Genomic DNA, 53,570 nt, shown 5'->3' with positions numbered 1-53,570 from the left:
TCCCGATCTTACAGGCAGGTTGCCCACGTGTTACTCACCCGTCCGCCGCTCGTTCCACTAACGTCACTCCGGAGAGGTCAGTTAGCTTCCCGCGCTCGACTTGCATGTATTAGGCACGCCGCCAGCGTTCGTCCTGAGCCAAGATCAAACTCTCCAAAAAAGTTTGTTTCTTAACTGTTCTTTAACGTTTGCTCGCTTTTGTAAGCTAGCATGTACTTAACATACTGGTTGTTTTGTTCAGTTTTCAAAGATCAATGTCAAGGTTTGTCGTTTTTTGCGACAGGAATGCTATCTTACCATTTCATTTAGAGGATGTCAACATCCTTTTTCGTTTAGATGTTTTATCGATCTATATGATGATGTTGCTTTTTTCTTGTCGCTTTTTTTGGCGACAGGTTCTATATCTTAGCACCTCATCCTGGCGATGTCAACACCCTTTTTCGTTTAGATGTTTTATCGATCTATATGATGATGTTGCTTTTTTCTTGTCGCTTTTTTGGCGACAGGTTCTATATCTTAGCACCTCATCCTGGCGATGTCAACACCTTTTTTGTTTAGATGTTTTATCGATCTATATGATGATGTTGCTTTTTTCTTGTCGCTTTTTTTGGCGACAGGTTCTATATCTTAGCACCTCATTTTGGCGATGTCAAACATCCTTTTTAAATAGATAATCACAATTGATGTGTAATCTGAAATCATTTGGTTATTCCTTTTTCCTCCCTAATCCTAAAAGGATATTATATCAGTAAATATAGCAATAAATAAAAGCCCATAACCAAGATTAGATGGCTATAGGCTTTAAATTTAATTTGCTACTATATTGACTAACTTACCAGGCACCACTATTACTTTTCTAATTGTTTTTCCTTCTATGCGTTCTTTAATGGATTCTTGTTCCAATGCTTTTTCTTCTATTTCTTCTTTAGAAGCATTTTTATCAATCAGCATTTTGGCACGTACCTTGCCCATAATTTGGATAACAATTTCCACTTCATTTTGAACGAGCTTTTCTTCATCAAATTGAGGCCATGGTTCATAAGCAAGTGTCTTGTTATAACCAAGAAGTTGCCAGATTTCTTCTGATAGATGTGGTGCTACAGGTGATAACAGTTTAATTAGTCCTTCTGCATAAGGCTTCGGAAGTTCTTTTGCCTTATAAGCTTCATTCACAAATACCATCATTTGTGAAATCCCTGTATTAAACCGAAGATCTTCAAAGTTCTGTGTCACAATTTTGACTGTCTCATGATAAATTTTCTCTAATTCATCAGAACGATCATTTACAGATATTTTCTCTGATAAGGATCCCTCGTCTGTTACAAATAAACGCCACACTCTATCTAAGAATCTTCTTGCACCATCAAGTCCATTTGTTGACCATGCTACCGAAGCGTCTAACGGTCCCATGAACATCTCATAAAGTCGCAGCGTATCTGCGCCGTGGCTTTTTACAATTTCATCAGGGTTGACAACATTTCCTTTTGATTTACTCATCTTTTCATTGTTTTCCCCAAGGATCATTCCTTGATTAAATAATTTCTGGAACGGTTCTTTTGTTGGTACGACTCCTATATCATATAAGAACTTATGCCAAAAACGTGCATACAACAGGTGTAATACAGCATGCTCGGCTCCGCCAATATACACATCAATCGGGAGCCATTCTTTAAGGTCATCAAATTCTGCCAGCTTCTCACTATTATCTGGGTCCACATAACGCAAGAAGTACCAACAGCTTCCAGCCCATTGCGGCATAGTGTTTGTTTCACGACGCCCTTTCATGCCTGTTTCTGAATCTGTAACATTTACCCACTCATCCATATTTGCTAATGGAGATTCCCCGGTTCCAGATGTTTTAATTTCTGATGTTTTCGGCAACTCTAATGGCAACTCGCTTTCATCCACTGCTGACATAGATCCATCTTCCCAATGAATAATCGGAATTGGCTCTCCCCAGTAACGCTGTCTGCTAAATAACCAATCTCTTAAACGATATGTAACTTTACGCTCACCTTTGCCATTATCCTCTAACCATTGAATGGCCTTATCAATCGCTTCCTCCTTGTTTAATCCATTTAAGAAATCTGAATTAATATGCGGGCCATCTCCGGTAAATGCTTCTTTCTCTACGTTTCCACCTTCCAAAACAGGGATTATTTCTAAGTCAAACTTTTCAGCAAATTCATAATCACGCTCGTCATGTGCCGGAACAGCCATAATAGCCCCAGATCCATATGTCATTAATACATAATCCGCCACCCATATCGGTAACTTTTTCCCATTAATAGGGTTGATAGCGTATGCTCCAGTAAAAACGCCTGATTTACCTTTGGCTAAATCCGTTCGTTCTAAGTCACTTTTGGTTTTTACTTCATCTAAATATTTTTGGACACTATTCTGTTGTTCTGCACTGATGACCTTCTCCACTAATGGATGTTCAGGTGCTAAGACTGCATAAGTAGCTCCAAATAAAGTGTCTGGTCTCGTTGTGAAAACATCAAATGTATCATCAAATCCATCAATACTAAAAGTAACTTCAGCACCTTCCGAACGGCCAATCCAGTTTCTTTGCATATCTTTAATACTTTCAGGCCAATCTAGTTCTTCTAAATCATCTAAAAGTCTATCTGCATAAGCTGTAATCTTAAGCATCCATTGCTTCATAGGTTTTCGTTCTACAGGATGTCCACCGCGTTCACTTTTTCCGTCAATAACTTCTTCATTTGCTAACACTGTACCTAAAGCTGGACACCAGTTTACAGGTACTTCATCTATATAAGCCAGACCTTTTTCGTACAACTTTACAAATATCCATTGTGTCCATTTGTAATAATTCGGATCGGTTGTATTCACCTCTCGATCCCAGTCATAAGAAAAACCAAGCTCTTGAATTTGTCTGCGAAATGTATCGATATTTTGAGATGTAAAGTCTGCAGGGTCATTTCCTGTATCCAGTGCATACTGCTCTGCAGGCAAACCAAACGCATCCCACCCAATTGGATGCAATACTTCATATCCTTGCATACGTTTCATTCGAGATAAAATATCGGTTGCCGTATAACCTTCTGGATGCCCTACATGTAAACCAGAGCCTGAAGGATATGGAAACATATCTAACGCATAAAATTTTTCTTTATCTGATTTCACATCTGTCTTAAAGACTTTATTTTGAATCCAATAATCTCGCCATTTCTTTTCAATTTGATTATGATCAAATGACATTCGTCAATATCCTCCTTATATTCATATATTTTCCCCATTATATTATGTAAAACGCATTAACAAACATATGTTCTAAAATATAAAAAATCTCTCCTGTCCCATAAAATGGGACGAGAGAGATTTCCCGCGGTACCACCCAAAATTAGTGCTTATCCAAACACTCACTTCTATCCTTAACGCGGATCACGTCAAAAGCTAATCTCATTCACTCTTGCAACATCTGAGGTGAGTTCATAAAGTTCAGGGATGACTCACACCAACCGTCACCTCTCTTTACCTGATGGCTTTACTACTGTTCCTCTTCATCGTCTTTTCATATTGTAATCGTATTTTAAAGAAATGTCTGATTTTTGTCAAGAAAAACTAAGGCCCAACTTTTACTGATAAAACCTAAGCTTTTTGTTTATCCTTTTTAATTTGCTTACTTCTCAACTGGCCACATGCAGCATCGATATCTGTACCATGCTCTACTCGAACTCCGCAATTAATGCCATTTTCTAACAGCACTTGATAGAAATCAAGAATAGCTTGTTTTTCACTTCGATCATACTGATTGTGCTCATCAACTGGGTTATAAGGGATTAAGTTGACATAAGATAAATGTTTTTTATCCTTCAATAACTCAACCAATTGAATAGCTTCTTCTTTATGATCATTCACATCTTTCAATAAAATATATTCAAAAGTAATTCGTCTATTAGTTTTTTCTAAATAATAATCAACTGCTGGCATTAATTTTTCTAATGGAAAAGCCTTGTTGATCTTCATAATCTTTGTTCTTAGTTCATTATTCGGCGCGTGTAAAGATAAAGCAAGGTTAACTTGCATATTTTCATCCGCAAAATCATACATGCGGTGTGCTAATCCACTAGTGGAAACAGTGATATGTCGAGCACCTATAGATAGACCTTGTTGATCATTAACAACTTTAAGGAAGTCCATTGTATTATCATAATTATCAAATGGTTCCCCGATACCCATCACTACGATATGGCTGACACGCTCATCATTTCCTCGTTTATCTAAATGCTTTTGTACATTCATGATTTGTTCAACAATTTCACCTGTCGCTAAATCACGATTTTTTGTCAGCAATCCACTTGCACAGAATGAACAACCAATATTACACCCTACTTGAGTGGTAACACAAACAGAAAATCCATAGCTGAATTTCATCAAAACTGTCTCAATTAAGTTACCGTCTTCTAATTTAAATAAAAATTTTATCGTCCCATCCTGTGATTCTTGTTTAATTTCATGCTGAAGTGAATGCATCACGAAGTTTTCCTTCAATACTAATATACAGTCTTTATTTAAATTATACATTTCATCAAAAGAATTTACTCTTTTTTTATATAACCAATTCCACACTTGTTTAGCTCGAAACTTTTTCTGACCATGCTCTACTAACCATTCTTTTAACTGATCGAATGTTAATGAGTAGATCGAACGTTTTTTCACAAAACATACCTCATTTCTTTCAAATAGGTAATATCCCATCATTATATACTAAACCGTTCAGAACATGAATGCAAATACAACTATTTCCTCCTAAGTAAATCTTTATAAAGATGACCAATCAATAGGATAATACCGAAAAACCATGATATAAACGCAGGCACTAAAGATACATTGGATATTATAGATAAAAATTCTAACTCCAAGGCAACAGACAGTTGATACGTAGCAGTTGTATACATTGCGATAGGGAATACCATCCCCCACATTTGTTGGTCGTAATTAATCGGATATCGATGTATGATATAACGCCATATCATTAAAATAGCAAGTAATGGAATCCACCATGTTCCTGTTACCCAGTAAAATAAAGTAAAGCCTTTTATAAAAGAAATAAACTGTGAAAAAGGCTGCCAATATTCTGCATTAATAATCATGGCTGAACCTGCTAATGTCGCAATGGCAACAGCACCCATGTTGACCCAATAGGGTGGAGTTATAGCATCATGCTTTAATCCTAAAAAAGTAAAACGATAAAAGATAAGTGTAATAATACTTAAATAAAGCATGCACCCCAGCAAGTACATGGACAGGTTAAAGAAAAAAATCACTTCTAGCAGATACCGGCTTTCTATAGAAGGTACTAATAGCGTTCCCAATACCGATACAGATTGTGTTGCAACCGCTGCTATTAGCCAAGCACCATTGATCCCCTCTGCTAATGTCGGCTTTTCTTTTTGAATGGTGACAGCAGTAAAAAAAGTATACATAATCATACCCCAAAGAAAGATGGAAACAAACCATAAGATAATAGCAATGGAATATAATTGCTTAATGATAATTAATTGGCTTCCATATACATTCAGCCCTGCAACTAACGTAAAAAAACCTGCTCCTCTCAGATGACTTGTAATATCTTTTATAATCATATCGAAATACTTTATTACCCTGATTAATACCATTGATGATAAGCAAACGATAAAAACAGTGTTAATACCTAGAAGGAGATTCGAAACAGCGGTTAATTGGTGCAAATTTGAAGCAATGGATAAGGCACCTGTAGCCATAATTAAAGCAAAGTAACCAGGAAATAAATTTTTTATTTTACTCATTACAACCGAAAACATAGAACATCACCACACCACTCATAATAAATAACAATCTAATTATAATATTTTCAAATGCATAAATCGAACATCTACTTCAAAATATAAAAAAGAAAATAATTATTAAAACACTTGCAATTCGATCATACAGTTGCTATAATAAATTTAGCTATTTTGTTCGATGACACCTTCAAGTATCGTAACGTAAAGTTTTCGTTTTGAGGCAAGAGCAAGAATAGTAATACAATTGTGTGATCGGATCACACTAGGAGGAAAAGAAATATGGTACAAGGTACAGTAAAATGGTTTAACGCAGACAAAGGTTTTGGATTTATCGAAGTAGAAGGACAAGACGATGTATTCGTTCACTTCTCTGCTATCCAAGGCGAAGGCTTTAAAACACTTGAAGAAGGTCAAAACGTTTCTTTCGATATCGAAGAAGGTAACCGTGGACCGCAAGCTGCTAACGTAGTAAAAGGCTAAGTTAGTAACTTTCTTAAAAAAGAGCGCATTTAGCGCTCTTTTTTTATTTTTAATCTCACATGATTATTTATTGAACTTCTTTTAATAATTTCTCTTTTAATATAACTACATGATTATACGTTAACTCTTTCGTTGCAAAAATAAGTGTAACTTTTCCATTATATTGCTTATAACAATCAAGCAATTCCTCGTAAGCAGCCGCTTTTTCTGGATCATTTTCCAGCTCTTCTAAATATTTTTCTTTAAATGTAGAAAACTTTCGCGGGTCATGATCAAACCATTTTCTTAACGCTGGAGATGGACCTACTTCTTTCAACCAAAGATCCAGATTCGCTTTATCCTTTGGCACTCCTCTTGGCCATACTCTATCCACTAAAATTCTAAAACCATCAGTTGGTTCCGCCTTATTATAAATTCGTTTTAATTGCAATAGCATCACTCCCAGCATTAAAGCATATTATTAGACGTTTATCTTCTATTTAGCGTATCATTTCTTATGCTGTTAGAAAATAATAGCAACAAGACTCGTTTTGAGTCACAGGGAGTGAGTAAAGGTGGAGAACATTTTTCAAAATACTACATTTTCTATATTAGATTTAGCACCGATTTTACATGGACATAACACGTCTACTTCTTTTCAAAATAGTGCTGACTTAGCTCAACATGCTGAAAAGTGGGGTTATCATAGATACTGGCTTGCTGAACACCATAATATGCCTGGTATTGGGAGCTCTGCTACTTCTCTTGTGATTAGTCACATAGCTAGCCAAACAGAACAGATTCGGGTTGGATCTGGAGGTATTATGCTCCCCAACCATGCCCCTATTGTAATTGCAGAACAATTCGGTACACTGGATGCATTATATCCAGGGAGAATTGATTTAGGATTAGGCCGTGCACCAGGAAGCGATCAAGCGACTGCAAGAGCGTTAAGAAGAACTTTAAACAACAGTCCCGATGATTTTCCAGAACAATTAGAAGAGCTGCAATCTTATTTTGCAGGAACAGCTCATGTAAAAGCAATTCCCGGAAAAGGAGCTGATGTTCCAATCTGGTTGTTAGGTTCTAGTGGATTTAGTGCAAGGTTAGCTGCAGAAAAAGGATTACCTTTTGCTTTTGCTAGCCATTTTTCTCCAGACTACACAATACCAGCTTTAAATATGTATCGAGAGAATTTTCAACCATCCGATGTATTAAGCAAACCATATGCCATGGTTGGAGTGAATGTGATTGCGGCTGAAACGAATGAAAAAGCTAAATGGTTAGCAACTTCTCAACAACAACAATTTTTAAGTTTAGTACGTGGTGCCCCATCGGAATTAATGCCTCCGATCGATGACATTGAAAATCAATGGACTTTCTATGAAAAAGCATCTGTTGAAAAATCTGTTAACAGCAAATCGACTATTGTTGGAGATCCCAAAACAGTCCAAGAAAAATTACAGGAATTTATTGAGGAAACAGAAGCAGATGAAGTAATTATCAATAGTCAAATATATGACCATAAAGAAAGATTAAATTCTTATCGGATTGTCTCAACTATTATAACTGGAAAAATGGGCTAACTAGGCCCATTTTTCATTTCAAAGGCAGCCATCCTAATACTTCTTGGATCTTTTTATCCCAATAACCCCATTCATGGTCTCCTGTAGAAAAAGTAGCATGAATCGGAATATCTTGTTCTTTACAGTAGCGATAAAACGTTTGATTTTCTGTCCATAAAAAGTCCTCCGTTCCACAAGCTTGAAATAGACCAGGCAATTTGTTTTCTCTCTGTTGCAATTGCTCTAACAAGTAGAAAAGATCATCTTCTGTTCCCCCTACCCTTTTCTTGCTAAATACATGAAACAAAGCTTCTCCTATTGGATCATTTTTTTCAGCAGCTTTTTCCACATGTGTCACCATGTCTAGGACGCCAGAAAGACTAGCAGCCGCCGCAAACATTTCAGGCTTTCTGAGAGCCCATTTAAACGCACCATAACCACCCATGGATAGCCCTGCTACAAAATTATCTTCTCTTTGGTCAGATAATGGGAAAAATGACCTCGCTACCTTAGGGAGCTCTTCTGAAACAAATGTCCAAAACTTTTTGCCATATTCCATATCTGTGTAAAAACTGTGATCTACTTGTGGCATCACAACCGCAATGCCATATTTTGCAGCGTATCGTTCAATCGATGTCCTTCTTGTCCAAATCGTATGATCATCACTAAAGCCATGCAACAAATACAATGTTGGGACTTTGCCATCATTTCGGTTATTTTTCATTCCAATTTGTCTACTTGTCTCTTCAGGTAAAATAACCGTCATAGAGGTGCTTACTGTTAATACTTCTGAGAAAAAATCACAACGAATGAACGCCAAATCAAACACTCCTTTTATGTAATCGTTTTCTAATCTTACCATATTTCTCTTATTTAAATAAAGTTTTATTTATTCACTCCACCCCTTCATTATTTTTTTGTTACAATAGAATACATAGTTTGCAAAAGGGCGGATAATATGACGGCAAAACACACAAATAGACCACTAGTACTGATTGCACTAGTTATTTCTATGTTTATGGCGGCTATTGAAGGGACGATCGTTGCAACAGCAATGCCTAATATTGTTGCAGATTTAGGTGGCTTTGCATTATATAGTTGGGTTTTTTCTGGCTTTTTATTAATGCAAGCAGTAACAACGATGATTTATGGGAAGTTAGCAGACTTGTTTGGTCGTAAACCGATTTTTTTAATTGGCGTCATTATCTTTTTAATCGGTTCTATATTGTGCGGCCTCGCCCCCACGATGACATTACTTGTTCTATTTCGGTTAATTCAAGGGGTTGGAGCTGGAGCCATTCACCCAATCGTTACAACTATCGTTGGTGATATGTATACGGTCAAAGAAAGGGCTAAAGTTCAAGGGTATCTTGCTAGTGTATGGGGAATTTCTTCTGTTATCGGTCCTTTACTCGGTGGTGTCATTGTACAATTTATTGATTGGGCATGGATCTTTTGGATGAACATTCCACTAGGTATTATAGGGTTAATTGGTGTATATCGCTATTTTCATGAACATATAGACAAAGAAAAAAAATCCATAGATTATCTTGGATCCAGCCTTTTCTTTATTGCTATTTCTGCCTTGGTTATTGTTTTTGTACAAGCAGGAACCAATTGGGCTTGGACATCTACTGAAACCATATCCTTCCTTGTTCTATTTGTTTTTAGCATGATAGGCTTTCTTGTTCAACAGAAAAGAACAAAATCACCAATGATGCCATTATACCTATGGAGAAATAAATTAATCGTCATCGCAAACATAGCTACACTACTTTCAGGTATGATTCTTTTAGGACTATCTAGTTTTTTACCAACTTATGTACAAGGGGTTATGGAACAGCCTGCTATCGTGGCCGGATTCACATTAAGTACTATATCAATTGGATGGCCAATAGCAGCAACTTTAGCAGGGCATCTTGTACTAAAAATTGGTTTTCGTGTTACCGCATTGATCGGGGGGGGCGCCCTATTAGTTGGAACATTCTTATTTTTCTTACTAGATGCTCAAAATGGGCCAGTATATGCTGGTATTAGCTCCTTTATTGTTGGTATTGGGATGGGATTAACAAGCACTACATTTATCGTATCGATTCAAAGTAGTGTAAACTGGAATATGAGGGGAATCGCCACTTCTTTAAATATGTTTATGCGTATTATTGGGAGTGCAGTTGGTGCTTCTCTTTTAGGTGGTATCTTAAATGCTCAAATGAAACAATTCTTCCGAGGGAATGGGGAAGATTTAGAAGTTGCCAATACAGATATGTTACTCAATGAAGGATTGAGACAGCAAATCCCAACAGAAACATTACACATTATACAAGAGGGATTAAACTATGCTTTACATCATGTTTATACAGGGCTTTTCATCATTGGAGTCCTTACATTTGCAATCTTGCTGTTATTCCCTAAAATGGACTAACTTGTCTAACTCAGCATCATAATCCAAAATCCATCTCACAAATCCACTATTAAGAAAGCAGAGGGAAATATTACCTCTACTTTCTTAATAGGTACCATATACATTCGGACACTCTGATTCATCCGGTGCGAAGAAACAATGGCTTTTATAACGTCCGGTGTTCCATTGTCCAAACCACTGTTCCGGACATTCTCCTTGGGGCATAAAAAAGTATAAGGAATAACTTGCTGGATGATATCTGTTACCTTTAATCGTTTTTCTTGCCAAATTAATGTCTTTTTGCCTTGCTCTTTGGTAAAAATAGCCCTTTTGTGTTGCCTCAAAACCTCCTGGACTTTGAAAAACCATTCTTCTAAGCGAATTAATATCTTCAAAATCTAAGCACCTTGCTCTTGTACGGTTTACCCCTACATTGCCTACCATTAACATGCCTAATTGTCCATCTCCTTCAGCCTCCGCACGCATGAGGCGAGCAAGCAGACGGACATCTTCTTCCGTTGCTTTTACTACCGCCATATTTTTCCCTCCTTGCCTACTTCCTTTATATTCATCTACACCAAAATGATGAGTTGTCCTATGAAATCAACTGAACCAATGCATTCCTCAATACAAAACCTTATGTAATCCCTTTCATTTATGTTATAATGCAAGTGTAACCTTTCCTATTGGAGGTATTGCCATGCAATTAAGTAATTTCATTTTGCATAATGACATTTTGCTCATCCATGCAGATATTAAAGGGTTTGATTATATTTTCACCGTGAAATGGGCGACATTTGAAAATAAAAAAGGTGGAGAATGGGAGCTTAAATCATATATCAACAACTCAAATGGTCAAAAAGATTTATCAGAAGAACAAATTCAAGAATTTATCGACTTGATAAATCCAAATTGGGATTTTGAGGCAGATCAGGCCCAAATAAAAAAAGTAATCAGAGACTAGCTAACAGTTAAATGTTGCTAGTCTCTTCAGCCCCTTTGTTAAGAGTTTCTTTTACACGACTTACAAACGCCTCTAATAAGACAGGATGATCATACAGCGGTTCTGTTAAATGCATAGGCTTGCCACTATCCTGTAAGCGAGTAATTTCCTCCCTAATCGACTGCCATAACAATCCATCGAACCATAAATAGGGGATAACAATGGTTGATTTTATTTGTTGCTGTTCATACTTTTGCAACACATCTTCAAAACGCGGTACACATGCAGCCAGATAAGCGATTTCCACATCTACATTTAGTCGATTTTTCAGATGATAAGCAACGGTATATAAATCTTGCTTTTTTCGCTCCACTTTACTTCCTCTTCCTACTAATAAAATTCTCTCAGCATTTACATTTTGTTCGTGTATTCGATCCACAAGCGTTTCGGTTAGGCGCTCTTGTACACCTACAGGTTCACCATATTCTACATCTAGAAATGGATATTCTTTTTGACATTGTTCGATAAGTGAAGGAATGTCTCGAAGAGCATGTCCTGCTTTTAATAATAGTACTGGAATAACCACTATTTTCGTTACACCATTCTCTACTAACTTTTGAACTGCCTCAGGAACGGTTGGTTGACATAATTCCAAAAAGCAAACTTCCTGTTGCTGAACGGAGATCCGTTTTTTTGCTTTTTCCACAAAACGAATCGACTGTTCTTGTCCGTTCTGCCACCTTGTTCCATGACAAATATACAGTACACCTATCATTGGATACTCTCCTTTTTCTCATGAGGTAAGTTAAAATCCTCTGAGTTTACGATTTCTTCAAACCATTTTAATTCTTCTCTGAGACGAACCACTTCTCCAATCACGACCATAGAAGGATTACTAAATTCATTTCTTCGATCTACTATGTGTTGCAATTGATCTACTGTCGTATGTTGGTTAGTATGTGTCCCCCAATGAATCACCGCAACAGGTGTCGTAGGCGATAGACCTGCTTGCTGTAACTGTTCACAAATAATAGGAAACTGTTTTACACCCATATAGAAACATAACGTATCAATGCCATATACGAGATGCTGCCATTCTTCTATTGACTTATCTTTAGAACTAGCCCCATTAATAAAGGCAACCGATCCGCTTATATATCGATGCGTCAAAGGAATACCTGCATATGCTGCAGCACTAATACTGGATGTAATACCAGGGACCACTTCATATGGAATATTTTCTTTTTTTAGTAGCAGAGCTTCTTCTCCACCACGTCCGAAAATAAAAGGATCTCCACCTTTTAGTCTAGTCACAACTTTCCCTTGCTTGGCATATTCGACAAGTTGACGGTTAATATCGTCTTGAATCGTTCCATGTTGATTCGGTTTTTTACCGCAAAAAATTAACAAGGCATCCTGCTTTGCTTCCTCTAACAAGTCGATGTTTATTAGGCGATCATATAGAATAACATCTGCTTCTTGAATAGCACGAAAACCTTTCATCGTAATTAATTCTTTATCTCCTGGTCCTGCCCCTACTAAATAGACCTTCCCCATTATTTACCATTCCTTTCTCTATGGATCCATTATGTTCTTTTTCACTTGTTATCCGTCTGTACTGTACCTCACTTGTAAATAAAAGAGGACCAGTATAAACATTGCTGCCAATAGTATACCAACAATAATGGTAATGTAACATACATGATCTGCTCAGGATATTGCTTTTTCGAGCGTTGACGCGACATGGTTCCGCCCAATAAAAAACTTCTACTTGACCAAGTAGAAGTTCGATACTTCTCTTATCTGTCAAGATTTCACTTGCTGGAATTAGCACAGTGCCATTGCCTGTTGCTGAGATTTCTACGGGCCAGTCCCTCCATCTCTCGTGATAAGAATCTATTTATCAAATTTTAACCACTTCTTTGCGAATATTTTCTTTGACTATACTGAATGAATGAACTGTTGTCAACACCATCAAATATAAGCTTTATGCGTAAAAACTTATAACCCCTTAATTCAAACAAGTTTACTAGGTTTTAAAAATTTTTTAAAAATAACACTTGAAATGTTTTACACATGCGTGTATGCTTGATGTATAGTATTTCCAATTCCATAAAATGTAATCTTTATCCAGAGAGGTGGAGGGACTGGCCCTATGATGCCTCAGCAACCAGCTTATGCATGGTGCTAATTCCAGTAGGTGGCTATACGCCTAAAAGATAAGGAGAAGCTATGTAAATGAGAAACCAGCAGAGCCTTCTACTTATCTTTAAGTGGAAGGTTCTTTTTTTAATTTTTTAAAGGAGAGTGAAGAAAATGAGGTTCATAGAATCGAAATTGGCTCAGATTGGGAATAGATCAGACAAGAAAACCGGAGCAGTAGCACCCCCATTGCACTTATCAACTGCTTATCAACATGAACAATTAGGGAAGTCTACCGGTTATGATTATACACGAACTGCCAATCCTACTCGAGATATTGTAGAAAACGCAATTAAGGATCTAGAAGAAGGTGCTAAAGGGCTCGCTTGTACATCTGGAATGGCTGCGATTCAATTAATTCTAGCTCTTTTTAAGCAAGGAGATGAAATAGTCATAACAGAAGATATATATGGCGGTAGCTACCGATTATTTGATCATTATAAAGAAATGTATCATATAAACCCTATTTATACAGAGCCAGATAAGATTAAAGAAACCATCTCGAATCAGACGAAAGCCATCTTTATCGAAACACCAACTAATCCTTTACTACAGGAGATAAATATTCAAGAAGTTTCCAAATTTGCTAAAGAAGCGGGGATTTTATTAATTGTCGATAACACCTTTTACACGCCTTACTTACAAAAACCTTTATTAGAAGGTGCTGATATTGTCATACACTCTGCGACAAAATATTTAGGAGGACATAATGATGTGTTAGCTGGTCTTGTTGTAGTCAAAGATGAGGAGTTAGGCGAAAAACTAACTTATCTCCATAATGCTATTGGAGCCGTTCTCTCCCCTTTTGATTGTCTGTTGCTAATTCGAGGAATGAAGACATTGAGCCTGCGTATGGATAAACAACAAGAAAATACAAAAGAACTTGCAGACTATTTGAGACAACACCCGCTTGTATCAGATGTTCTTTATCCTAATAGAGGAGCAATGATTAGCTTTCGCATTAAAGATAAGCATATGGTGTCCTCCTTTTTAAAACATTTAAAAATGATATCTTTTGCGGAAAGCTTAGGCGGTGTGGAAAGCTTTATCACATACCCGACCACGCAAACACATGCAGACATCCCAAAAGAAGAAAGAGAAAGAAGAGGAGTTTGTGAACGATTGCTGCGTTTTTCCGTTGGAATTGAACACATTAATGATTTAAAACAGGATATTAATCAAGCTTTATATGCTAGCGAGGAGGAAATCACACATGTCTAAACATTTTGCAACTAATTTAATTCATGGTGGTATAGAGCAAGGATATCGCGAAGAGTATACGGGTGCTGTTAATCCACCTATTTATCTATCATCTACTTATCACCAAAAACAAATCAACCAATTCGGCCCATATGACTATACGAGAAGCGGAAATCCTACTAGGGCAGTACTTGAAAAAACAATCGCAAAGCTGGAAAACGGAACAGATGGTTTTGCATTTGCTTCAGGCATGGCTGCGATTTCTTCTGCTTTTATGATTTTAGAAGCTGGTGATCATGTGGTCATTTCAAAAGACGTATATGGCGGCACCTTCCGCTTTATTCAACAACTAATCAGTCAATTTTCTGTTTCTCATACATTTGTTGATATGACAAATGTTAAAGAAGTAGAAGAAGCGATTCAAGAGAACACAAAAATTGTTTATATAGAAACACCTGCAAATCCATTATTACAAATAACAGATATCAAAAAAATTGTTACAGTAGCAAAACAATATAACTGTTGCACCTTTTTAGACAACACTTTTATGACGCCACTTTATCAAAAGCCCTTAGATCTTGGGGTAGATGTTGTCCTGCACAGTGCAACGAAATTTTTATCTGGGCATAGCGATGTCGTAGCAGGACTTGCGGTAACAAAAGATGAGCAATTAGCTCAAAAATTAGGTTTTATCCAGAACACTTTAGGTTCTATATTAAGTGCTCAAGATTCTTACACATTAATCCAAGGAATGAAAACATTAGAGACACGTCTTGAAAAATCTAGTAAATCCGCCTTGAAAATTGCGAATTTTCTAAATAATCATGCATCGATTGAGCAAGTATATTACCCTGGATTAGAAAATCATCCAGGATATCATATTCATCATAATCAAGCCTCGAATGCAGGAGCTGTTTTATCTTTTGAACTACACCCTTCAGTTTCTATCGATGCCTTTGTTCAAAATATGCAAGTACCTGTTTTTGCCGTTAGTTTGGGTGCCGTAGAATCGATTCTTTCCCATCCTGCAACTATGTCACACGCCGCAATGCCTGCAGATGAAAGAAAGGTTAGAGGAATAAGTGACCGTTTATTCCGCTTATCTGTTGGCATTGAGGATGCGGATGATTTGATAGAAGACCTGCAACAAGCACTGCAACAGAAAACGGGAGTTACTCTTTAACTCCCGTTACCTTACGGTTCATCCCTTCTATCCAATAATTAATCGAAGAGCTCCTAATGCAGCAAATACAAGCACTAATATTTGAAATAAACGTTGCGGCATCATTTTTAACACTTTCACCCCGACTAAAGCTCCGATTAAGATAGTAGGAATCAACCACAAATTGAACGTGATAGACTCTATGTTTATGATACCTAAAACGATATAGAACGGAATCTTAACGAGATTGACAATTAAAAAGAACCAAGCACCTGTTCCAACAAATTCTTTCTTAGGCAATCCTTTTACTAATAAATAAATAGCCATTACACCACCAGCAGCATTGCCAATCATAGTTGTAAAACCGGCTAGGATCCCCATCACAGAAGTGAAAATTTTTGAATTTGGCAACATTTCATTAAAGCGTTCGCCGAGTTTTTCTCTACTAATATGTAATACAATTAATGCTAGCACTAAGATCCCAATCATCGGTTTTAATTGTTCACTAGTTACATAGTTTAATACAAAATAACCTGCAATAATTCCAGCAAAAACCCAAGGCAATAAAGAAAATAAATATTTCCATACGACATTTTTACGATAATAGGTAACAGCAAATAAGTCCCCTACAATTAAAAGCGGTAACAAAATACCTACAGAGTCTCTTGCAGGAAATATAATCATAAAAATGGTCACAACCAAAATCCCCATACTGGCAACACCAGCTTTTGCAAAACCAATGAGCATAGATGAAAAGACAATAATAATCCACTCTAAGACCGATAATTCAAACAACTTTATTCCTCCTCTATTTAATGAACAAACAGATTTACCAACAACCATATAAAGATAAAACTTATCATAATAGTTAAATTCGATGCTGTTCCAACAAGACGCTGGTTATAGCCAAACATGATAGAGTAAGGCAATACAGAAACTGATGTTGGAAGAAGAAACCCTATTAATAACGTGTATTTAAACATGTCACTTACTGGTAATAAATAAAAGCAAGCAAATCCAGCAATTAGTGCGATACTGTATTTTGTTACTAAATATTTGGTCAGCAGCTTTCCATATCCTTTGGCAAAAGTGAAATTTAAATATAACCCTAATAATAATAACGATAACGGCATATTAGCCCCTGCTATAACACTCGATATGTCTACTACTATTGTCGGTAACGACCAATTTATAAGATTCAATATACTCATAATGATATAGGTTTGTAACGGGATAGATTTGGCTAACTTATAAATAATCGTACGTGTTTCTACCATACTACTTTTTTCAGCAAACATACCTGCAATAATATAGCTTAAGCCAAAGACGATAAATGAGTTACCAACATCAAACATTCCAAAGTATTTCAGTCCTTCCACTCCCCAAATACCTTCTACAAGTGGATAAGCAAATAACCCAATGTTTAGACCTGGAACCATCATACTGAACATTCCTTTTACATTTCGGGGATGATGACGGAATATCCACAATGCTGCTACCCCGTTCACAAAGCCAAAGAGAATCGCAATGATCACCAAGTAGAATAGAGATGGAACAAAATGAACTTCACTAAAGGTGACAATAATTAAGCAAGGTAACGTAACATTAAATACTAAACGAGCTATTGCTTCTCCATCTTTTTCTTTTAAAATTTCTGTTCTTTTTAACATATAACCTATTGCAATAATAATAACAGAGATTAGAAATTGTTCATTAAAACTATTCATAGTTGTTACCCCTTGTTTTCAATTTCAAGCCTATAAATCAAGCCAGATAACATCACTATAACACTAAAATGAAACTTTTAGAAAGAATTGAAATTTAACTTTTGACAGACCTTTTTCCTAGCTGTACCATATAATTAGAATTATCTGTTATAATAACTGGTACTTGACTTTTACATAAAGGAGGGGGGCGGCATGATTCTTGAGACACTGAAGAATCTGTCCGCAAATCAACTATGACAGAAACTTGGTATTTTTTAGACTCAAAAGAACAAACACCGGCTTATAATATGGCTGTAGATGAGTGTCTGTTAAACTGGCATAGTAACGGAACGATTCCACCCGTTTTGAGATTTTACCAATGGAAGCCAGCTGGATTATCTGTTGGGTATTTTCAAAAAACGAAAAATAAAATTGATATAGAGGCTGTTTCAAATAGAGGTATTGAAATAGTGCGCCGGCTTACCGGTGGTAGAGCTGTACTACACGATCAAGAATTAACTTATAGTGTGATTGTGTCAGAAAATCACCCCATGATGCCACGTTCTGTAAAGGAAGCGTATTTAGTCATATCAAAGGGGCTATTAGAAGGATTTCGCTTCTTAGATATTAACGCAGAATTTGCAGTGCCTGAAGGGAAATTGGAAACTAGCCAATCAGCTGTTTGTTTTGAAGAGCCTTCTTGGTATGAATTAATCGTCGATGGGAAAAAAGCAGCTGGAAGTTCACAAACAAGAAAAAAAGGTGTTATATTGCAACATGGATCCATTCCTATTACAGTAGATAATGAAACCTTATATGATTTATTTGTCTATCCTAATGAAAAGGTGAAAGCAAGAGCTCGATCTGCTTTCAAGGATAAAGCAGTCTCCATCGAAGAAGTAAGATCCAAGCCCACATCAATTGAAGAAACAAAAAGTGCGTTTAAAAAAGGATTTCAAAAAGGATTAGGGATTGAATTGAAGGAACTGACCTTCACACAAGAACAAGAGCAAGAAATTGAAAAGCTAATGCAGGAAAAATATCAAAGCGATGCATGGAATTTGTCGAGATAATGGATATAATGGACATAGGGTGAGGAATGCTAAATAAGCAGTAATCATTCAATAAAAGGAGTCGATAATAGTGGCAAAAAAACAAGAACATCTTCGGAAACCAGAGTGGTTGAAAATAAAAATTAATACGAATAAATCTTATAATAAGTTAAAACACTTAATGCGTGACAAGCGACTCAATACGGTATGTGAAGAAGCAAGATGCCCCAATATACATGAATGCTGGAGCGAAAGACAAACAGCAACTTTTATGATTTTAGGCGATACCTGTACGCGAGGATGCCGATTCTGTGCAGTAAAAACTGGTTTACCAAATGAATTAGATTGGGGAGAACCAAAACGTGTTGCAGAATCCGTTGAAATTATGGGACTTAAACACGTTGTTGTGACCTCCGTAGCGCGTGATGATTTAAAAGATGGCGGTGCTGCAGTATTTGCTGAAACAGTTCGTCAAATTAGAGAAAGAGTACCTGGATGTACAATCGAAATCCTTCCTTCAGATATGAAAGGTGACTATGAAAGTTTACATACGTTAATGAGCAGCGCTCCTGATATTTTTAACCATAATATCGAAACTGTAAGAAGATTAACAAAAAGAGTACGTGCCATTGCTATGTATGATCGATCCCTAGAATTGCTTCGTCGCGTCAAAGAAATTTCTCCAAATACACCTACTAAATCAAGCATTATGGTCGGGCTGGGAGAAACAAAAGAAGAAATCATTGAAACAATGGACGATCTACGAGCAAATAATGTGGACATCATGACAATTGGACAATATTTACAACCAACGAAGAAACACTTAAACGTTGAGCGCTACTACCATCCAGATGAATTTCAAGAACTAAAAGAAATTGCTTTTTCCAAAGGATTTAAGCACTGTGAAGCTGGACCGCTTGTTCGCTCTTCTTACCACGCAGACGAACAAGTAAATCAAACCTCTGCCCAAAGGCGTATTAAGTACATGAAGGGGTATGAAGAAACTAGTGGAGAACAATTATCAAACCTTAACTTTTAATCAATCAACCTTTTGATAAAGGGAGTAGGGAGAATATCATGCCATCCTATAAAGCTTTATTCTTAGACATTGATGGAACCATATTAAGAGATGACCATAGTATTGAGGATTCTACAAAAGAAGCAGTTCAACTTGCTAAAGAGCAAGAAATAGAAGTTTTTTTGGCCACAGGTCGACCATTGCATGAATTACAAGAAATCGCTGAATATTTGCAAGTGGAATCTTTTATCGGTTATAACGGGGCTTATGCTTTGCAGAACGATGAAGTGCTCGTTGATGAACCAATGGATGCACAAATTATTAACCACTATTTAGATATAGCAAAACATTACGGGCATGATATGGTTCTATATACAAATAAACAAAACCTGTTTACTTCCATAGAAAGTAAACAGGTTCAAGAATTTATTGAGTACTTTGATTTAAAATCAACTAGTGTTTACTCCAAAGAATATCAAGAACAAATATTGGGTATTACTCTTATGAATGTGCCTGTGGATGAAATAGATTTTTATCAAATAGAAAATGTCGATATTTATTTTTCACAGGTCAATGTGAAAGGACTAGAGCATTGCTATGATGTGATTCGAGAAAATGTTAACAAAGGACGTGCAATTAAGCATATTTTAGAAAAATTAAACATTTCACCAAGTAAAGCTATTGCTTTTGGAGATGGGATGAATGACAAGCAAATGCTTCAATTTGTGGGTACAAGCTTTGCAATGGGCAATGCATCGCCTGAATTATTTCAATATGCCAAACACCGAACCACTAGTGTGAATGATTCTGGAATTTATAATGGATTAAAGCAAATAGGTGTTATCAAAGAGTGAAAAGAAAGAAACAAAAAAGCCAACGTATAAACGTTGGCTTTTTTGCATTTCGTAAAAAATAGACATCTTAAATGGATTGGGGAGCAACTCTACCTATACATATAAGCAGAAAAAGTGGACTAATTATTTAGGCTTACATGTATCCATAAGTGATTAGTGTGCTTATAATGTTTCACCAATCAATATGTTATATATAATATAACAGGGTTTTGATCATCAGTCCGCCAAATTGTAAGTTAATCTCACAATCTTTTTCTCCATTATATTTGCCTATTTTTTTATGAAGTAGACATTTACCCTAACTTATTATGATAATTGACATACATTATATAGTGAAAATAAATAAGGAGGTTGATAGCATGTATTACGGCGGATACAACCCTTGTGGTGGATACGGAAGCGGATATTACGGAACTGGATACGGTAGTGGCTTTGCTTTAATCGTTGTACTTTTCATCTTGTTAATCATCGTTGGTGCTTCATTCTATAACTAAAAGAAAGTCCCCAGCTATATGACTGGGGATTTTCTTTTACCTTATCAGAATTTATATCGTTTTACACATGAAGTAAATTCGACGTAGATACCACTATTAGGAAGATAGATAAGCTCAACTACGTCTCTGACTTCACCAAAGGCTCGTCAATCGACGAGTGTTCTTTATCCAAGCTATGCATTTAACATTTGTACCTGGTATACTCCGCCTGCAATTTTTCTTTTATCCGCATAAAATGTTACTTTTACTTTATTTTTATCTTTCACCATCTCATAAGGGATTGGATAATTTACACTAAATAGCTTCCCAGGCTGATTAGATATCAAAGATTGCTCCGCTAACATTTCATCATCTATCCAAATACTAAAATTCCTTTCCATCATTTTCCCTTGTACCTCTATCGTATCATCGCTGCCATAATAAGTAACATGCAAATACATATTTTTTGAAGGATCCACATTCATATTGTAGCTAAAATATCCATCATCTCTGGCATCACGCCATCCACTATGGACAAGATTTGAATATCCTGAAGTTGAATTCTTAACACTCACTCCATGCTCTACTTCTGGCTGCTGCTCGTTTGGTGTAACTATATCTACTGTTATTTGTTGTTCCCATAATTTTTGGTTTTGTTCATGTTCTTGATAATATTGATATTCTTGATGATTCATGACAGACCAATAGATCGTATATCTTTCATGATGAATGTTAAAGAATGGCTTAAGTTTGATAGATTGATTTCCAGGCTGCCCAATCGGCTTTGTTTCAAAAATTAATTGCTGTTTATCAACTATTTCTATCCAGTTCTCGAATGGTTGATCTGTTACAAGTGCAGGTACATCAATTAATGGATAATGATCTAATGCTAAATGGTCACTTAAAATATCTGTTTCCGGGAAGTTTTCTCTCCCTAAGGCTCCAGCAAGTACGATAGGACCATACATGATAGCTTGTTTATTTTCATCATCTTTGGCGATATATCTATCTAATGACAGAGGCAAACTCATCGTTAACTGATCATTTTCTTTCCACTTTTTCACAAGTTTTACATAACCATTTTCTAATTGATAGTTTATTTTCTCACCATTAAGAAACAGTTCAGAATCCACCTTCAACCAATTCGGCTGCCTTAAATATATAGTAAATGGTTGTTCTGGCACTTCATCTATTGTAATAGTTGTCTGGTTTTCAAATGGAAAATCTGTTCTTTGTGTTATGGTCATCATTGGATGTACGCTTTTAAATTGAGCAGAAATAAACAGATTTATATAAAGTGTTTCTTCTTCTTGGTGGAAAATCGATCTGTTATATCTTGCGGGATTTTCCATTCCAGTACCTGTACAACACCAAAAAGACTCCTCACGTGAGTGATAGACTTTAAAATGACCTGGTTCGGATGAAACAAAATAGGTTTTCATGCCTGAATCTGGGTCCTGTGAAGCCAATATATGATTAAATAAAGCCCTTTCATAGAAATCATAGTAACGTGCTTGCTTAGTCCATTGAAATAAATAATCTGTCAACTTTAACATGTTATAGGTATTACAAGTTTCCGTTGTTTGCACTCCTAATTTTTCTTCATTTTTAGGTCCAAAATGTTCCCTGTTACTGTTTCCTCCAATAGCATAAGTTCGATATTGAACGACTTGTTCCCAAAAATAAGAAGCAATCCTTTTATATATTTCTTTTCCAGTAATGTTATAAAGCTTTGCTACACCTATTACTTTAGGAATTTGTGTATTAGCATGCTTTCCCTCCAGATCATCTTCTTCTTTGGCTAAAGGGTTTAAAACATCTTTATGAAAGAATTTCTCTGCAAGTTCTAAGTACCGCTCATCATCTGTTATCAAATACAAATCAGCAAAAGCTTCATTCATCCCCCCATGTTCACAGATTAGCATTTTTTGAAACTGTTCTTCTGATAGCGGTGCAAGTCCATCATAAGCCCAGTCTGCAAGCTTTGTCACAATATCTATCGCCTGCTTTTCTCCAGTAAACTTATAGACATCAATTAAACCAGCGAATATTTTATGTATCGAATACCACGGAACCCAAGATCCCCCAAGTTCAAAGTTGCCTACTTTAAAATCACCCGCAAATACTTGATCAAAACAATCTCGAGGAAAACCGCTAATATACCCATCTTTATCAAACGATTGAATATATGTCATTTCCTCTAAGGCATATCTTATTTTTTCATAAAGCTTTATATCTTTTGTAACATGATACATCGTTGCTGCAGCAGAAAGCCAATGACCAATAGAGTGACCAGCAATTGGCTTTGATTCCCACCCACCATAACGTTTATTTTTAGGTGGTTGAGATACAGCTTCATAGCAAGGTGCTAGTAAGCGGTCTATATTTAAAAATAATAAATATTCTTTCCCTTTTTCTTGAGAGATTTTAAACTTTCCATCTAATAATTTCGTATGTTGCAACTTTGCCACCTCCATTAATTATTGAGCATCTACTATTAGTATGAATGGCAAAAAGAAAAATGTACATTCCATATTGTCACAATCCATATCTTTTTTTTATTTTTATGTTATGATCATAGTAAAAAATAGTAAAGGGATGAAAAAATATGAAGCATCGAATTATAATGGAGGGGCATACCTATCCATTAGTTCAAGAAATTGGTTTCATGTATGATATTAACGGTGTGTTCAAACATCCTAACAGAGTGATGGAGCATCTACATGTTTTTATTTATGTCAAAAAAGGAAAGTTGCAGGTCAAAGAAGATGGTGAAAGCTTTTACTTAACCAAAGGGTCTTACCTATTTCTCAAGAAAGGAACACATCATTGGGGTGAAGATTATTACCTCCCAGGTTCGGAATGGTATTATATTCACTTTTACGATCGGAATAAAGGAAACAAAATGCCTGAATATACACCATATCGTCAAACTAGTTTTATTGGAGTAGAAGCTTATGATTCTATTTTTTCATTGCCTAAAAGTAGTAACGTGGAACAACCAAGTTATATGGAGACAAAATGTCAGAAGCTTTTAGAATTATATGAATCGACACATCCATTAAGGCCGACGATAACCAGTATACAAGTCTTTCAGCTGTTTTTAGATTTATATGTAGAAAGTTTGAATGAATCGTCTTATAAAAAGTCTAATCGTATTGTGACAAAGATGGTGCAGCTGTTTCATAAGCATAAGGAGCAAAAGTTAACAAGCCAACAAATTGCAGATAAGCTTGGCATGAATTATTCTTATTTATCAACCGTTTTCAAAAAGCAAACAGGAAAAAGTGTCACACAGTACCAAAATGAGATGTTAATCGAGCAGGCCATGCAAATGTTTCGAAAAGGGGATTGTAATGTATCTGAAGTAAGTGACGCTTTAGGTTTCTCTAATCCATTCTATTTCAGCCGAGTGTTTAAAAGAACGATAGGTGTCTCCCCCTCCGCCTACCTCGAACAAATATACCGCCATCACTAATTGTACACCGTGGCAAAAAGGTTTATATAAAAAAACAACTTAAATAAAGGCTGATTTCTAAAAGATTGTTACTTTTAAAAATCAACCTTATTGTCCAATAGCTATAAACTACGACGTAACCTTGACTTTCTACCATTCTTTCTTAGGAGAGTGCTAGTCCGGCGCAGCGGAAAGCGAAGTATATTTTCGAAGCGTCATTTAAACTCTCGCACCATAGTATTGCGCAGTTTGGTTCAACTGTGCAGTAAAGTTTTTAATAGATAGAAAACGTCATGTTATTTTCCTTTTGATCCTTTGCTGTGCAAGGAGAATAAGTTGGTATCAATGGAGAATTGAATCGATTGACGTTCTCGTTCGCGTTTTAGTGCTAGTTGAATTAATTCATCTGTTAACTGACGGAAGTCCTTGCCTGATGGCTCCCATAAATAAAAAGATAAAGAACCAGGTATTGTATTAATTTCGTTAACAAATACATCACCTTGATCATTTAATAAAAAGTCTATTCTTGAAACACCACTCGCATTTAACAGCTTAAATGTTTGTTCTGCCAATTCCTTAACTTTAGCTGTCGCTTGATCCGAAATCTCAGCAGGAATGATACGGTTAACACTTTCCATTCCCTTTGTGTCGCCAGACTTTCCTCCACTTTGATATTTATCCGCATAAGAAAGGATTTCATCACTGCTCAATACTTGTTCACACACAGAGCTTTCTACTTGCTCGTAATCCCCAATCACCGAACAATTGACTTCAGTTAGATCGCTAACCATCTTTTCTATTATCACCTTATGGCTATAAGAGATCGCTAATTCGATCGCTTCCTCTAATTCATCTGGATCATCTGCTTTACTAATACCAACACTGGATCCTAAGTTGGCTGGCTTTACGATAACAGGATAGCCAACCTTTTCTGCCAGTTGCTTCATTTGATCATTGTCCTCATGCCAATCTGTTGCATAAAACCACTCATATGGGACAATAGGGACCCTTGCATCACGTAAAATTTGCTTCATCATAACTTTATCCATGCCTGCAGCGGAAGATGCTACATCGCATCCTACATAAGGTAAACCTAATAACTCCAGGTAACCTTGTAAGGAGCCATCTTCTCCATTGGTTCCATGAATAACTGGAAATACGACATCAACACTCGTGATAACGCCTTTTGAAAAAATGCCTTTTTCTTTTTTGCGAAGAACTATATCTCCTTTACTTTCTTGTTCAAACACCACTTTGTCAGCTTCTTTAAACAGAGCTGGCAAATCCTTATAATTTTCAATATCTTTCAAAATCTCACCTGTATACCATTCTCGGTCTTTACTAATATATACAGGAATTGCTTCATATTTATCCTCATCTATCGCTTGAACAGCTTGAAGAGCTGAGATTACCGAAACCTCATGCTCAACAGATACTCCACCAAAAATTACGGCTACTTTCGTTTTCAAACCGATTCCCTCCCATTTTCTTACTCATTATACGTATCTGGTAGATCGTTTTCTAACAGTACAATCGCATCAGATCGACCTAATGATTGCATATGTTGAATAGCGTCATTTAGATCTTTTGCTAAGTAAAGTTGATCTTGCGGATAGGCTTTTTCTTTTAAACCATCTTGTATTGGTTCGGTCTGTTTTTCCCCCACTAAAATGACATAGTCACAGGCATCTGCCGCATACTCACCAAAGTTTTTATTATATTCATATTGTTTGTCGCCTAACTCTACCATCCCCGGTGTTACTAACACTTTATATCCATCCATGGTGGACAATACTTCTAAAGCAAGCTTAGAACCAGTCGGATTAGAGTTAAAGCTATCGTCAATGACCGTTAGTCCGCCAAAACCTTTTTTGATTTCCATCCGATGTTTGACTGATTTAATTTTCTTGACACCTAATTGGATTTTATTTAACGGCACTCCTAATTCCCATGCCACACAAATAGCAGCTAAAATATTGTACACATTATGCTTTCCTAATAATTTTGTATCAAATGTTGCATCCAAGTCGCCTGCTTTATTTTGAACTCGGAAAGTCGTCCCTTTATTATGAAATTGAATATCAGACGCTACATACTCGGCATCTGTTCGATCAATACCAAAATACACTTTTCTACAGTTGGACTTTGGTTTATAATCCATAATATTTTGATCATCTTTATTCAGAAAAGCTACTCCATCATCTGGTAAAGATTCTACAATTTCATATTTCGTCTTCTTGATGTTATCTAATGTTTTAAATGTCTCTAAATGCTGCTCCCCGATCGCTGTAATTATGGCATACTTATGGCCTACTAATTCACAAATTTCTTGAATATTACCAGGTTCTTTCGCCCCCATTTCAGCAATAAACACATCATGATATGGCTTTAATGAGTTTCGAATCGTAATCGTAACCCCAATTTTTGTATTAAAGCTCTCTGGTGTCTTTAATGTATTGTAGTGGGAAGAAAGTATAGTATCTAAAATAAACTTTGTACTTGTTTTTCCAAAGCTTCCTGTTATCCCAATCGTTTTAAGATCAGATGCATTAGAGATAATCGATTTCGCATCCTTGTAATAATATTCTTTCACCGCATTTTCCATTGGGCGATTGATTAGGTTTGCCAATAAAATCACAACGTACGGAGAAACCATACCAATAACAAATAGAATAGAAACCCAAATCAAATTCTGATTCATCCAGATAAAATATAGGTTCACTAATAATAAAATGCCATATAAGATCGATATAGTTGTCATCAGCCGTTTAATGCGAGCTGTTATCGCAAGCTTTTTCTTCTCTTGCTTTTTGTCTCGAAATAAAATGCCAATCACTATTAATAACGCTAACCATATAAAAGCGATCCAATAAAAAGACAAGACAGTAAGTAATATTGCCAAAATGCTTAGCCATTCTTTTTTATGAATGACTTGATTGAAATGTTCTTTCATCCACTTTAATAAGCGATTATTAAAGTAGCTATTTAATTGAAGCATATGTATCGACTTTTTGACACGGAAACCGATATAAATAGCCCATAACACACTAATAATCGTTAAGAACACTGCCATGATCATTCGACTCCTTTATCTTCTTCTAAAAATTTATCCACTATCATCGCCACCTGCCCTTTTTTCTCTAAAAAGACATAATGACCTGCGTTTTCTAAAACCGCAAGGCCTGCGTTTGGAATCAATTTCTCCATGATTTTCGCATCTCCAACAGGTGTTGCTGTATCATTCCGCCCCCATAACAATAGAGTGGGCGCCTGAATGTCTGGCATATGATGCTGAAGGTCTTCATTCACCACTTTACTAAGCGTCTGCTGCATCACTCGTGAAGCACTCTGATAATCGGACGATCCCGCTTTACCTCGGTATTTGTTAAGCATATCTTCTTTATAAGCTCGCAACAAAGGCAAGCTTAAAATATGCTTCAATGTTTTAAATGTATAAACCTTTACATAATATTCGAGTTTCCGCTTCGGCTTTACACCCGCACTTCCGATTAAAATGATTTTATGCACATGTTGGTGTCGAGCTGCATATTTAATCGAAACCCTTCCTCCAAAGGAATGTCCGATTAAAATCGGTTCATGAATCGAGAGCTTATCAATAAAATTCTCTAGCATGACAGTATATTTCTCTACGTCCCATGCTTCTTTTGGTTCATCACTTTGACCAAACCCAGGGAAATCCAGTGCATATACTTGAAAATGCTTAGATAAAGACTTTTGCAAATCTTCAAATAAATCTAAACTAGTTCCCCAACCATGCAAAAGGATAACAGATCTTCCTTTACCCTCTACTTGATAATGTATATGTAAATCATTTAATTCAATAAACACGGTTGAAACGCTCCTTTAACCTTTAACTTTTTCCATTCATCTATTTGAAGTGAAACGAATAGCCCCAACTTATAAATTCGATGATTGATATAACTATATGACGTCTATTCAACATTTAGAAAAAATTTTTCATATCCTTAATCATATCATAAAATTTAATCCATTTAACCAATTAATATTGTATTCATAAAAATTTGTCTATGCAAAAGAAAAATCGCCCCTATATGGAGCGATTAAGGTTTTTATTTTACGATACAAAATTATTCATTAGTAGATGATCTATTGTCCTTTCGATCGCGAACCTTTTGATGATACATTTTCGTATCTGCTTTATGAAGTATAGCATCTATTGTATCACCATCTTCTGGAAAGTAACTTATCCCTATACTAGCTGATAATGTCAACGTCTTCCCTTTCATGAACAACGGTTGATGAATTCTTTTTAAAAGGGATTGGCTAATTTGCTGTACATTTTCCTTTGTTTGTAAGTCAACAATAGCAATAAATTCATCACCCGCTAATCGGTAAATATGAACATATTTATGTTTTTCAACAAATTGCATAAAACGATCGGCGATTTTTTTCAATAATAGATCTCCACCACTGTGCCCCAATGTATCATTTACTTGCTTAAACTGATCTAGATCGATAAACATGATCGCAAAAAGATTTTTATCGTTGCTCTGTTGTATATTTAACCTTCGTTCGATATCTTGATAAAAGGAGTAACGGTTCGGCAAATTAGTAAGGGAGTCGAAATGTGCTAAATGATATAACTCTTGTTCTGATTTCATTAATTTATGTGTTTGTTCAGTTAGGATTTCATTTTGTTTATTGGTAGCAGCGAACATTTCTTGCAGCTGCTTTAAAACATGCTGCATATTTTGACCAACCTTAGAAAATTCCTCAATCTGGGTGTGATATTCGGGTATGCCATATTTTTGCTGAACCTTGTTTGGCAAATCCCCTGTTAAGTCAGTTAACTTTTCTAATGCTCGGGATAAAATACGATTAGCTAACATACCGAATATGGAGGCCATAAAAAGTACGAAAAGAGTAAAAACGTAATATGTGTTTAAACGTGAGGCCAGATCTAATACATTGTCCCTAAGAGGCGCTACAAAATAAATTGGTTTATTTAAAATATTTTCTTTCCCTACATATAAAGCGTTCAGCCAAGCGTTCATATTATCATTATTTGATAGCCAAATGTATTTATTTTTTTCAATTTCTTTTACATAGCCACCCTCCCAATATTCCAACCATAAAGAGTTATCAGGAGAATCCTCTGTTGTTATCCACTGTTCGCCATTTTGATTGAACACAAACACATGATCAACTAGGCGGCCAGTATAGTCATCCAATTTTGATTTCAACTGTGTTTTCGCTATATCACTTTCTTGTGTGTATTCTTGCCTATCAACAGCATCCATATCGGAAACCCAATTATTTATTTGTTCCTTTATCCGCTCATGATTCATTCTCATTTGTGAATATATTTGATTTTCCATCATTTGCGCATGTACGAAAATGATAATGATTAAGGGTGTAATACTTGCAAATATAATAATTTGCGAAATCACATGACCAAAATGTAATTTTTTATTTTTCCGTTCACCCTGTTTCGAACGAATAAATACAGGTACATAATCTACTATCATATCTGCAAGTAGAGCGAAAAATAAAACCTCTAATATGTGTTGAAGCAGGATAAAAGTTAATAATGTTTCTTCAAACAAATGATCATACATGAAAAGAGAAAATAAATAACTGAAGAAGATAAATACCACATAGATTATAGCACTTACAAATAAATTTTTCTGACACCTTTTATAAAGGCTTCCTATAAGAGCAACTTCTAATACACTCCAAAAAATGAACCATTGTTGATGTAATACAAAATCTATAAAACATATGATAAGGGAAGTGATAAAAGCTTTACGCAAACCAAAAAAGCGGATCATGACAAAGAAAAGAAGAAGTGAAAGGCTGACCGAAAAGCCAAACAGGACAGGGATGGTATGAAGCTGTGCATAAAGTACAAATATAACCATGAATATAAAGATAACTAACCGCTTCAATTCAACGTATCGAAATACCATCCTATCGATAGCCTCCATTATTTTTTATCAAAATATAAAGAAAACCTATAATACATATAGGTTCCCCTTAACTTGTGTGATCAGGTAACCCAGCCGTCATCGCTATCGCATTAGACCTGTGGCTTTGCGTCTCTATTTTTCAATAGATTTGCCTTTATCTTTTGTATGTAGTTCAAATATATCACTTATCGTAACATAACATGATCATTTATGGAACTATTTTCCCATTATTATACTACTATATTTTTCCTTGATTATTTCTTCATCTAAAGGACCGTATATAACATCCTGTATGACCCCATCTTGATCAATAAAAAAAGAGGTTGGTATCGGCCTTATGTGATAGGCTTTCGCTACAGAACCTGTCTCATCTAAAGGAATAGGAAACTTAAGCTCCAGTTGATCGATGAAATGAGAAACATCCTTTTTATGAGTTTCCGTATCCAATAAATTTACCGCAATGATTTCTAAGTCTATTTGACCATCTATAAGACTAAAAGCTTTCATTTCTTCTTGGCACGGCTTACACCAAGTCGCCCAAAAATTTAATAGCACTGGCTGCCCTTGATAATCGGTTAATGTCATTATTTCCCCATCTAGTGTCTCTAAACTAAAGTTGGGAGCCTTATCTCCTAACTGTACTCCTGTACCTTCAGCTTCATATTTTTTTTCGTTTTGATTAAAAATCGATGAATACGCCACCCAAGCAGCCATGCTTATTAATATAACAATAAACATCTTCTTCCAATACATGTGCTTCTCTCCTATAAATCTTTTTCTTCATATATACGTAGTTTTTTACAAAAAAAGAAGCAACAGTAAGTAATAGAAGGGAAAAATAATCACCATCAAGCTGGTGATTATTTTCTGGCGATCACGATCCCTAGTGGATGATGATGTTGTTGAGAAGTATTCATTGGCTCAATTAGAGCACCTTTTTGGTAATAAAAATCCTTTTCCTGATAGTTTTCAAACATTTCTATAAACTCTTCTACTGTTACTTGATGCACATGGAATGGCGATCCACTTGGGATCCCTCTTCCTTGTCCAAAAGGTGTCGATAAGAGGAGTGTTCCCCCTGGTTTTAATAGATCATAGACATTTTTTAAAAACTGCTCCTCATTTTCAATATGCTCAATTGTCTCAAAACTTAATATCACATCGAACTGCCCAAGTTTTTCTGGCAATGCGTGATCTGTGACATCCTCTAACTGATAACTGGAAAGTGGATGATAATACTGTTTTTTTGCGTACTCAATGACTTCTGGGTCAATATCTACTCCAATGATTTCTTCCATTTTTCTCTTGCATTTTTTCGCAATAATATGCGTGCCATAACCAGCACCTGTTGCAAAATCTAGTACACGTCCATGAACGTGTGGGACAGAAAAGTGATACCTAGCAAGATGTTCTATCAACAACTCATTGGTTATTTTCATCTTTTCGGGTATAATTCTCTCTCCCGTATCCTCTAACATCTAATCACCGCTTTAACTAATATTTAAGTGCGCTTTCATTATACCATAACTTTTAAGCGATTTATCTATATTAAATACTAAAGGGAGCTAGCGCTAAAAGCAACTAGCTCCCTCTCATTATTTAACAATTAAAACCGGGCATTCTACCCTTTTGGCAATTTTGTGACTAACACTACCTAAAATCATTGTCTGTACTTGATTTAATCCTCTACTGCCAACCACGACGAAATCATAATCATTTTTATTAGCAAATTCGACAATAGTTGGTCCTGGTTCACCGTGCAGGAAATGTTTTTCATAAGGGATATTGTCTTTTTCTATCATTTCAATAATAGGTTTTAATTTTCGCTCTCTATCTTTTTTCACTTCATATTTATCTAGCTTATGCAGCACATCTGCTTTAGAAGCACTACCATCTACAACAAAGATCAAATCAATTTGACCTTGATCCATTTTCGCTACTTTAATAGCATGCTCTGCTGCTCGTATCGAATGATCCGAACCATCTGTCGCTAATAATATTTTCTTATACAAACCCTTCACCTCTTCAACAGATTAATGACCGGATGCTTTAGAAAGTCCTCCGATTTTCCTCTTTAATAATCTACTTTCCGCATTTAAGCCTGTATATTTAACTTTAACATTATTTTGTTCGAATTTCATCTCAATCTTATCCAAGGCCCCAATTGCGGAATCATCCCAAAGGTGTGCAAGGGTTAAGTCAATTTCCACTTCTTCTACATCATCATGGAATTTAAACTTATTAACAAGATCATTGACAGATGCAAAGAAAATTTGACCATCAACTTTATAGATTTTCTTTTTCCCATTAACTGCGACAATCTCTGAAACTTTTACTTTAGAGATTTTGGCCGCAAAGAAAATAGCACTTAATAGTACACCTGCTAATACCCCTTTTGATAAATCATGTGTGACTACTACTGTTACCACTGTTACAACCATAACAACTGCATCTGTTCTTGGAATTTTATGCAAGTTTTTCACTGAAGACCAGTCAAACGTACTAATAGATACCATGATCATAACACCGGCTAATGCAGCCATTGGAATTTGTACAACGACACTACCAAGGGCAATAATTAAAAACATAAGGAAAACACCAGCAACTAGGGAAGATAACCTTCCATTTCCTCCAGACTTTACGTTTATAACAGATTGTCCAATCATGGCACAACCTGCCATTCCTCCGAAAAAGCCTGAAACAATATTAGCTATCCCTTGACCACGGCTCTCTTTGTTTTTATCACTTTCTGTGTCTGTCATATCATCTACGATATTGGCAGTTAATAGAGATTCTAGTAAACCAACAATAGCTAATGCTAGTGAATACGGAAAAATAATTGCTAATGTTTCAAACGAAATAGGAATACTAGGAATTAAGAATACTGGTAATTGAGAATTTAAATTACCTAAGTCTCCTACAGTACGAACATCAAATCCAACATATATAGCAAGAGCTGTTACCACAATAATTGCAACTAAAGTAGACGGTACAGCTTTTGTAATACGAGGGAAAATATAAATAATTGCTAATGTTAAAGCAACTAGGCTATACATAATCCAACTTTCGCCTTCAAAATGCTGAAGCTGCGAAGTAAAGATTAGAATAGCTAGTGCATTCACAAACCCTACCATCACCGAACGTGGTACAAATTTCATAACACTAGCAAGTTTGAATACACCGAATAAAATTTGCAGAATCCCTGCTAATATTGATGCTGCTAATAGATACTGCAAACCATAATCAGCAACTAATGTAATCATTAACAAAGCCATCGCACCTGTTGCAGCTGAAATCATTCCTGGACGTCCACCAACAAATGAAATCACCACCGCAATACAGAATGATGCGTAAAGACCTACCATCGGGTCGACACCTGCAATAATTGAAAAGGCAATCGCCTCTGGGATTAGAGCAAGCGCTACTACCATACCTGCTAATACGTCTCCCTTGACATTACCAAACCACTCTTCTTTTATTTTTCTTATGTCCATGAAGCACCTCTTTCTCCTTTTTTTGTCTCTGATCCCCTCAGAGAAATTTCCGTAGTGAACATACTGAATAATAGCATATTTCACAAATTCGTCAAATATCGATGGAAACGCGAACATTTATCAAATGCTTAATTATTCGCTCTTTTTCTCCAATATAATAGTCTATCTGTATACATGAAAGTTTTTAAGATTTTTTCATAGAGGTAGAATTATAAAAGGCAAGGAGATGCAGGAAAGGAATAGGGGGAAGTTTCTGACACTTCTCCTATGATTGTTTAGTAGGTTTCTTCGCTAATAAGGCGCTGATTATTCCGATGATAGGAAAAATTAATGTTAGTAAAATAATTTCCGTGTAACCCTGAAACAAATCAAAACCAAGTCCAAATGGAAGAGGTCCCAGTGACGAGCCGATAACCCCCATTGTTACACCTACGCCATTTATACTGCCTATATACCGTTTTCCAAAATAGTTGGGCCATATAACACTAAGACCGATACGTTCCAAGCCATGTGCAATTCCCCAAATTACACCAAAAACAATTGCTAAGAAAAACGACTTGGTAACTAACAATAATAAAAGAATAAAAAATTCTATGATAAAAATAACAAGTAATACATAATTAGCCTGTACTTTTTCTGTTATAAAACCTGAAACTAAAGACATAGGTATGCCTACAAATGCCATTAAACTTAATACTAATGCAGCTGCTTCTAATGATAAGCCGTTCGTATCAAATATCGATACAATATGAAAAGTAATGCCAGTGTTGACCATTGCTGGTATACCTACACAAATCAAGATGGCCCAAAATGCTCGAGTACGCATCGCTTCTTTTAATGTCCAATCTTCCTCGGCTTCTAAAATTTGCGTATTCACTCGAATATTATTTTCCTTTGTATCATCGTTAGAAAAGCCATCTGGTTGTAGACCAATCAATTCGGGTCGGTTTTTCACTCCGGAAAATGCAATCGGAACAAAGACGAAAAGTAACATGAATCCCCAAAACTGCCATGCCGTTTGCCAATCCCATGTTTTGATTAACCAAGTATTTATGATAGGAAACAGCATAGCTCCTGCAAAACCGAATAATGCTTTTAAACTAAATGCGCGCCCTCTTTTTTTCACAAACCACTGTGCCACTAACGTATTGGGAATAAGAGACATGCTACCCTGTCCTAAGAGACGTACGAAGAAAAAGCCTATAGCTAACATCCAAATAGATGAAACAAAGCTATTATAAAAACAGGCAAAAGCAAACAGGGTTCCGATCGTTACCATCATTGCTCGTTGACCAAACCGATCTATTAAACGGCCTACTATAATCATCAATAAGCCTGCCACTAATGTTGCGGCAGAATAGACTCCAGATACTTGTGACCTTGACCAACCGAATTCTTGAATATATTCATCAATAAACTGTGAATTTGAGAAAGTCTGTCCGGGACCTGAAAAAAATAATCCAAGCCCGCCTATAATTAAAATAACCCATCCGTAGTAAACATGTTGAAAAATTTTAAATTTATACATATGTATATCACCTTCTATGTAAGTGAATACGTAACAATTATAAACTATATCACTTTATTCACTGTTTGCAAACGTTTCGAATTGAGGGATAACAAAGCATATGGAGCGGTGCTAGCACCGCTCCTTTTTAAGAATTGATTAGAATAGGGATTCCCATGTGTTGGGACCAACAATTCCATCAACAGTTAGACCGTATTTTTTCTGATAGTTTTTCACGGCTTGCTCTGTTTTTGGACCGTATATGCCATCAACGGCTGTTCCAACCTTTCTTTGAATCGTTTTGACCACTTTTCCGCTGCTACCTTTTTGAATGAAATCTCCTGGGTATGCTTTTATCTCGTTCATTCTGCTACTCAACTTTCCTTGTGTCTGTGGGCCAACAATACCATCCACTGTTATACTCTCAGACTTTTGAAAGTCTCGCACTGCCTTTTCCGTTTCTTCTCCAAACTGGCTATCCGCACCATACTGTGGCAAAGAGTATCCTAATTGCAATAGTTTTTGCTGTAATACTTTTACCCTTTCACCTCTTGATCCTTTTTGTAGTGTAGCTGTCGTACTCCCTTTTCTAAAGGTAGATAATTGATTTAAATAAGAAGTCGGCTCAAGTGTTGAGGCCTTTTTATTTCCTCTGTATCCATATGGAGGTCTGTTTTCTGCATGTTTCCTTACTTCAAAATGGAGGTGTGATCCTGTCACTCTTCCCGTACTTCCTTGATATCCTATTAAGTCATCCTTTGCTATCCTTTGACCTTTTTGTACTGACACACGATGTAAATGGGCGTATAATTGTGCGTGATTGTTTTGATCTTGTATTAATACGACATGACCATACCCACCTAAGCCTGTACCATTTTGACCCATCCCTGCATAAATAACTGTTCCTTTACTAAAAGCATGAATCGGAGAGTGATGTCGTTTAACTAAATCAACTCCAGCATGAAATTCTTTCCCTTTACTTATCGGATCTGTTCTAAACCCATAAGGACTAGTCACTCGATAACCTTTAAATGTAGCCATTCAATACCTCCACTTTTATGATCCTTTTCGGAAAATCGTTTGTTTGACCATTTGGTGACCAAACACTGCTATCCCCGCAGCGATAATTCCATCCACAATTGCTTTAATGCTCCATCCAAATAAGCTACATGATGCTAATACTCCAATGCATAATAAAATCCAAATAATCAACCAATCAGGTAAAAACGGTGTTCTTTTACATGCATAACCAATGATCCATAGTGCAGGTATAACAAAGTAAAATTCATCATTAATTAACTCGAGATACTCTGTCATCATTCACGAACACCTCCTTACCATTATGCATTGATCCATGATGATAAACGGATACCCTTGAATGTAAATAACTTCACTTAATTTAGTATATGCAAGAGATCAAGCAATGTTTTTGGTTTTCGTCAAACCTACAGTCATCTTTATAATCATCTTTTTCTTTTTGGTGGTGCCTATCAATTTGAAAAAGTGTTTTTAACCTTAAGCATATTACTTTATAGGTTGATGGGAATTATGTAAAAATAAGATTATTCATCAAGTGAGGTGTTGAATGATGCAAATAGAAATATGGTCTGATTTTGTTTGTCCTTTTTGCTATATAGGGAAAGAACGGTTAGAACAAGCAATTGAAAGATTTCCTAAAAAATTAGACATCCATATAAAATATAGAAGCTTTGAATTAGATCCTAATACTCCAGCATATAATGGAAAAAGTATTCATGAATTAATTGCTAAAAAATATAATATGAGCCTTGAACAGGCAAAGCAAACCAATAAACAATTAGGTGAACAAGCAAGGTCTGTTGGATTAGAATTTGTTTTTGACACCATGAAGCCTACCAACACATTCGATGTCCATAGAATTTCTAAGTATGCAAAAACGGTTGGGAAAGAAAATGAATTCGTAGAAAATACACTGTATCATTACTTTACATTATCAGCTGATTTGAGTGATTTAGAAACCCTTGTTCATATCGGGGAAAAGTCGGGATTAGAGAAGCAACACATCTTAGATGTTCTGCAAAATCAAGATCGTTATGTTAAGGAAGTGCGTAACGATCAACATCAAGCTCAAAAGTTAGGCATTACAGGTGTACCATTTTTCGTATTTAATCAAAAATATGCCGTCTCTGGTGCACAACCAATTGAAACATTTATGCAGGCATTAGAAAAGGTGGAAGAAGAAGAGAGAGGCCAATTCGAAAACCTTTCAAACTCTAAAGGAAGTTACTGTGACGGTGATCAATGTCATTAAAACTGAATATAAAGTGAGACTTCCATCAGTGGGGATTCTTCACTCTCCATCGATGGTTAGCGAAACTTATCAGGGTGCTAGCGTCTGTTATCCCCCACTTATCCTTCTTTCATTATTCTAGTCTTCAAGCGGGGATTTTACGGACAATTGTTCACCGTGATAAACCTGAACCTAAAGCAAATATAGTTCAGGTTCAGGTTTGAATACAGTGAGCTGACTTTTAAAGCAGCTCTTTTTTTATTGCTTTCTACCAAGACATAAGTCCTGTTTTTTCTACAAATATCGTGAGAACCGGAAAATTATGTTATAATTATTTAGAACTATTATAAGTAGTATTAACCTATTCTTTTTTCTTTAATAATGAAACTTTATTACCAAAAGAAGAAAAACATTTTTATTAGGGGGTTCATTATGGCAAAGGGTTTTTTAAAAAAGACAGCCAAAAGCAAAAAGGGAGAAAAGCTGTTACAAAAGCAATGGAAGAAGAAGCTATTTTCTTTAGCAAAACGAATGAAACATAATAAGAATCAAGATGCTAGAAATCATCAATCTTCCGTTTCTAAAAAGCATTCCATTGGGACTAAAATTTTCACAAGTATTTTAGTAACCGTATTCATCTGTGTTGTTTTAGTGGGTATTTCGTCCTATTTTGTTTCTAATCAAATTATTAAATCAAAAGTAACGGAAGCATCGGAGCAAACGATTATACAAGCAGGAGATAAAATGGATTTCATGCTGGAACGTTATAAAGACCGTGTTAGTGAAATATTGATGTCACAGGATTTCACCAGCACTTTGCAGCAAATGGACGAATTTGAAGACACATCAAGTTTTGAATATTTTTCATTGAAAGGTATTATTGATGATGTATTAACACAAGTAGCTTTAATTGATAATAATGTAAACCTTTACTTATTACATACAGATAAGGAAAGAGTCGTCTCTTCTTCCCAGTCTGTCCCTGATTCTAATATTTTTGAATCTGAGTGGTATGAGTCTGCTAAATCCAGTTCAAATGCAACCACATGGATTGGTGGATTGCAACAAGGGATTAGCGGTGATAATGGAATTCCTACCGTTAACTTTGGGCAAAGATTAAGAATTGGAGGCGTTCAATATTTATTAGTAATGGAATTAGATACAAATGTATTTCATAATACGCTAGATGGCGTACAATTTGGTGAAAATGGTTATGTTAGCATCGTTGACGCTAATCGCAATGTTGTTTTTTCATTTAATCATGATGAAATTACGAACACATACCCATATCAAATAGCAACCGATAGTGAGCAAAATATGACAGAGGATAATGGGGAGCTTGTTTTTCAACATAAATCAGAAATATCTGATTGGTACCTTGTCGGATCTGTGTCGGAAGCAGAACTTACGAAAGATACCAAAACCATTTTTCTCATTACTTTAGTCATCATCATCATTTCATTGCTTATTAGCATTTTGATTTCGTCTAGAATTGTAAAAACCATTGCACGGCCATTAGTAAATGTATCCAGTTTGATGGCCGTTGCACAGCAGGGGGATTTAAGAGTCCGATCTGATCAAACCAAACGTAAGGATGAGATTGGGGAACTAGCAAAGAGCTTTAATGTCATGTTAGAAAATATTTCTCAAATGATGCATCAAACGAGAGATTCAGCGAACAAAGTCCTTGATGCTGCAGTGGAATTAACAGATATTTCACAAATGCAGTCACAATCTGCAAAGGAAGTAGCAGCTGCTTCTGAAGAAATTGCAAGTGGCGCTACTGGATTGACGGACGAAGCGGAGAAAGGTAACAACCTTGCTGCTAATATTCATGATGAAGTAGAAAATGTATTTCATAATAATCACGAAATGGAAAATAGTTCTATAGAAGTATTAGAGAAAAGTCATACTGGCTTAGAAAAAATGAATCAGCTTGTTCAACAGACAAAAGACGGTGAATCGATGACATCAGCTCTTGTAGAAAAAACCGACACTTTAAAAAGCAGCACCGAACAAATTAATGACGTAATGGTTATGCTAACCAATATTGTGCAGCAAACGAACCTATTATCATTAAACGCAGCGATTGAAGCAGCTCGTGCAGGAGAAGCAGGAAAAGGGTTTGCCGTAGTAGCTGATGAAATCCGTAAATTATCCACTCAATCTAAAGAGTCTATTGATAAGGTGGAAGACATCACGAATGGAATTGTGAATGAAGTAAACGAAACATTAGAGTTATTAGAAAAAGCGAATCCTCGCTTCCAATCACAAGTAACACAAGCACAAGAAACACAATTCATTTTAAATAATGTAGGAGAAAGCATGGCTGGCTTTACCAGCAAAATTCAGGAAGTTACCAATTCGATTAAACAACTTCGCGAATCACAAGAAGTACTCACTTCTACCGTTCATCAAGTAAGTGCAACAGCAGAAGAATCTTCTGCGATAAGTGAAGAAGTATCTGCAACAACAGAGGAACAATTGAAGGTAAGTGAGTCTCTTGTTTCTACATCGGATGAGTTAAAACAACTATCAGAAGAACTTCAGGAGTCAATGAGAAAATTCCAAGTATAAAGAGAGCCTTCCATTAGTGGGGGTTCTTCATCCCCCACTTCTACTTCTTTCATTATTCTAAGTCGTGAAGGAGGGGACTAACGGACGATTGTTCACCGTGATAAAAATACTGAACCCCAAAGCGACCTAACACTTTGGGGTTATTTCATGTTTACCATATCGCTTAGATGTAGAGCAACGATTCTTGCTATTTGATCCGCACCTGTTTCCGTATAATGAGTGCAATCCTCTCCGTTTACATCCAGCATAAAATATTGTTTCGCTTGCTTATATCCAATCGTTTGTAAATGTGCGTTACTCCAATACATCAAGTCAATAAGCTCGACTGCTTCCTCGTTAGCTACTTCTTTCATCGCATTACAGTAATCTCCAAAATCTTTTAAGAATTCCCCATTAACATAATGCAACCTTGTAACTGGTGTGATAAGAATGGGTATAGCTTTTTTTTCCCTTGCACCTTGAATATATTGTTTTAAATATTTCTTATAATCTTGATAAGGTTCTGTGTACCTCTGCGGCCTTTCTTTGGTAGAATCATTGTGCCCCATCTGAATCACTAAATAATCACCAGAACGAATGTCGTCCAAAATAGCTTGCAGACGGCCTTCCTCTATAAAAGTCTTGGAACTCCTACCGCCAATCGCATGATTACAGATCTCTATTTGGTTTAAATAACCTTGTAAAAACTGCCCCCATCCTGCTTGCGGTGCTTCATTTTTATCATAAGTTTGACAAGTAGAATCACTTGCTAAATATATTCTAGTTTTACTCATGTAGTCATTCCTTCCCTGTTCACAATAGGTTGCTGCAGTAAATCTTCTTTCTCCTGTAACAATGATTGTTTATACTCTATTCGGGCAAAAGTACGATAACTTATCCACATGACAATGAAACTGGTCAGACTAGCTCCAAAAAAGACAATAAATATAGGAAAGGTCACCCATAAATAATATAGCGTAAAACAAGCTGCCAAAAGGTATATCGTTCTAACTGGTTGATAAATAGCAATAAGAAAAGCATTTTTAAAATATTGTTTAAATGTGGTCTGGTAATGAACATATAAAGGAAACAGATAAATAAGCATAATCATATACAGTAAGAAAATAATCATAAATACGGCTTTAAACAAGAAATTCCACGTGTCATTCCCCACTGCAAAAAACTGCAGATTCACGATCAACATCATACCGAAAAGAAACATTAGCCAACTAAGCGTATTTGCTCGCCAAAATTCTTTTCGATAGACAGCCAGAAATATTTTCCCAACAGAGAATCCTTTTTCCCCCATTGACCATTTTCGAAAGATAGTAAACATCGCAACTGTACTCGGTCCTACTCCGAAGAAGAGCAAGCCCATCGTTGTACCAATTACCCACAGTAAATTGACATAGAAAAGAAAAAGAACCCCTTCACCAAACTGATAAAACTTTCCTAAGAATGTATCGCTGTTCAACTTCATCACCTGCCTTATCTAATTCTGTTTCCTATAAGTTAGAGTAATAGGTCCTAATAAACCTGATGGTAATTCTAAATGGTCCATTTGATTCGCCATATTATTCGTTACATTTATTTCTAAAACATTATCTCCTTTTTGGAATACCCTTTTAGGAAGAGACAATTTATATGGGGACCAAAATATCACATCAATCAGTTGTTGATTTAACTTTACTTCTGCAATATCATAGACGGCACCCAAATCAAGCTGTATTTGATCATAATCTTCTGGATTATGATCAAGTTCAAAGACAAATGGATAACTTATTGTACCAGAGTAATGACACAACTCATTTATTTCCGTCCAACTTGTTAAGGTTTCTTTTGACCAAACCTTATGGTCACATTGAACTCGAACATTCGGTTTATATTCAAGCTGTTGTATACAACATGTATATAAATCTTTATTTACATTTCCTTCTAAACTAGTATTAGCAGGATCTACCACTAAAAGAATAGAGGATCTTCGCGGAAGTTCTAATTCTATACTGCTCCCATTAGCATTACCGTTATCGAACTGCCCTTTCCATGGATCCCAAATCTCTATGTTACCTTTATGGGGTAATGTAAGGCTATCGTTATAAGTAGATTCACCTTCATTTACGATCAAATAAAAGTACAAATCAGATTTTTCCACAACAGAAACTCGTATATCTTCTGATTCTTTGGCTAATTGAACAGATTGATAATTTAATAAGAATGATTGATCATTTTGATCCAATTCATCTAGTTTTTTAATATAGTCAGGAATATAATCGGCTTCTGGCAGCAGTTTTTTTTGTTTATTATTACCGTTTACCAATACTTTTCCACCCTGTTCTATCCACAGTTTAAGCTGTTCGATTATCGATGGGTGAATCGATTCAAGAGAAATTTGATCTATAATAAGCAATTGATACTGCTGCTTTTGAATGTTGAGTGTTCCCTGTTCAAACGTGACATCACCATTTATCAAGTGCTTACTATTTAAATAATTAAATTCAATCTGATTTTGATAAAGCATTTTGGCCATTTGCCACGGCAAAAAGCTATCTTCTGCTAAAACTGCTACTTTCGCTTGATTGACACTATCTGTCATAACCCAGCTCAATCGCATCATATATTGACTGAAATATCGATAATACGGCCACCATGTATTATTTTGTCCGACATCAGGTGGACGTTCATGGCTTCTTTGCTTACCCTCAACAGAATAATAGAAGGCATGAGGACAAAATAAGTTTACCCCTCTTACCGCAAGCCAATCAATATACCATTTCATATCACCTGCAGAAAGATTCCAGTTATTATCGATACCGCAAACTCCTAGAAACTCATTGATATTTCTTCTTCTGCCCAAATGCCTTGCCGCATCAGCCCCACATTTTCCTGCTGTGGAATGCTCACCTTCGATTGCTTTCTGATCTTCTGGTGCTACCCACCGCCACACAACATCCTGTCCTGGAATATGAAATGGCTCTAACAGCCCAATGTCATCACTAGCTGCAGGATGACCAGTTAATGCCAATCCGTTTTGTTCACACCATTTACTGATTGGTTGATAATAATTGGCTAACAATCGCTGATGTAATGCAGATTGATAACTTTTTCTAATCGAATATGTTCTATCTCCGACATCATAAAACAGCCCAACAATATCTTCTACATGATTTCCCTTTGCAAAAAACTCATTTTCAAATCCTTTTGTCCAAGGAATCAAACCTTTTCGCGCATTCCTTCCAAGCATATCAGGCTCATCCGTAAACATAGCAAAAATGGTATCGCCAAAATGCTCGCCCACTACTTCTTTGTATCGATCATGTGTGATTTGAATAAACGTATCGACAGCTTCTTTATTCAATAGATCAGCAGACCTAGGTGCATTCTTTTCACCATCATCTTGATTTGTATGAATACCTCGAATAGTGCCTCCAGTTTCTGTTTCATAAACTAATAAGGTAACCCACTCTTCTTCAATTCGTTCATTAGATTGGAAGAAACGTTCTATGATATTTGGATCTATTTGTAACGATTGCTTGTCCTTATCTGTATCTAACTGTTGAACTGTTGCTATATTTAATGGATAGACACAGCTAACATTTTCTGAATCGATTTTCCCACTAGTTTTCTTAGCAAAATAAATAGCCATTAAACGGTCATATTGATGTAAAGTAAAGGGAGATAAGGCCTCTGAGATGGTTAACTCATCTGCTTTTAACCCCCTGCTGGCAAACTGCGGATTCTTTTCCACCACTTTCCCATTTGCAGCACCTGACGGATACATCGCTTCATCGTATAGAATTACGTACATGCCCAGATGCTTTGCTTCTTCTACTGTAAAATTCACATATTCCATAAATTCATCTGATAAATAGGAAATATTCTCTGGTATTCCCATTCTTGGGTGTAACACAAAGCCCATTACTCCTTTTGATTTGAAATCATGCAATTGCTTTTTTAATTCTTCTTTACTTAAGTCATCATTCCAAAACCAGAAGGGCATAGGCGAAAACTCAGAATCAGGAGTTAAAAATTGCTCCTTCAGTAATTTACTCACGTGTGTATCCCCCTTAAGAGCTGTTTGCATTCATCTTTCTAAATTGGCTTGGAGGTAATCCAACCTGTTTTTTAAAGATACGGTTAAAGTAACTATGTCGATACCCGACGCTTTCAGCTATGTCGCTTATTTTCCAATTCGTTTGTAATAGTAATTCTTTCGCATGATCCATTCGAACTTCTGTCAGATAATCTATAAAATTAGTACCGAGAATTCTCTTAAAAGCTTTGCTTAGTGAATATGCTGTCGTTCCGATTTTATCTGCACAACTTTCTAATGATATGTCCTCCATATAGTGTTCATGAATGTAAGCTACAATTTCATCCACTAAACGTTTCATTTCCATATTCACGTTACTTTCTATGATATCTACATATGGTTTGATTACTTGATCAACTAACCATCGAACGATCCATTCTCTTTCTCTAATTTGAGCTAGCTCCTCAAACATATTGCGCCCATTAAATAACTCAGTCGGATCAATTCCGGAATGTAATATCTCGTGCTGAATGGAACTATACAACTGCAGGGTACTTGCTTGAACATTTCCTTCTTTCGCCCCATTTTGGATAAGTTGATTAAAAAAGTGCCTAATAGAAGATTCTGCTTCGTTTGTACGTCCTCTTCGAACACATTGAATAATTTCTTTCTCTAATTCAAATGGATAAATAAGCTTTTGCATATTGTTATCCTCATTTAATTCATTTAAATGGATGATCTGATTTTGATTTTCAAATTCACGATATCTTTTACCTCTACCTATCTCTTCAAACAAAAGGTTAATTTGTTTAATTTTCTCTACTTTTGAGCTTACCGTAATGGTAACGCTTAATTGTAATACATTGCTAACAGCTTCAGACAACTCTTCTGCTAATTGATTAATTTGCAGCTTTTCATCTGTTAATTGATTCGGCACAACTAAAAATACACCAGCAGATAGGTCATAGTAGTTTAGAATCGTATACTGGTTAAAGTATTTTGGCGTGATATCATCTGCCATATTCGCCATTGCAAAAGTAACTAAACTATCATCGTCTTCCTTGTTAGATTTTGAATCATACATTCCTGTTAGTTGTAAATCTAGTAAGATAAAAGAGTGGTCTTCTACTTTCCATCTATAGCTTTCCATTCTTTTTTGCAAGGATCCCTCGCTATAATCAAATAGAAAACCTTTTGTCAATTGAACCAAAAAATTTTGCCTTAATTGTGGCAATTGTGCTGTCAGACGCTTTTCTAACCTTTTGCGCTCATCTGTTAAATCACGAAAATGTTTACTAATTTGCTCGAATTCATCGGATGCATTTAACTCATTTCTATCATTTGCACCAAAAGAAAGAGCTAAACGTCTTACGGGTTGATATAACCTATTGGATGCAAACCATGTCATTCCAAAAGCAACAAACAACAAGGATAAACTCGCTATTAAAATGACCTTAGATATCGTAACGATCGGGGAGGTGATTGCTGAAATTGGTGCGGCAGACACATAAGTCCAAGTCGAACCAATTCGATCAAATTCCCCATACGATACGGAATAGGTTACATCATCTACATCGATTTGAAATGATTGATCTTCCGTTTCTGATCCAGCTAAATGATTTGTTATACGTGTCATAAGTTCCGATTGATTTTCAGCGGGTGTGGACAACATGACCTCGTTTGATTGATTTAATAACACAGTTAACCCATCACTATATGGAGTTAAGGTTTCTAACAGCTGAGCTAAGCTGTTTTGATCAATGGTAACAACTATAGCTCCAAATGGATTATTGCTTACACCAGGTATCTGGTGAGATAAGACAATATTGTTTTTGAAATTTGTCCCTTCTCTAAATTCCTCTGGCTGTTCCCATGTAACATTTTGCGGTCCATCTAATAACGAGGAATACGATTGATACTCTTCCTGGTTACGTAAATAATAAAGGTATGGTGAGAAAACCACGGGATCTTCCCCATCAACGAATAATTCCACATGCTCAATTAATGGATGACTACCTTGTAAAATGATCATCTTTTGTTTAAGATCTCTAGTCTTTTGAAACTGACGAACATAATCCATATTAATTAATTTTGTATTAAAAGTTGGTTCAAAAGCCCAATAAGATAATGATTCCTCTAAATAATTAAATTGCTCATTAATATTTTCTGCTCGCTCATCCAATTCTTCGACATGCATTTTTCTTAGCTCTGTTTCGGTTGAATGTAGACCAAATAAATAGATGCCAATACCTGAAATAATACCTGGAATAGAAGTGATAAATAATATTAACAAGAAACTTTTTCTAAAAAATCTACTATTCCATCGATGAATCATCCATTCCTTTGATCTCGTTAGCAAGTTTTGCATTCCATCACCTCTTCTATACCTATACTACCAAAAACAGAAAACGTTTTCCATACCTTGATAGTCAGGTTATAGAGAGATAGTTTATGTTAACCTTTCACAGAACCTAGTAATATCCCTTTTGCAAAATGCTTCTGTAAAAATGGATAGAAAATAAGAATTGGAACAGTTGCAACAACTACTACTGCCATTTTTAAGGATTCTTCAGGTGGATCTGCAAGCATCGTATCCATTTCCCCAAAATCCATATTTGCGACCATCATTAACTGTTGTAATAATAACTGAACCGGCCATTTAGCACTGTCGCTTATATATAATAGAGCATTAAAGAAATCATTCCAATAAAACACGGCATAGAAAAGTGTAAATGTGGCAATAACTGGTTTTGATAATGGAATAACAATTCGCCAAAAAACACCCATATCTGAACAACCATCTATTTTTGCAGATTCCTCTAGCTCTGACGGTAGATTTTGAAAGAAGCTCTTTACTATTATTAAATAGAAAGGGTTGATGGCTACAGGTAGAATCAATGCCCACAGGGAATCTAGTAATCCAAGACTTTTAACCACCATGTAAGTAGGAATCATCCCACCATTAAACACCATAGTAAAAACAACTAGGTTTAATATTAAATTCCTTCCTAATAATTTTTTGCGAGACAGAGGATAAGCCATAGTCATCGTTAAAAGTAAGCTAACTAATGTCCCCAATACAGTTACTAGAACCGAAACACCAATACTGCGAATGAATGTCGTCGTAGAAAAAATATAATCATATGCAGCTGTCGTAATCGTTTCTGGAATTAAGAAAAACGGCCTTGCTGCAATTTCAGATTCTGTTGCAAAGGAACCCGCAATGACATATACAAATGGGATAAAAGTAGCCAAACCCAGCAGTGCCAAGAATATGTGGTTAAATACGTCAAATACTCTTCCTAATGGTGTATTATGCATCTTATGCATGTGATCTCCCCCTTTAATCTATAATCTGTGATTTAAAATAACCCTGGCTGCTTTAATTTTTTAGCTAGATAGTCAGCACCATAAATTAAAATAATCCCAACTATTGCCTTAAATAAACCGACCGCTGTACTGTAACTAAACGCACCTTGTGTAATCCCGACAAAATAGACATACGTATCAAAGACATCTGCAACACTTCTATTTAAGGAATTAGTCATCAAAAAGATTTGTTGGAAACCTTGATCTAAGAAGTTACCAAGTCTTAAAATAAGTAAAATAACAATAGTACTACGAAGTGCTGGTAAAGTAACGTGCCACATCCTTCTAAATCGGCCTGCTCCATCCATGATCGCCGCTTCGTATTGTTCGGGGCTGACACTTGCCAAAGCCGCTAAGAAAATAACCGTACCCCAACCAGTTTCTTTCCAAATAACTTGTCCAATGATCATAGGTCGGAACCAATCTGGGCTAGATAAGAAATTAATTTTTTCACCAGTAAAATATTCTACAACAGCGTTGACAGCACCTCCGCTAGTAGTTAAAAATACATAGGTAATACTTGCGATAATAACCCATGACATAAAGTGAGGTACATACACTAATGTTTGAATAGTTCGTTTAAAAAATTGCATTCGAAGCTCATTTAACATTAGGGCAATAATAATTGGTGCCGGGAAAAAGAAAATAAGATCGTATAATGCTAAAATTAACGTGTTTCTTAACAACCGAAAAAAGTCAGGGTTTTGGAAAAAATACTGAAAATGATCAAATCCTACCCAGTCGCTTTGCCAAAACCCTTTAAAAGGTGAATAATCTTGGAAGGCCATTAATACCCCCCACATTGGCATGTACTTAAATAAGACAAAATATACAATGCCTGGCAGCAATAGAACATAAAGCCATTTATCCTTTAATAACTGCTGTGTTTTCGTTAATTGATTTGTATCTAACGGTCCATTCGTCTTTACCTTTCTTGATTTCATACTTAATAAAGACATTGCTTTCCCCCCTTAATATGAGGATATCTGAACAACCTCTTGATAAAGTTGTTCAGATATCAATACTCACAAACTTATTGTGCTTCTTGATATAATTGATTAATTTCTTCGATGTATTCTTTTCCGCCAGAGTTCATCCATAGTTCTTCTGCTTCATCTAGTCCACTTTCATCAATTTGACCAACAATGTACTTAATGCGAGCATCCAGAATAATATTATCAAGTTGCTCCCCTTGACGACTATATACTTCAGAAACTAGTGGTTCAGCTGGATTTGGAACAGCTATTTCCTCATTGGCTTTCATTACCTTTTCCTCTTTCTTTTCTATCTCTTGTAAAGGCGCCGTTAAAAATCGCTCTTCCGGAATAAATGTAAGTAGTTGGTTTAAATCTTCATGTTCATAAACCAATCCTTGATCTTCAGTTGGAGTATAAACCCCATCAACGATTTCATAGTGTCTTCCTTCTACCCCATTAAATCCTAAGTTTTGCCCTTCTTCTGTGCTCATTTTATCCATGAACTCTAATACTTTGTGTAATTCTTCCTCTGTTTCTACAGATGTCTTTGAAATAGCAAACATCATACTATAACCAGTAGTTGGTAGGTTATGCAATCCATTCGGTCCTTCTACAGCACCAATTAAATCAACTGCACCTTCTAATGAAGGATCTGCATCAATCATTTTATCTTGGTTTCTACTTGCTGCATCAGCCACATCAACAATGGTACCTGCTTTTCCATTAACAAAAGCATCATGCCATTTTGCTGGGTCCATAACAGCAAAGTCTTCATTAACTAATCCTTCATCGTACATTTTCTTAAAGAAATCTAATGCTTCACGATAAGCTGGGTCCTGGAAATGTGGGTAAAGCTCTCCATTTTCATCAATACCCCATTTATTCGGTACACCGAACCATGTTTGCATAATATCCCATGGACCTTCATATTCTGAAACGATTGTACCTACCGTATCGTCTTGCCCATTTCCATCTGGATCATCATGTGTAAAGGCATACATAACATCATAAAACTCTTCAATTGTTGTAGGCTTTTCCATCCCTAGATTATCTAACCAATCTTGACGAATACTCATCGCCATTCTACCTAGAGGACGGGAACGGTAAAGAGAATAAATTCGCCCATCAATCGAAATGTTGTTTTTCACAATATCATTCATTTGACCTAAATTTTCATATTCATCTACATAATCCGTAAGATCCCAAAACGCTCCATCATCCACGGCATTAATAAAACTTGGTGTTTTACCAGTTAATATAACGTCAGGTAATTCACCTGAAGCTAAAGTAATATTAAAACGCTCATCATAGTTACTATTTGGAACAAACTCAATGTCTAAGTTTGTATTTGTAAATTCCTCAATGGCTTGCCAAGCTGGACTGCTTTCATCAGGTGGCTCAGGAGTAAATGATGCAGTCATAATGGAAATATCTGTTGGTTCTCCATTGCCTTCAGCCTCTGAATCATTTGTATTTTCTTGATTATTATCATTATTTTCATCTGATGTATTCGTTTCTCCATCACTGCATCCAATCAGTAATGCACTAATAATAAAGGTTAATAAGAGCATCCAAATACTTTTCTTTTTTTGTTTCATTGTTCCATTTCTCCCCTTTCATTTTTATGACCATTCGTATAAATCCGAGATGTTTGTTTCTTTTTGTCACCTCCTTGATTTCTATTAACCGAATAACGGCTTAACCAAAATATAAAACGCTTACACTTTTCCTACAATATTCAATTTTTGTCGATCCTCCATTTATTTAGATCATAAGTTGTACAAACAGCCATACAGGCCTTATATTATCACTTTTTTACCGCATTATCACTTTCTTGCATGAAGTTTTTTGGGAGGTAATCTCCAATTAATGCTAAACATGTCATCGCATTTAAACACCACTGTGATACCGCATTAGTTGAAATATTTTCAACCTCGATAATTCGATCCCATTCATTGATTTCGTTAAGCTTTGTATTTAAAGGATAATCTCGTAATAGAATTTCCCATACTTTTTCTGCTAAAGTAGAATCCTTGTAATATCTTGCTGCATATGCTGCTATTCCTGTTGCGAACATTGGCCAGTGAAATAATGCTTTGTGCAGCTTCCCATTTGTTCTTTTTTTCATTTCTTCGTCACTTAATAAGTAAAAGGAACCAAAATCTGCAAGCATTTTTTTCCATACATTATCTTCTAATAGAACATCAAGCTCAAACCAAACTTGGGGTGCGCCAAAAGCGATGACCATGTGATAATCTCCTAATGTTCCGTCCCCCATATGAACAAGCTTTTGTTTTTCTTTTTCGTAATAAAAAACAGGTCCTGACAACAACTGCAATGGAGCTTCTTTTACATTTTGAATACTTTGTTTTATTTTTTCATAATAGGTCGCATCATTTGTTTTCTCCCATTGGTGAATCCAGTTTGATAAAAAGGATGACCAATCCGGTCCAGTACGGATAGGGATTAAATTTTCTTTGACATCATAAAATTCTCTCATTGGTGGTAATTGATTAATTCTTTGGTCTACATCTTTTACTTGTTCCATTACTTCTCCGACTCGTTCATCTCCTGTTAAGAAATAATAATACTTATGAAGGGAAGCCATGCTAATGCGAACTTCTTTACAACCACATCCCCAATGCATCACGTTATGCCTAGAACCAAAGCCTTGATACTTGCCAGTATGGTATTGATCGACTTCACTAGTGTGCCTTGTCATCGCTTCTGCCATAATAAATAATGACTCAGTTGGCTTTCGCATAAAACTATACCAAAACCATAGATTAGGAACTAATTCCGTATTTTGCCAAGCAAATCCACCTAGGTCATAGCACCATTGATGCCTGGTTGAATCATAGGTGTGCATCACATCTCCATAATTCCATAACCCATACCAATTTCGTTGTATAATTTCACGCTGATAGAAATGAATTGCTTCATCTAACTTTTTTTCGATTTCAGTTAACCAAGGATTGCTTGTATTTGGTAAAGGTGAGGAAATGAAGCCACACGCTTTTGTATCTGCATAGTAGGACGATGTACAATGAAGCTGTACCGGTCGATTATGAAGCTCTAAATAAAAATTCAAATCCTCTTGACTAGGCGATTTTTGAAATAAAGTAATAGCACCTTCATTCGTGTTCGCAATACCTGCGGGAGTAGCACGTAATTCATCAAAACCTTCATAAGCACTCTCCACATGTGTTTGAGTAGAGTAATGTTCCAAGTTCATAGCCTCTACTTCTTTCGGCCAGAACCAGGCTGTAACAGTTGGGTGTTGATCAGCTAAATGATTAACTTCTATGGAAGAAGGGTATTTTTGCCAAAAGTCTTTCAAAGTTGTGAGTATCCCTCCTATTTCGCTGCCCACATATAATCCACCTTTTGCCTTTTCCCTATGAATACTGTCTATATATTGATTGGTAAGTCCTGTACTCTTAGTCACTTTATAGTGATTAACGTTGTCTTGCATTAATTTGAAATGTTGCCAAATAGCATTTTTCTCTCCTTGATGGAAGATATCACTTGTACTATCTTTTGGATAAATCATATCTCCCGCTATTTGCTTTTTATACTCATCATTGTGTCTGTATCGTCTGGATAGCATTAATTGACTTGCTTCATTATACCATCCATTTTCCGTTGCTATTTGAATGTGTCGGTTATAGGGCTTACCTGAAGCAATTGTTTTAAAAGTAATGCCGATCGCTTTTATTTTTTCGATTTGATCTTGAATAGCTGGCTCTCCATCCACGATAAATGTATGTACATAACGAATAGAAGGTTGGTCCTTATAGAAATAAAATCTGAGTTTAAATGGCAATTTATGCTCATTTTCAGCTAGTTGATGAGTACCCTTTAGGCAAACAACAGATCGAATCAGACCATTTTGCTCTACGGTGACGTTAGTGACCTTAGATCTTCCTTTCCGTTGCCTTAACCAGATCTCTCCTTCTAGAGAATGCTGCTCTTCTATTTCTAAAATGAGACTGCCATTTTTGACAAGCTTTTGTCCATTTAATGAAATGCTTTCAATGATATTTTGACCACTTTTTGGAATTTCACAGCTCAATTGGTTGGTATGAATGAACCATTTATCAGCTGATTCTTTTACCTGTAATGGCGCGTTAAACTCGTTTGAGGGCGTGTGTTTTTCTAAACACATATCATTTGCATCCAACCTATTGATAATGGCAGAATGTGCCGTCCATTTCACTGATCCATCTGGCCAATAAGCCTGTACCCATGATTGAACCGGATTAGATTCTCCCATTTTATTTTCTAATGCGAAGTGATCTGTTTTCTTTACTTCGCCTTTTTTCCACGGTACCCCCCATGTAACCGGAATGTTTTTCGATAATTTTGGTAACCTGTCTAAGAATAAATGATGAATATCCATGTATCTCTCCCCTTTATAAGATATCTATCCCTATCCTATATAGCAGAAAATTTACAGGCAACCATACTTTTTTGCCATATGTAAGAAAGGAGCAATATTGGTCCTTTACTTACATATAAAAAAAACTGTTACTATTAAAAATATCCTCATATAACACAATATCCATAAACTGTGCAGTAACTTTGGGAAAGTTTTCCTCCACTTGTCTCGATGAGTGCGTAATCGGCGCTGCGGAAAAACACTCGCTTTCCGGGGTAGAGTAGAAAACAGGAATTAAATAGTGCCTTCTTGTCTTCGGGTTTCAGGGTGTTTCACCTTACTAAGCCAGACGGAGGGCAGTTTCTCTTCCTGCTTCCCCTCATCAAACCGTACGTGAGGTTTTCCCTCATACGGCTTTCCGATGTTCTTCTTTCTTTGGCATTACAGTACTCTAACTAGCTAATTTCACCAAAATATGTTTTACTTCGTCCTTTGCTTCTATAAAATACCTATGTTTCTTTCGTCTATTTCTTTTCTTGTTATTAAATATGGTTAGACGCTTTAACACGTACCAGTCAATACGGGTTAGCCATTTCTTCGCTATAGGAGAAATGAGATAGTAATTCTTAAATCCTTGTAAACGACGATTTAATCCTTTTACTAATTCGCGTATATCTACGTACAGCTTGCTTCGAGGTTCCGTGTACGCTTTGATTTTGGCACGCATTTTCTTCATGGCATTCCGTTTTGGG

At 36.0% G+C, this 53,570-nt stretch carries 44 protein-coding genes, 1 rRNA gene, 3 riboswitches and 1 other annotated feature; of the genes, 13 read left to right on the top strand and 32 right to left on the bottom strand.

What is annotated here, in order from left to right; genetic code table 11:
* From GHD00_RS16870 to GHD00_RS16855, 4 genes are all read right to left on the bottom strand, one after another.
* Positions 1 to 160, bottom strand: a 16S ribosomal RNA gene (locus GHD00_RS16870); the annotation flags it as partial.
* A 647-nt stretch (positions 161 to 807) separates the two neighbouring features.
* Positions 808 to 3,225, bottom strand: coding sequence for a leucine--tRNA ligase (leuS, locus tag GHD00_RS16865; protein ID WP_163539336.1), 2,418 nt, complete (start codon positions 3,223 to 3,225; stop codon positions 808 to 810).
* A gap of 103 nt (positions 3,226 to 3,328) precedes the next feature.
* Positions 3,329 to 3,540: a binding site (T-box leader), on the bottom strand.
* 75 nt (positions 3,541 to 3,615) lie between these two features.
* A complete protein-coding gene (rlmN, locus tag GHD00_RS16860) occupies positions 3,616 to 4,686 on the bottom strand; it encodes a dual-specificity RNA methyltransferase RlmN (RefSeq protein WP_163539335.1) in 1,071 nt (356 codons plus the stop codon).
* An 80-nt stretch (positions 4,687 to 4,766) separates the two neighbouring features.
* Positions 4,767 to 5,810, bottom strand: coding sequence for a tellurite resistance/C4-dicarboxylate transporter family protein (locus GHD00_RS16855; protein WP_163539334.1), 1,044 nt, complete (start codon positions 5,808 to 5,810; stop codon positions 4,767 to 4,769).
* 261 nt (positions 5,811 to 6,071) lie between these two features.
* On the opposite strand from GHD00_RS16855, the gene GHD00_RS16850 reads away from it, so the two are divergent.
* Positions 6,072 to 6,272, top strand: a complete 201-nt coding sequence (locus tag GHD00_RS16850) for a cold-shock protein (protein WP_163539333.1) — start codon at positions 6,072 to 6,074, stop codon at positions 6,270 to 6,272.
* A gap of 67 nt (positions 6,273 to 6,339) precedes the next feature.
* Here the strand turns inward: GHD00_RS16850 and GHD00_RS16845 are convergent, their stop codons facing one another.
* Positions 6,340 to 6,708 (bottom strand): DUF488 domain-containing protein, encoded by a 369-nt coding sequence (locus GHD00_RS16845; protein WP_163539332.1) that lies wholly within the window; start codon positions 6,706 to 6,708, stop codon positions 6,340 to 6,342.
* 118 nt (positions 6,709 to 6,826) lie between these two features.
* On the opposite strand from GHD00_RS16845, the gene GHD00_RS16840 reads away from it, so the two are divergent.
* Positions 6,827 to 7,837, top strand: a complete 1,011-nt coding sequence (locus GHD00_RS16840) for an LLM class flavin-dependent oxidoreductase (protein ID WP_163539331.1) — start codon at positions 6,827 to 6,829, stop codon at positions 7,835 to 7,837.
* 13 nt (positions 7,838 to 7,850) lie between these two features.
* Here GHD00_RS16840 and GHD00_RS16835 read toward each other — a convergent pair whose 3' ends face one another.
* On the bottom strand, positions 7,851 to 8,636 hold the full coding sequence (locus tag GHD00_RS16835) for an alpha/beta hydrolase (RefSeq protein WP_163539330.1): 786 nt from the start codon (positions 8,634 to 8,636) through the stop codon (positions 7,851 to 7,853).
* Between the two features lie 138 nt (positions 8,637 to 8,774).
* On the opposite strand from GHD00_RS16835, the gene GHD00_RS16830 reads away from it, so the two are divergent.
* Complete coding sequence (locus GHD00_RS16830) at positions 8,775 to 10,238, top strand: MDR family MFS transporter (RefSeq protein WP_163539329.1); 1,464 nt, start codon at positions 8,775 to 8,777, stop codon at positions 10,236 to 10,238.
* An 84-nt stretch (positions 10,239 to 10,322) separates the two neighbouring features.
* On the opposite strand, the gene GHD00_RS16825 is transcribed toward GHD00_RS16830, so the two are convergent.
* A complete protein-coding gene (locus tag GHD00_RS16825) occupies positions 10,323 to 10,754 on the bottom strand; it encodes a cell wall hydrolase (RefSeq protein WP_163539328.1) in 432 nt (143 codons plus the stop codon).
* A gap of 163 nt (positions 10,755 to 10,917) precedes the next feature.
* Between GHD00_RS16825 and GHD00_RS16820 the strand changes: the two genes are divergently transcribed.
* Positions 10,918 to 11,181, top strand: a complete 264-nt coding sequence (locus GHD00_RS16820) for a hypothetical protein (RefSeq protein WP_163539327.1) — start codon at positions 10,918 to 10,920, stop codon at positions 11,179 to 11,181.
* Positions 11,182 to 11,188: 7 nt separating this feature from the next.
* On the opposite strand, the gene GHD00_RS16815 is transcribed toward GHD00_RS16820, so the two are convergent.
* Together GHD00_RS16815 and cobA are read right to left on the bottom strand one after the other, a co-directional pair.
* Positions 11,189 to 11,935 carry a sirohydrochlorin chelatase gene (locus tag GHD00_RS16815; protein WP_163539326.1) on the bottom strand — a complete coding sequence of 249 codons (747 nt, stop codon included), beginning with the start codon at positions 11,933 to 11,935 and terminating at the stop codon, positions 11,189 to 11,191.
* Complete coding sequence (gene cobA, locus GHD00_RS16810; protein ID WP_163539325.1) at positions 11,932 to 12,717, bottom strand: uroporphyrinogen-III C-methyltransferase; 786 nt, start codon at positions 12,715 to 12,717, stop codon at positions 11,932 to 11,934. The genes GHD00_RS16815 and cobA overlap by 4 nt, the downstream gene beginning before the upstream one ends.
* Before the next feature lie 239 nt (positions 12,718 to 12,956).
* A riboswitch (SAM riboswitch) is annotated at positions 12,957 to 13,055 on the bottom strand.
* Positions 13,056 to 13,283: 228 nt separating this feature from the next.
* Positions 13,284 to 13,386: riboswitch (SAM riboswitch) on the top strand.
* 90 nt (positions 13,387 to 13,476) lie between these two features.
* Here cobA and GHD00_RS16805 point away from each other — a divergent pair.
* Positions 13,477 to 14,583, top strand: a complete 1,107-nt coding sequence (locus GHD00_RS16805) for a methionine biosynthesis PLP-dependent protein (RefSeq protein WP_163539324.1) — start codon at positions 13,477 to 13,479, stop codon at positions 14,581 to 14,583.
* Positions 14,576 to 15,745 (top strand): aminotransferase class V-fold PLP-dependent enzyme, encoded by a 1,170-nt coding sequence (locus GHD00_RS16800; protein ID WP_163539323.1) that lies wholly within the window; start codon positions 14,576 to 14,578, stop codon positions 15,743 to 15,745. Before GHD00_RS16805 ends, GHD00_RS16800 begins: the two co-directional genes overlap by 8 nt.
* A 27-nt stretch (positions 15,746 to 15,772) precedes the next feature.
* Here the strand turns inward: GHD00_RS16800 and GHD00_RS16795 are convergent, their stop codons facing one another.
* The gene (locus GHD00_RS16795; RefSeq protein ID WP_163539322.1) at positions 15,773 to 16,519 is read right to left on the bottom strand and encodes a sulfite exporter TauE/SafE family protein; all 747 of its coding nucleotides are present in this window, start codon (positions 16,517 to 16,519) and stop codon (positions 15,773 to 15,775) included.
* Positions 16,520 to 16,536: 17 nt separating this feature from the next.
* Positions 16,537 to 17,451 (bottom strand): AEC family transporter, encoded by a 915-nt coding sequence (locus tag GHD00_RS16790; RefSeq protein WP_163539321.1) that lies wholly within the window; start codon positions 17,449 to 17,451, stop codon positions 16,537 to 16,539.
* Positions 17,452 to 17,684: 233 nt separating this feature from the next.
* Between GHD00_RS16790 and GHD00_RS16785 the strand changes: the two genes are divergently transcribed.
* From GHD00_RS16785 to GHD00_RS16770, 4 genes are all read left to right on the top strand, one after another.
* Positions 17,685 to 18,503, top strand: a complete 819-nt coding sequence (locus GHD00_RS16785) for a lipoate--protein ligase family protein (RefSeq protein WP_163539320.1) — start codon at positions 17,685 to 17,687, stop codon at positions 18,501 to 18,503.
* Between the two features lie 70 nt (positions 18,504 to 18,573).
* Positions 18,574 to 19,521, top strand: coding sequence for a lipoyl synthase (gene lipA, locus GHD00_RS16780; protein ID WP_163539319.1), 948 nt, complete (start codon positions 18,574 to 18,576; stop codon positions 19,519 to 19,521).
* Positions 19,522 to 19,559: 38 nt separating this feature from the next.
* Positions 19,560 to 20,354, top strand: coding sequence for an HAD family hydrolase (locus tag GHD00_RS16775; RefSeq protein ID WP_163539318.1), 795 nt, complete (start codon positions 19,560 to 19,562; stop codon positions 20,352 to 20,354).
* A gap of 359 nt (positions 20,355 to 20,713) precedes the next feature.
* Entirely contained in the window at positions 20,714 to 20,848 is a 135-nt protein-coding gene (locus GHD00_RS16770; protein ID WP_163539317.1) for a YjcZ family sporulation protein, read from the top strand.
* 173 nt (positions 20,849 to 21,021) lie between these two features.
* Here GHD00_RS16770 and GHD00_RS16765 read toward each other — a convergent pair whose 3' ends face one another.
* Positions 21,022 to 23,298 (bottom strand): beta-L-arabinofuranosidase domain-containing protein, encoded by a 2,277-nt coding sequence (locus GHD00_RS16765; RefSeq protein ID WP_346427667.1) that lies wholly within the window; start codon positions 23,296 to 23,298, stop codon positions 21,022 to 21,024.
* 137 nt (positions 23,299 to 23,435) lie between these two features.
* Here GHD00_RS16765 and GHD00_RS16760 point away from each other — a divergent pair, with 137 nt between their 5' ends.
* The gene (locus tag GHD00_RS16760; RefSeq protein WP_163539315.1) at positions 23,436 to 24,305 is read left to right on the top strand and encodes an AraC family transcriptional regulator; all 870 of its coding nucleotides are present in this window, start codon (positions 23,436 to 23,438) and stop codon (positions 24,303 to 24,305) included.
* Between the two features lie 275 nt (positions 24,306 to 24,580).
* Here the strand turns inward: GHD00_RS16760 and GHD00_RS16755 are convergent, their stop codons facing one another.
* The 11 genes from GHD00_RS16755 to GHD00_RS16705 all read right to left on the bottom strand — a co-directional run bounded on the left by GHD00_RS16755 (position 24,581) and on the right by GHD00_RS16705 (position 36,556).
* On the bottom strand, positions 24,581 to 25,753 hold the full coding sequence (locus GHD00_RS16755; protein ID WP_163539314.1) for a D-alanine--D-alanine ligase family protein: 1,173 nt from the start codon (positions 25,751 to 25,753) through the stop codon (positions 24,581 to 24,583).
* A 20-nt stretch (positions 25,754 to 25,773) separates the two neighbouring features.
* A complete protein-coding gene (locus GHD00_RS16750; RefSeq protein ID WP_163539313.1) occupies positions 25,774 to 27,357 on the bottom strand; it encodes a Mur ligase family protein in 1,584 nt (527 codons plus the stop codon).
* A gap of 2 nt (positions 27,358 to 27,359) precedes the next feature.
* Positions 27,360 to 28,133, bottom strand: a complete 774-nt coding sequence (locus tag GHD00_RS16745; protein ID WP_163539312.1) for an alpha/beta fold hydrolase — start codon at positions 28,131 to 28,133, stop codon at positions 27,360 to 27,362.
* 260 nt (positions 28,134 to 28,393) lie between these two features.
* Entirely contained in the window at positions 28,394 to 30,235 is a 1,842-nt protein-coding gene (locus GHD00_RS16740; protein ID WP_163539311.1) for a diguanylate cyclase domain-containing protein, read from the bottom strand.
* A gap of 80 nt (positions 30,236 to 30,315) precedes the next feature.
* Positions 30,316 to 30,398: riboswitch (cyclic di-GMP riboswitch) on the bottom strand.
* A gap of 53 nt (positions 30,399 to 30,451) precedes the next feature.
* Positions 30,452 to 30,988 carry a redoxin domain-containing protein gene (locus tag GHD00_RS16735; protein WP_163539310.1) on the bottom strand — a complete coding sequence of 179 codons (537 nt, stop codon included), beginning with the start codon at positions 30,986 to 30,988 and terminating at the stop codon, positions 30,452 to 30,454.
* 107 nt (positions 30,989 to 31,095) lie between these two features.
* Positions 31,096 to 31,713, bottom strand: a complete 618-nt coding sequence (locus GHD00_RS16730) for a class I SAM-dependent methyltransferase (protein ID WP_163539309.1) — start codon at positions 31,711 to 31,713, stop codon at positions 31,096 to 31,098.
* 117 nt (positions 31,714 to 31,830) lie between these two features.
* The gene (locus GHD00_RS16725) at positions 31,831 to 32,247 is read right to left on the bottom strand and encodes a universal stress protein (protein ID WP_163539308.1); all 417 of its coding nucleotides are present in this window, start codon (positions 32,245 to 32,247) and stop codon (positions 31,831 to 31,833) included.
* A gap of 21 nt (positions 32,248 to 32,268) precedes the next feature.
* Positions 32,269 to 33,729: a SulP family inorganic anion transporter gene (locus tag GHD00_RS16720; protein WP_163539307.1), complete on the bottom strand. Its 1,461-nt coding sequence runs from the start codon at positions 33,727 to 33,729 to the stop codon at positions 32,269 to 32,271.
* A gap of 265 nt (positions 33,730 to 33,994) precedes the next feature.
* A complete protein-coding gene (locus GHD00_RS16715) occupies positions 33,995 to 35,257 on the bottom strand; it encodes an MFS transporter (RefSeq protein WP_163539306.1) in 1,263 nt (420 codons plus the stop codon).
* A gap of 138 nt (positions 35,258 to 35,395) precedes the next feature.
* Positions 35,396 to 36,277: a peptidoglycan-binding protein gene (locus GHD00_RS21315; protein ID WP_163539305.1), complete on the bottom strand. Its 882-nt coding sequence runs from the start codon at positions 36,275 to 36,277 to the stop codon at positions 35,396 to 35,398.
* 15 nt (positions 36,278 to 36,292) lie between these two features.
* The gene (locus tag GHD00_RS16705; RefSeq protein ID WP_163539304.1) at positions 36,293 to 36,556 is read right to left on the bottom strand and encodes a phage holin family protein; all 264 of its coding nucleotides are present in this window, start codon (positions 36,554 to 36,556) and stop codon (positions 36,293 to 36,295) included.
* A 268-nt stretch (positions 36,557 to 36,824) separates the two neighbouring features.
* On the opposite strand from GHD00_RS16705, the gene GHD00_RS16700 reads away from it, so the two are divergent.
* Positions 36,825 to 37,526 (top strand): DsbA family oxidoreductase, encoded by a 702-nt coding sequence (locus tag GHD00_RS16700; protein ID WP_163539303.1) that lies wholly within the window; start codon positions 36,825 to 36,827, stop codon positions 37,524 to 37,526.
* 411 nt (positions 37,527 to 37,937) lie between these two features.
* Positions 37,938 to 40,082: a methyl-accepting chemotaxis protein gene (locus tag GHD00_RS16695; RefSeq protein ID WP_163539302.1), complete on the top strand. Its 2,145-nt coding sequence runs from the start codon at positions 37,938 to 37,940 to the stop codon at positions 40,080 to 40,082.
* Between the two features lie 140 nt (positions 40,083 to 40,222).
* Here the strand turns inward: GHD00_RS16695 and GHD00_RS16690 are convergent, their stop codons facing one another.
* From GHD00_RS16690 to GHD00_RS16650, 9 genes are all read right to left on the bottom strand, one after another.
* Positions 40,223 to 40,855 (bottom strand): rhamnogalacturonan acetylesterase, encoded by a 633-nt coding sequence (locus GHD00_RS16690; RefSeq protein ID WP_163539301.1) that lies wholly within the window; start codon positions 40,853 to 40,855, stop codon positions 40,223 to 40,225.
* Complete coding sequence (locus tag GHD00_RS16685; protein ID WP_163539300.1) at positions 40,852 to 41,535, bottom strand: YesL family protein; 684 nt, start codon at positions 41,533 to 41,535, stop codon at positions 40,852 to 40,854. The genes GHD00_RS16690 and GHD00_RS16685 overlap by 4 nt, the downstream gene beginning before the upstream one ends.
* A gap of 18 nt (positions 41,536 to 41,553) precedes the next feature.
* Positions 41,554 to 44,112: a glycosyl hydrolase gene (locus GHD00_RS16680; RefSeq protein WP_163539299.1), complete on the bottom strand. Its 2,559-nt coding sequence runs from the start codon at positions 44,110 to 44,112 to the stop codon at positions 41,554 to 41,556.
* A gap of 13 nt (positions 44,113 to 44,125) precedes the next feature.
* Entirely contained in the window at positions 44,126 to 46,459 is a 2,334-nt protein-coding gene (locus GHD00_RS16675; protein WP_163539298.1) for a helix-turn-helix domain-containing protein, read from the bottom strand.
* Positions 46,460 to 46,545: 86 nt separating this feature from the next.
* Positions 46,546 to 47,421 (bottom strand): carbohydrate ABC transporter permease, encoded by an 876-nt coding sequence (locus GHD00_RS16670; RefSeq protein ID WP_163539297.1) that lies wholly within the window; start codon positions 47,419 to 47,421, stop codon positions 46,546 to 46,548.
* Between the two features lie 32 nt (positions 47,422 to 47,453).
* On the bottom strand, positions 47,454 to 48,419 hold the full coding sequence (locus tag GHD00_RS16665) for an ABC transporter permease (protein WP_163539296.1): 966 nt from the start codon (positions 48,417 to 48,419) through the stop codon (positions 47,454 to 47,456).
* Positions 48,420 to 48,493: 74 nt separating this feature from the next.
* Positions 48,494 to 50,035 (bottom strand): extracellular solute-binding protein, encoded by a 1,542-nt coding sequence (locus GHD00_RS16660; protein ID WP_163539295.1) that lies wholly within the window; start codon positions 50,033 to 50,035, stop codon positions 48,494 to 48,496.
* Between the two features lie 209 nt (positions 50,036 to 50,244).
* Positions 50,245 to 52,839 carry an exo-rhamnogalacturonan lyase family protein gene (locus GHD00_RS16655; RefSeq protein ID WP_163539294.1) on the bottom strand — a complete coding sequence of 865 codons (2,595 nt, stop codon included), beginning with the start codon at positions 52,837 to 52,839 and terminating at the stop codon, positions 50,245 to 50,247.
* A 430-nt stretch (positions 52,840 to 53,269) separates the two neighbouring features.
* The coding region (locus tag GHD00_RS16650) for a group II intron maturase-specific domain-containing protein (RefSeq protein ID WP_276208287.1) at positions 53,270 to 53,570 on the bottom strand (301 nt) is incomplete at its 5' end.

This window comes from Gracilibacillus sp. YIM 98692, assembly GCF_010993965.1.
Taxonomy (GTDB): Bacteria; Bacillota; Bacilli; order Bacillales; family Amphibacillaceae; genus Gracilibacillus.
This window is presented reverse-complemented; position numbering and strand designations above follow the sequence as displayed.

Excerpts from the sequence above, each read along its gene's own strand:
- leuS (WP_163539336.1), bottom strand. The coding sequence starts at position 3,225 with ATGTCATTTGATCATAATCAAATTGAAAAGAAATGGCGAGATTATTGG.
- GHD00_RS16855 (WP_163539334.1), bottom strand. The coding sequence starts at position 5,810 with ATGTTTTCGGTTGTAATGAGTAAAATAAAAAATTTATTTCCTGGTTAC.
- GHD00_RS16850 (WP_163539333.1), top strand. The coding sequence starts at position 6,072 with ATGGTACAAGGTACAGTAAAATGGTTTAACGCAGACAAAGGTTTTGGA.
- GHD00_RS16845 (WP_163539332.1), bottom strand. The coding sequence starts at position 6,708 with ATGCTATTGCAATTAAAACGAATTTATAATAAGGCGGAACCAACTGAT.
- GHD00_RS16830 (WP_163539329.1), top strand. The coding sequence starts at position 8,775 with ATGACGGCAAAACACACAAATAGACCACTAGTACTGATTGCACTAGTT.
- GHD00_RS16825 (WP_163539328.1), bottom strand. The coding sequence starts at position 10,754 with ATGGCGGTAGTAAAAGCAACGGAAGAAGATGTCCGTCTGCTTGCTCGC.
- GHD00_RS16820 (WP_163539327.1), top strand. The coding sequence starts at position 10,918 with ATGCAATTAAGTAATTTCATTTTGCATAATGACATTTTGCTCATCCAT.
- GHD00_RS16815 (WP_163539326.1), bottom strand. The coding sequence starts at position 11,935 with ATGATAGGTGTACTGTATATTTGTCATGGAACAAGGTGGCAGAACGGA.
- cobA (WP_163539325.1), bottom strand. The coding sequence starts at position 12,717 with ATGGGGAAGGTCTATTTAGTAGGGGCAGGACCAGGAGATAAAGAATTA.
- GHD00_RS16805 (WP_163539324.1), top strand. The coding sequence starts at position 13,477 with ATGAGGTTCATAGAATCGAAATTGGCTCAGATTGGGAATAGATCAGAC.
- GHD00_RS16800 (WP_163539323.1), top strand. The coding sequence starts at position 14,576 with ATGTCTAAACATTTTGCAACTAATTTAATTCATGGTGGTATAGAGCAA.
- GHD00_RS16790 (WP_163539321.1), bottom strand. The coding sequence starts at position 17,451 with ATGAATAGTTTTAATGAACAATTTCTAATCTCTGTTATTATTATTGCA.
- GHD00_RS16785 (WP_163539320.1), top strand. The coding sequence starts at position 17,685 with ATGACAGAAACTTGGTATTTTTTAGACTCAAAAGAACAAACACCGGCT.
- GHD00_RS16775 (WP_163539318.1), top strand. The coding sequence starts at position 19,560 with ATGCCATCCTATAAAGCTTTATTCTTAGACATTGATGGAACCATATTA.
- GHD00_RS16770 (WP_163539317.1), top strand. The coding sequence starts at position 20,714 with ATGTATTACGGCGGATACAACCCTTGTGGTGGATACGGAAGCGGATAT.
- GHD00_RS16760 (WP_163539315.1), top strand. The coding sequence starts at position 23,436 with ATGAAGCATCGAATTATAATGGAGGGGCATACCTATCCATTAGTTCAA.
- GHD00_RS16750 (WP_163539313.1), bottom strand. The coding sequence starts at position 27,357 with ATGGCAGTGTTCTTAACGATTATTAGTGTGTTATGGGCTATTTATATC.
- GHD00_RS16740 (WP_163539311.1), bottom strand. The coding sequence starts at position 30,235 with ATGGTATTTCGATACGTTGAATTGAAGCGGTTAGTTATCTTTATATTC.
- GHD00_RS16735 (WP_163539310.1), bottom strand. The coding sequence starts at position 30,988 with ATGTATTGGAAGAAGATGTTTATTGTTATATTAATAAGCATGGCTGCT.
- GHD00_RS16730 (WP_163539309.1), bottom strand. The coding sequence starts at position 31,713 with ATGTTAGAGGATACGGGAGAGAGAATTATACCCGAAAAGATGAAAATA.
- GHD00_RS16720 (WP_163539307.1), bottom strand. The coding sequence starts at position 33,729 with ATGGACATAAGAAAAATAAAAGAAGAGTGGTTTGGTAATGTCAAGGGA.
- GHD00_RS16715 (WP_163539306.1), bottom strand. The coding sequence starts at position 35,257 with ATGTATAAATTTAAAATTTTTCAACATGTTTACTACGGATGGGTTATT.
- GHD00_RS21315 (WP_163539305.1), bottom strand. The coding sequence starts at position 36,277 with ATGGCTACATTTAAAGGTTATCGAGTGACTAGTCCTTATGGGTTTAGA.
- GHD00_RS16705 (WP_163539304.1), bottom strand. The coding sequence starts at position 36,556 with ATGATGACAGAGTATCTCGAGTTAATTAATGATGAATTTTACTTTGTT.
- GHD00_RS16700 (WP_163539303.1), top strand. The coding sequence starts at position 36,825 with ATGCAAATAGAAATATGGTCTGATTTTGTTTGTCCTTTTTGCTATATA.
- GHD00_RS16695 (WP_163539302.1), top strand. The coding sequence starts at position 37,938 with ATGGCAAAGGGTTTTTTAAAAAAGACAGCCAAAAGCAAAAAGGGAGAA.
- GHD00_RS16690 (WP_163539301.1), bottom strand. The coding sequence starts at position 40,855 with ATGAGTAAAACTAGAATATATTTAGCAAGTGATTCTACTTGTCAAACT.
- GHD00_RS16675 (WP_163539298.1), bottom strand. The coding sequence starts at position 46,459 with ATGCAAAACTTGCTAACGAGATCAAAGGAATGGATGATTCATCGATGG.
- GHD00_RS16670 (WP_163539297.1), bottom strand. The coding sequence starts at position 47,421 with ATGCATAAGATGCATAATACACCATTAGGAAGAGTATTTGACGTATTT.
- GHD00_RS16665 (WP_163539296.1), bottom strand. The coding sequence starts at position 48,419 with ATGTCTTTATTAAGTATGAAATCAAGAAAGGTAAAGACGAATGGACCG.
- GHD00_RS16660 (WP_163539295.1), bottom strand. The coding sequence starts at position 50,035 with ATGAAACAAAAAAAGAAAAGTATTTGGATGCTCTTATTAACCTTTATT.
- GHD00_RS16655 (WP_163539294.1), bottom strand. The coding sequence starts at position 52,839 with ATGGATATTCATCATTTATTCTTAGACAGGTTACCAAAATTATCGAAA.